General features: G+C 37.7%; 41 protein-coding genes, 3 pseudogenes and 1 other annotated feature. Of the genes and pseudogenes, 33 read left to right on the plus strand and 11 right to left on the minus strand.

Going from position 1 to position 46,627, the window contains the following annotated elements; all coding sequences use genetic code 11:
- Positions 1-162 precede the first annotated feature (162 nt).
- From GD441_RS11660 to GD441_RS11670, 3 genes are read left to right on the plus strand one after another with little or no spacing between them, the layout of a single operon-like run.
- Positions 163-1,383 (plus strand): ABC transporter substrate-binding protein, encoded by a 1,221-nt coding sequence (locus GD441_RS11660; RefSeq protein ID WP_153126616.1) that lies wholly within the window; start codon positions 163-165, stop codon positions 1,381-1,383.
- A 57-nt stretch (positions 1,384-1,440) separates the two neighbouring features.
- Positions 1,441-2,229 carry an ABC transporter ATP-binding protein gene (locus GD441_RS11665; RefSeq protein ID WP_153126617.1) on the plus strand — a complete coding sequence of 263 codons (789 nt, stop codon included), beginning with the start codon at positions 1,441-1,443 and terminating at the stop codon, positions 2,227-2,229.
- On the plus strand, positions 2,226-3,407 hold the full coding sequence (locus GD441_RS11670) for a phenylacetate--CoA ligase family protein (protein ID WP_191992171.1): 1,182 nt from the start codon (positions 2,226-2,228) through the stop codon (positions 3,405-3,407). Before GD441_RS11665 ends, GD441_RS11670 begins: the two co-directional genes overlap by 4 nt.
- A gap of 179 nt (positions 3,408-3,586) precedes the next feature.
- Here GD441_RS11670 and GD441_RS11675 read toward each other — a convergent pair whose 3' ends face one another.
- Positions 3,587-4,381 (minus strand): DUF169 domain-containing protein, encoded by a 795-nt coding sequence (locus GD441_RS11675; protein WP_153126618.1) that lies wholly within the window; start codon positions 4,379-4,381, stop codon positions 3,587-3,589.
- A gap of 174 nt (positions 4,382-4,555) precedes the next feature.
- Positions 4,556-6,308, minus strand: a pseudogene (locus GD441_RS11680) (terpene cyclase/mutase family protein).
- On the opposite strand from GD441_RS11680, the pseudogene GD441_RS11685 reads away from it, so the two are divergent.
- From GD441_RS11685 to nadE, 3 genes and pseudogenes are all read left to right on the plus strand, one after another.
- Positions 6,216-6,900 (plus strand): annotated as a pseudogene (locus GD441_RS11685) (DUF2515 family protein); the annotation flags it as partial. The pseudogenes GD441_RS11680 and GD441_RS11685 overlap by 93 nt on opposite strands.
- Positions 6,866-7,291, plus strand: coding sequence for a CBO0543 family protein (locus tag GD441_RS17665; protein WP_420849692.1), 426 nt, complete (start codon positions 6,866-6,868; stop codon positions 7,289-7,291). The pseudogene GD441_RS11685 and the gene GD441_RS17665, both read left to right, overlap by 35 nt.
- Positions 7,292-7,471: 180 nt before the next feature.
- Positions 7,472-8,293 (plus strand): ammonia-dependent NAD(+) synthetase, encoded by an 822-nt coding sequence (gene nadE / locus GD441_RS11690; protein ID WP_153126620.1) that lies wholly within the window; start codon positions 7,472-7,474, stop codon positions 8,291-8,293.
- 282 nt (positions 8,294-8,575) lie between these two features.
- Here the strand turns inward: nadE and GD441_RS11695 are convergent, their stop codons facing one another.
- Positions 8,576-8,863 (minus strand): hypothetical protein, encoded by a 288-nt coding sequence (locus tag GD441_RS11695; protein ID WP_153126621.1) that lies wholly within the window; start codon positions 8,861-8,863, stop codon positions 8,576-8,578.
- Between the two features lie 402 nt (positions 8,864-9,265).
- On the opposite strand from GD441_RS11695, the gene GD441_RS11700 reads away from it, so the two are divergent.
- From GD441_RS11700 to GD441_RS11745, 10 genes are all read left to right on the plus strand, one after another.
- Positions 9,266-9,559, plus strand: a complete 294-nt coding sequence (locus tag GD441_RS11700) for a hypothetical protein (RefSeq protein WP_153126622.1) — start codon at positions 9,266-9,268, stop codon at positions 9,557-9,559.
- Between the two features lie 316 nt (positions 9,560-9,875).
- Positions 9,876-11,054, plus strand: coding sequence for a tryptophan synthase subunit beta (gene trpB, locus GD441_RS11705; protein WP_153126623.1), 1,179 nt, complete (start codon positions 9,876-9,878; stop codon positions 11,052-11,054).
- A gap of 163 nt (positions 11,055-11,217) precedes the next feature.
- The gene (glsA, locus tag GD441_RS11710; protein ID WP_153126624.1) at positions 11,218-12,147 is read left to right on the plus strand and encodes a glutaminase A; all 930 of its coding nucleotides are present in this window, start codon (positions 11,218-11,220) and stop codon (positions 12,145-12,147) included.
- 312 nt (positions 12,148-12,459) lie between these two features.
- Positions 12,460-13,623 carry an iron-containing alcohol dehydrogenase gene (locus GD441_RS11715; protein WP_153126625.1) on the plus strand — a complete coding sequence of 388 codons (1,164 nt, stop codon included), beginning with the start codon at positions 12,460-12,462 and terminating at the stop codon, positions 13,621-13,623.
- Positions 13,624-13,865: 242 nt separating this feature from the next.
- Entirely contained in the window at positions 13,866-14,915 is a 1,050-nt protein-coding gene (desA, locus tag GD441_RS11720) for a Delta(5) desaturase DesA (RefSeq protein WP_153126626.1), read from the plus strand.
- Positions 14,916-14,997: 82 nt separating this feature from the next.
- Positions 14,998-16,137 (plus strand): sensor histidine kinase, encoded by a 1,140-nt coding sequence (locus tag GD441_RS11725; protein WP_153126627.1) that lies wholly within the window; start codon positions 14,998-15,000, stop codon positions 16,135-16,137.
- Positions 16,134-16,733 carry a response regulator transcription factor gene (locus tag GD441_RS11730; RefSeq protein WP_153126628.1) on the plus strand — a complete coding sequence of 200 codons (600 nt, stop codon included), beginning with the start codon at positions 16,134-16,136 and terminating at the stop codon, positions 16,731-16,733. The genes GD441_RS11725 and GD441_RS11730 overlap by 4 nt, the downstream gene beginning before the upstream one ends.
- 54 nt (positions 16,734-16,787) lie before the next feature.
- A complete protein-coding gene (locus tag GD441_RS11735) occupies positions 16,788-17,705 on the plus strand; it encodes a CBASS cGAMP-activated phospholipase (protein WP_153126629.1) in 918 nt (305 codons plus the stop codon).
- A 153-nt stretch (positions 17,706-17,858) separates the two neighbouring features.
- Positions 17,859-18,073, plus strand: a binding site (T-box leader).
- Between the two features lie 105 nt (positions 18,074-18,178).
- The gene (gene proB / locus GD441_RS11740; RefSeq protein ID WP_153126630.1) at positions 18,179-19,279 is read left to right on the plus strand and encodes a glutamate 5-kinase; all 1,101 of its coding nucleotides are present in this window, start codon (positions 18,179-18,181) and stop codon (positions 19,277-19,279) included.
- A 123-nt stretch (positions 19,280-19,402) separates the two neighbouring features.
- The gene (locus GD441_RS11745; protein WP_153126631.1) at positions 19,403-20,650 is read left to right on the plus strand and encodes a glutamate-5-semialdehyde dehydrogenase; all 1,248 of its coding nucleotides are present in this window, start codon (positions 19,403-19,405) and stop codon (positions 20,648-20,650) included.
- 230 nt (positions 20,651-20,880) lie between these two features.
- On the opposite strand, the gene GD441_RS11750 is transcribed toward GD441_RS11745, so the two are convergent.
- Positions 20,881-21,102, minus strand: a complete 222-nt coding sequence (locus GD441_RS11750) for a hypothetical protein (protein WP_153126632.1) — start codon at positions 21,100-21,102, stop codon at positions 20,881-20,883.
- A 268-nt stretch (positions 21,103-21,370) separates the two neighbouring features.
- Here GD441_RS11750 and GD441_RS17465 point away from each other — a divergent pair, with 268 nt between their 5' ends.
- Positions 21,371-21,493 (plus strand): hypothetical protein, encoded by a 123-nt coding sequence (locus GD441_RS17465; protein WP_263862443.1) that lies wholly within the window; start codon positions 21,371-21,373, stop codon positions 21,491-21,493.
- Positions 21,494-21,887: 394 nt separating this feature from the next.
- Here GD441_RS17465 and GD441_RS11755 read toward each other — a convergent pair whose 3' ends face one another.
- Positions 21,888-23,006 carry an NAD(P)/FAD-dependent oxidoreductase gene (locus GD441_RS11755; protein ID WP_153126633.1) on the minus strand — a complete coding sequence of 373 codons (1,119 nt, stop codon included), beginning with the start codon at positions 23,004-23,006 and terminating at the stop codon, positions 21,888-21,890.
- A gap of 325 nt (positions 23,007-23,331) precedes the next feature.
- On the opposite strand from GD441_RS11755, the gene GD441_RS17025 reads away from it, so the two are divergent.
- Positions 23,332-23,499 carry a hypothetical protein gene (locus GD441_RS17025; protein ID WP_191992172.1) on the plus strand — a complete coding sequence of 56 codons (168 nt, stop codon included), beginning with the start codon at positions 23,332-23,334 and terminating at the stop codon, positions 23,497-23,499.
- A gap of 91 nt (positions 23,500-23,590) precedes the next feature.
- Positions 23,591-23,743, plus strand: coding sequence for a YfhD family protein (locus GD441_RS11760; protein WP_153126634.1), 153 nt, complete (start codon positions 23,591-23,593; stop codon positions 23,741-23,743).
- Positions 23,744-23,833: 90 nt separating this feature from the next.
- Here GD441_RS11760 and GD441_RS11765 read toward each other — a convergent pair whose 3' ends face one another.
- Positions 23,834-24,043 carry a hypothetical protein gene (locus tag GD441_RS11765; protein WP_153126635.1) on the minus strand — a complete coding sequence of 70 codons (210 nt, stop codon included), beginning with the start codon at positions 24,041-24,043 and terminating at the stop codon, positions 23,834-23,836.
- Positions 24,044-24,199: 156 nt separating this feature from the next.
- Between GD441_RS11765 and GD441_RS11770 the strand changes: the two are divergent.
- From GD441_RS11770 to GD441_RS11780, 3 genes and pseudogenes are all read left to right on the plus strand, one after another.
- Positions 24,200-24,981, plus strand: a pseudogene (locus tag GD441_RS11770) (ABC transporter ATP-binding protein); the annotation flags it as partial.
- 37 nt (positions 24,982-25,018) lie between these two features.
- Positions 25,019-26,488: a protein adenylyltransferase SelO gene (locus GD441_RS11775; protein ID WP_153126652.1), complete on the plus strand. Its 1,470-nt coding sequence runs from the start codon at positions 25,019-25,021 to the stop codon at positions 26,486-26,488.
- 230 nt (positions 26,489-26,718) lie between these two features.
- Positions 26,719-27,237, plus strand: a complete 519-nt coding sequence (locus GD441_RS11780; protein WP_153126636.1) for a YbaK/EbsC family protein — start codon at positions 26,719-26,721, stop codon at positions 27,235-27,237.
- Between the two features lie 205 nt (positions 27,238-27,442).
- On the opposite strand, the gene GD441_RS11785 is transcribed toward GD441_RS11780, so the two are convergent.
- Positions 27,443-28,612, minus strand: a complete 1,170-nt coding sequence (locus GD441_RS11785; RefSeq protein ID WP_153126637.1) for a pyridoxal-phosphate-dependent aminotransferase family protein — start codon at positions 28,610-28,612, stop codon at positions 27,443-27,445.
- Between the two features lie 371 nt (positions 28,613-28,983).
- On the opposite strand from GD441_RS11785, the gene GD441_RS11790 reads away from it, so the two are divergent.
- Complete coding sequence (locus GD441_RS11790; RefSeq protein ID WP_153126638.1) at positions 28,984-29,589, plus strand: methyltransferase; 606 nt, start codon at positions 28,984-28,986, stop codon at positions 29,587-29,589.
- A gap of 323 nt (positions 29,590-29,912) precedes the next feature.
- Here GD441_RS11790 and GD441_RS11795 read toward each other — a convergent pair whose 3' ends face one another.
- Positions 29,913-30,050, minus strand: a complete 138-nt coding sequence (locus GD441_RS11795; RefSeq protein ID WP_153126639.1) for a hypothetical protein — start codon at positions 30,048-30,050, stop codon at positions 29,913-29,915.
- A gap of 334 nt (positions 30,051-30,384) precedes the next feature.
- Between GD441_RS11795 and GD441_RS11800 the strand changes: the two genes are divergently transcribed.
- Positions 30,385-30,690 carry a DUF4931 domain-containing protein gene (locus GD441_RS11800; protein WP_153126640.1) on the plus strand — a complete coding sequence of 102 codons (306 nt, stop codon included), beginning with the start codon at positions 30,385-30,387 and terminating at the stop codon, positions 30,688-30,690.
- A gap of 62 nt (positions 30,691-30,752) precedes the next feature.
- Positions 30,753-31,277 carry a GNAT family N-acetyltransferase gene (locus GD441_RS11805; RefSeq protein WP_191992173.1) on the plus strand — a complete coding sequence of 175 codons (525 nt, stop codon included), beginning with the start codon at positions 30,753-30,755 and terminating at the stop codon, positions 31,275-31,277.
- A 423-nt stretch (positions 31,278-31,700) separates the two neighbouring features.
- On the opposite strand, the gene GD441_RS11810 is transcribed toward GD441_RS11805, so the two are convergent.
- Positions 31,701-32,621, minus strand: coding sequence for a LysR family transcriptional regulator (locus GD441_RS11810; protein WP_153126641.1), 921 nt, complete (start codon positions 32,619-32,621; stop codon positions 31,701-31,703).
- 254 nt (positions 32,622-32,875) lie between these two features.
- Here GD441_RS11810 and GD441_RS11815 point away from each other — a divergent pair, with 254 nt between their 5' ends.
- Both GD441_RS11815 and cysI read left to right on the plus strand, forming a co-directional pair.
- Entirely contained in the window at positions 32,876-34,681 is a 1,806-nt protein-coding gene (locus tag GD441_RS11815) for an assimilatory sulfite reductase (NADPH) flavoprotein subunit (protein WP_153126642.1), read from the plus strand.
- Positions 34,682-34,708: 27 nt separating this feature from the next.
- Positions 34,709-36,427, plus strand: a complete 1,719-nt coding sequence (cysI, locus tag GD441_RS11820; RefSeq protein WP_153126643.1) for an assimilatory sulfite reductase (NADPH) hemoprotein subunit — start codon at positions 34,709-34,711, stop codon at positions 36,425-36,427.
- Positions 36,428-36,928: 501 nt separating this feature from the next.
- On the opposite strand, the gene GD441_RS11825 is transcribed toward cysI, so the two are convergent.
- Positions 36,929-38,338, minus strand: coding sequence for an amino acid permease (locus GD441_RS11825; RefSeq protein WP_225434213.1), 1,410 nt, complete (start codon positions 38,336-38,338; stop codon positions 36,929-36,931).
- A 193-nt stretch (positions 38,339-38,531) separates the two neighbouring features.
- Here GD441_RS11825 and GD441_RS11830 point away from each other — a divergent pair, with 193 nt between their 5' ends.
- The 6 genes from GD441_RS11830 (at position 38,532) to GD441_RS11855 (ending at position 43,839) form a co-directional block, all read left to right on the plus strand.
- Positions 38,532-39,230, plus strand: coding sequence for a response regulator transcription factor (locus GD441_RS11830; protein ID WP_153126645.1), 699 nt, complete (start codon positions 38,532-38,534; stop codon positions 39,228-39,230).
- 2 nt (positions 39,231-39,232) lie between these two features.
- The gene (locus GD441_RS11835) at positions 39,233-40,033 is read left to right on the plus strand and encodes a sensor histidine kinase (RefSeq protein WP_153126646.1); all 801 of its coding nucleotides are present in this window, start codon (positions 39,233-39,235) and stop codon (positions 40,031-40,033) included.
- Between the two features lie 17 nt (positions 40,034-40,050).
- Positions 40,051-40,251: an ATP-binding protein gene (locus GD441_RS11840; protein WP_263862445.1), complete on the plus strand. Its 201-nt coding sequence runs from the start codon at positions 40,051-40,053 to the stop codon at positions 40,249-40,251.
- 371 nt (positions 40,252-40,622) lie between these two features.
- A complete protein-coding gene (locus GD441_RS11845; RefSeq protein ID WP_153126647.1) occupies positions 40,623-41,387 on the plus strand; it encodes an ABC transporter ATP-binding protein in 765 nt (254 codons plus the stop codon).
- Entirely contained in the window at positions 41,377-43,338 is a 1,962-nt protein-coding gene (locus GD441_RS11850; RefSeq protein ID WP_153126648.1) for an FtsX-like permease family protein, read from the plus strand. Before GD441_RS11845 ends, GD441_RS11850 begins: the two co-directional genes overlap by 11 nt.
- A gap of 129 nt (positions 43,339-43,467) precedes the next feature.
- Positions 43,468-43,839: a hypothetical protein gene (locus GD441_RS11855; RefSeq protein WP_153126649.1), complete on the plus strand. Its 372-nt coding sequence runs from the start codon at positions 43,468-43,470 to the stop codon at positions 43,837-43,839.
- Positions 43,840-44,914: 1,075 nt separating this feature from the next.
- Here the strand turns inward: GD441_RS11855 and GD441_RS11860 are convergent.
- Positions 44,915-46,327, minus strand: coding sequence for an amino acid permease (locus GD441_RS11860; RefSeq protein ID WP_153126650.1), 1,413 nt, complete (start codon positions 46,325-46,327; stop codon positions 44,915-44,917).
- Positions 46,328-46,627: the final 300 nt, after the last annotated feature.

The raw sequence follows: 46,627 nt of genomic DNA on the forward strand, positions 1-46,627 counted from the left end.
CTTCCTTTATTTAGGGATTTAGTGTCGGTGTGGTAACCTCACTATTACCTAAATTTCAGGGGGTGGCAATTTTTTTGCTCAAAAAGCCCTCTAATATAGGATTTACTAACCTATTTACTATAAAAGTTTTGACAATACGTAAATAGTAAGAGGGGGAAAAGAATGAAAAAAGCATGGGTTGTTTTGTTGATGTTTGTGTTAGTTTTCGGAGTGCTTGCTGCATGTTCTGGAGGAGACAAGACTTCTGGGGAAAAAGCTTCCGGGGAAAAGGCTACTGGGGGTAAAACTGCTGAGGAAAACAAAGGAACCATTAAAATTGGAGGGCTTTTTGATATAACCGGAGGAACGGGCGATGTTGGAACGCCATATGCAGAGGGGGAGAAAGCATACTTTGATTATATTTCAAAGGAAAGTATCAATGGCTATAAATTAGAATTAGTCGGAGAAGATTATGCCTATAAGATCCCAGAAGCACAAAAGCTCTACCAAAAATATAAATCCAAAGACAAAGTTGCGGCTATTTTAGGTTGGGGAACGGGTGATACAGAAGCACTTCGTCAGCAAGTAGCAACTGACAAACTTCCGTATTTCTCAGCTTCTTATTCTGAAAACCTAAAAAATATGGATGAAAGTCCATATAACTTTTTAACAGCAGCATCTTATTCGGACCAAGCACGTTCAGTACTTAAATGGATTAAAGATAACCATAGTGGCGGCACTCCAACTGTTGCGCTGATTTATAATGATACAGCCTTTGGTAAATCTCCAATTGAAGATGCCAAGAAGTTTGCTGCTGAAATTGGTATTGACGTTGTGGATGAACAAATTGTTGATTTAAAAGCACTAGATGCAACGTCTCAATTATTAAATATGAAAAAGAAAAAACCAGATTATGCGATTATCCAAGAGACATGGGGAGCAACTGCAACGATTCTAAAAGATGCGAAAAAGTTAGGGATTGATACCCAATTCATTGGATTAAACTGGGCAACTGGTGAAGGTCTGCTTCCGATTGCAGGGGATGCAGCAGAGGGTTTCATCGGAGTTGTATCACATGCTTTCCCATATGAAGATTTACCAGGTATGGAGGAAATTAAGAAGTATTTAGAAAGTAAAGGAGAAAAGTTAGAGGATAAGAACCAAAAGTTCGTACAAGGATGGGTAGCAGCAAAAATTCTAGTCGAGGGGATTAAGCTAGCTGAAGACCCAACGACTGGTGAAGGAATCCGCACCGGATTAGAAAAGATCACGAATCTAGATTTAGGTGGGCTTGCAGCTCCGGTTACGTTCACACCTGACAATCATGCAGGTACGAATCAAATTCGTCTTGCAGAGGTCAAAAATGGCAAATTTGAAGTCATAACCGATTATATTGGTTACTAGAATGGGGAGGGGCGTTTGTCCAAAACGCCCCTTTTTTCAAATAGGAGGAGTAAGTATATGCTGACTTTAAACAACGTTGAGGTCATGTATGATCGTGTCATTCTTGTATTAAAAGGGATGTCGATGGTGATTCCAAAAGGAAAAATTGTGGCTCTTTTAGGAAGTAATGGAGCAGGAAAAACGACAACGCTTAAAGCCATTTCCGGCCTATTAAAGAGTGAGAACGGGGAAGTAACAAATGGCTTTATCGAATTGTACGGGGAACGAATTGATGTGAATGATGCGGAAACGATTGTAAAAAAAGGCATCTTTCAGTGCATGGAAGGCCGGCGTGTATTTAAACATTTATCTGTCGAAGAAAATTTGCTTGCCGGAGCTCATACTCGTAAGGATCGAAAAAATATTAAAGACGATATTCAAAAGGTGTATCATTATTTCCCGAAACTAGAAATGCTGAAGCATCGTCAGGCAGGATATTTATCTGGCGGAGAACAGCAAATGCTCGCTATTGGGAGAGGAATCATGGCAAAACCGAAAGTATTGCTACTAGATGAGCCCTCCCTCGGTCTCGCCCCACTCCTCGTAAAAGAAATTTTCAGTATCATAAAAAGAATTAATGAAGAAGAAGGAACCACAATTTTAGTAGTGGAACAAAATGCAAATGTTGCCTTATCTATTGCAGACTACGGCTATATCATGGAGAACGGTCGAATTGTATTAGATGGGCCAGTTGAACGACTTCTAGCGAATCAAGATGTACGTGAATTTTATCTTGGAATGAGTGATAAAGGAAGGAAAAGCTATAAAAATATTAAATCTTATAAAAGAAGGAAGAGATGGTTATGATCGAATCGCTTAAAGGTGTTATTCAATTCGCATATGAAAAAGCGGAAGGCTTTAAGCAGAATATGGTACGTGCCGGACTGTCACCTGACGATATTACTTCCATTGAGGACTTGGAGAAAATTCCTGTTCTAAAAAAGGACCTGCTTCCTGAATTACAGAAAGTAGATCCACCCTTTGGAAAAATGACTACCATCAATTCGAAGGAAATGGCACGAATTTTTATGTCTCCTGGTCCAATCTATGATCCTCAAACACATGAAAAGGATTTTTGGAGATTTTCGGAGGCTCTTCAAATGGCTGGCTTTCATGAAGGGGACATAGTCCAAAATACGTTCTCCTATCATTTATCTCCTGCAGGATTCATGTTTGATTCAGCACTGCGTAAATTAGGTGCTACAGTCGTTCCAGCCGGTACAGGGAATAGGGAGCTGCAAATACAAGTGATGAGAGATTTGCAAATCACCGGCTATGTTGGAACACCAAGCTTTTTTGGGCTTTTATTGGATTATGCGGAGGAAAAAGGTTGGACGGTTGGAAAAGAGTTAAAGATCAAAAAGGTATTTTTTACAGCAGAGATGCTTACAGCAGAAATGAGAAAAAGATGTGAAGACAAGGGAATCTCCGTTTATGAAGGATATGGAACAGCAGATTGTGGTTGTCTAGCCTTTGAGGATAAGCAGGGACCAGGTTTAAAGGTAACTGCCACTGCTCTTGTTCAAATTTGTGATCCAATTACTGGGCGTGAAGTAAAATCTGGTGAAGGTGAAGTTGTCGTGACCTTATTTGATAAGAGCTATCCGCTTATACGGTTTGGTACTGGAGACTTGTCGCGATGGGTAGAAGGGTATGAAGGGAAGCGGATCGCCGGTGTCCTTGGCAGAGTCAGTGATGGTGTTAAAGTAAAAGGAATGTTTGTAAGAGAAAAACAACTTGCTACATTTTTAGAGCAGGAGGGATATAAAACATTCCAAGGGATTGTTTCGAATGAAAAAGGTCAAGACGTATTCGAATTATTTATAGAATCCGAAGAAGAATTGGATGCTAACCTTCTACCAAAACTTCAGAGTGTTATACGAATTACGCCGATTCTTACAAGAGTAAATCCAGGAAGGATAAGTAATAATAAGGAAGAAAAACGAATTGTGGATCAACGTCTTTTTAATAGGAATAAGGTGTAAGAACAGTAGTTTTCCATAAAAAGAGGGGAGTTTTGCGATGATGGAGAGTAATGCTCCTCTTTTTAATTGGACAAAAAAAATGATGAGATGCGCGTTTTTAAGGGATTGAATCGTCATGTCAATAGGGCCTCTTTGAAGAAATGTGTGCGATCATAGGAGGCCCATGGAAATTCGAAAACTTATTCTTCCTCGAACATTTTATTTAGCTTTTGGTAGGTAGCTGGATATTTCGCTTCATATTGTAAGAAAGTTGGAATTGGATAACGAACGCCGCCCTTGTGCGTTCCTTGTAAACCTTCTATAAAATCATCAACTAACGAGTTAGGGATTGTAAAGGCCATTTCGTGATCGTGTGTTTGTCCAAATACTCTGTCTCCATAACAAGGCAAGATCACTTGAGGTTTATCCGTTCTCATTGTCTTAATGACGATATCTGCACAATCTGCACGAGCTGTAAAAGTAGAAGATATTTCACCGCCTGTGTTATAAAGAGCTGCAGCGACCATCCTCATTACTTGTGCAGAATTTCCATATACCACAATGACCTCTGGATCGAAATTGGCTCTAGAAAGAGGCGCCATCAAGACAGTTCCTGCTTCTTCCTTGGAGAACTTTGGTATAGAAGCTTCTGTTTTAGACCCCAAATCACAAGTTTTTGTATACATTCCATCTGTTAGATTTCCTTTTTTATAATAGTCAAGTTCCTCTTCAAAACCGAAGGCAATTTTCGCAATTGGACAAGAAAGGTCCTCACGATCCATCGCCAATGACCAGCCATATCTCCTTGCCATCGTAATTCCTTGGCAAATACTAAACTTTGTTCCAAGATCATTCATTGGTCGTTTTATACGGTCAGGAAGTACTTCTCCCTTCTTCATCACTCGAATTGCTAACGGAAACGTATCAGGCCTTACATAAGTATGAATTGCACTTTCTAGCTCACTAATTTTTTTTTGATCAATCGTCCGTTGCATCTAATGATCCCCCCTTGAATATATATTCATTTAATATTCTGCAAATTTCATGTTCATTCCTGCTTTTGTAGGGTGACAGATGTATGGTGTGTTGTATGGTGTGCCAGACCCGGTTTTGGACAAATGTCTTTTTGTGGTGTCTGACACCAATAGATGAGGTACCCAACCCTATCTTTAGTTAGGATCGTTACCATCCATAATTTTCTTTTGATAGCGGGCTAGTGTTAGCAAAGGAAAGATGTATCGGTAACTATGGTAATGCATGTAGAATCCGCCAGCCATTCCCTGACCTTTTGGATATGAATTCGTCCAATCATCTGTATTGGCAGCAGTTAAAATAAATTGAATTCCTGCTTCTATTTCAGGTGTAAGAGCGTCTGTAGCTGCAATCAGAGCATCTACAGCCCAGGCTGTATGAGTTAATGTGCTAAAACCTAACGCAATGTAGGTCTTCTCTATATCATTTACATGACTCTCCCCAACCACCGTCAGAATTTTGGATATTCCGAAGCCATTTTATCGCTTTTTGGATAGCTGGGTGACTCGATGAGACTCCTACAGAAGCAAGGCCTGTTACGGCTGCCCAGGTACCATAGATATAGCAAATCCCCCAGCGTCCATACCATGATCCATCCTTTTCTTGATGATCCAACAACCATTTCACGCCAGCTTTGATAGCACAATGATGGTTAGATAAGGTCGTGTGGTTTCCAAAAAACTCTAATGTCCTGCCAGTTAAATCCGCACTGGAAGAATCTTCGAGTAATAATTCTGATCCTTGAAGGGGAATAAAGGATGAAATGCTTTTATTTACATTTTTTTCGAAGGATGGCCAGCCTCCGTCATCGTTTTGCATGGAAAATACCCACTGAATACCTCTGTCCCATGCTTGATGGAAGAGAGGCTTTTTATTAACCATTTTTCCAATGGCCCTTAATGAAGCAGTTGTATCATCTAGATCAGGATGAATGGTATTTTCATAAGAGAAGCCCCATCCACCAGGAAAACTGCCCGGATTATGGATGGCCCAATCCCCATATTTATAGTGCTGGCGTGACAGCAAAAAACCATTCGCTTTAACAATTGTCGGGTCTGTATCTTGAACCCCTGCTTCTTGCAAAGCATAACTGATTAAGGATGTATTCCAAACTGTTGCAGTCGTATATTGCATATGAGTCAAGCCGTTTATTTGGCATTTCATAGACTTTAATCCATTAACTGCATTCATAATGATAGGATGGTTTCTCTTATAACCAAGGGAAAGCAACGAGAAAATCATGAGGAAAGTTGAACTGAAATAATTGGAAAAGGTGCCATCTGGTTCGATTCGATCCAACATATACTTTTTCGCTCGATCGAATGCAAGCGAATGAATTTGCTCTGGTAAAGTCATGAATTTCTTGATCTCGTTTTTAATGGATGCTAGGATAGACATCCATTCATTTGAACGGCTCCAAGTTAAGTATTCCTCATTCCATCCATCAGATCGTGACACAAATAAATCAGATAGATCCGGACTCATCTTTGTCTTTTTACGATATTTCTTTTCAGCAAGTATTAAAATGGGAGTGAGATTAGCCCTTCCAAAGATAGAAAAATCGAAGAAATTGATTGGAAATGAAACCGGCAAAAGTACAATCTCAATGGGAATGGGGAAAAGCATGGGCCATGGAATCTGTCCAGTTAATGCAAGCATTATTTTTGTAAACATATAGCTTTTTTCTATTCCACCATTTGATAAAACATATCGTTTAGCAGCCTGTATGTTTTCATCATTTTTTGTATAATAACCGGAGTAAAGAAGGGAGTAATAGGCTTCAACAGTGGTACTTTTAATGTTTCGATATTTATGGAAACCATTTGGAATGATTTTTGGAGGAATGGTAATCGTTATATTTTGACAATCGCCCTTGTTATCAATGAACAAAGTTATTTAGAAAATAGGGTTATTCAAAATCCGATTTTTAAAAAGACCGTTTTCGACACGATTGAGTTTAAACTGCAGGATCTACTTGCTTTTACTCATATTATCTTCCCGTATGAACAACATAACGAAACGAAACTCGTTGGTCAGACGCTCCAACAATTTGGTTCCTTACACGAGCGGATTTTGTTAGGAAAGCGGCTGTATTCTTTGCTTTTTTCGAGGGAACATGTGTTAAAAAATGTTGTAAACTGGGCTAAAACTCATCCCCATACTGGATCGCGAAAGGATTATTGGCCTCATTTATTTAATAGTGTGAAAGAAGAGCTACCGACCGTTTTTTATAAACGCAGGTTAAGAGGTTGCCAGCTCAGGCAGGGGGCAGGCCGGCTTTATAGTCCGAGGCTTGAATTCGCTTGGAAAAGTGTTGATCATTTGCCTGCAGAAACTGGAGATTGGTTTAAAGACTGGAGAATGATTCATTATTTTTTCAAAAATGAAGAAAATGTGGATGGAGAGATTCGTCATGAAAACTGTGAAACACTTGAAAAAAATTGAACTTGCAGCCATCGCCAAAAAAACAATATTCCATTAAGATCAAAGCCTTTTCAACTTTTTATCCAACATTATTACTGGCATCTCTAATTGGTACGTATTTAGATCTTTATTTCGTCGGAAAGAATATGTACTTTTTTCCGATCAGGCCGTTTGAAGACATTTTCACAATCAATATTGCTTTTACACTGGGAGGTCTGCCTTTATTCACTTTACTATTAATTACTTTTATAAAAAAAATGACATTTTATAGACGTTGGTTATTTATTTTACTCGTTAGCTTCTTGATCGCAAATTTAGAGTATCAGGCTGAAAGATTCGGATTTTTTAGCCATTCGGAGCAGTGGAAACATATTTATTCATTCTTTGGATATTTTCTCTTTATGACAATACTATGGAATTTTTACCGATGCTCCAATATGAGAAAATAAAAACATGGCAAACTTGAGAACCATTATAAAATTGATATGGGAAAGATGATTTACCTTTAAGAAGGATTATGACTATAATACTGAAAGATGACTAATGTCTATTTTCAGATCGTTAGCCCATCAGCAAACAACAGCGAAAATCCCTTTTTGAAAAGAATATTTACAGAGGTGAATTGGAATATGGAATTGCAGAAGCGAATCATCAAAGAATTAAACGTCAAGCCTGAAATTAATCCAAAAGAAGAAATTAGGGAACGAATTAATTTTTTAAAAGCGTATTTAAAAAAATCGAAAGGAAATGGCTTTGTGTTAGGTATTAGTGGAGGCCAGGATTCTACTCTTGCAGGAAGGCTTGCTCAGTTGGCAGTAGAAGAACTGAGAAACGAGGGGTATGTTGCTCAATTCATTGCAATTCGGCTTCCATATGGAATACAGAAAGATGAAGCGGATGCCCAAAGAGCTTTAGATTTTATTAAAGCTGATCGTGTATACACTTTTAACATTAAAGAGGCAGTTGATGCAGTGAAAGACCAGTATGATCGCCTTGATACTCCTGAACCATTAAGGGATTTTCAAAAGGGAAATGTAAAAGCGAGAATGAGGATGATTGCTCAATACGCTTTTGCTGGACAGGAAGGTTTCCTTGTTATTGGAACAGATCATGCAGCCGAAGCAGTAACCGGCTTCTTTACAAAGTTTGGAGATGGGGGAGCAGATCTTCTTCCATTAGCAGGATTAAGTAAACGTCAAGGTCGAGCCCTTCTAAAAGAGCTTGGTGCCGATGAGAGTTTATATTTAAAAACGCCTACCGCTGACCTGCTTGATCAAAAGCCTGGACAAGCTGATGAAACGGAATTAGGTATTTCTTATGAAGAAATTGATGATTATCTAGAAGGAAAACAGGTTGCAAAAGAGGTAGCAGAAAAAATCGAACAACGTTTTTTAGCAACGGAGCATAAGCGCCAGCTTCCTGCGACGATGTTTGATTCTTGGTGGAAATAGTTTTTGAAAGAAGCGAAAAGGTGACTGACACCAATTATGGACAAATGTCTTTCTGTGATGCAGACACCTTTTTTCAATTGAAAATGAAATGGATGAGAATCCCAAGCTTGACAAGTAAATGAAAGCTGTAATCATATTGATTTGTATTTCAGATTGATCTGCCATCATGAGCAAAATATCGGTCGTTATTCCAATATATCGGTCATCAGGTGTAATTTATCGGTTATTATAGGTAAGAAATTTAAGAGGAGAGCCAAGTAGCTCTCCTTTTTACTACATATCCTATTCTGTCATAGATATAGGAGAACCAGTGGAAGTATGTTGATTTACCCAATCAAGTGATGTTTTTAAAATAGTCGACCAGTTCGATATCTCATTTTTATGCTGTTCAATCCAATTAAAACAAAATTGTGGATCAATGTTATACTCATAACACTGTGAAAGGAAAGACTGGATTGTAGCCTCTTTGCAATTTTGCCATGATCCACACGTTATCCTCCATATGTCTTCCATTTTCTCCTGTATCGAAGTATCATTTATAGAATTTGTAAATGGATTTTGGTTTGGCATTTTAGATCCTCCTAGCCATACATAGCATCATTTCAAAAGTGACATCTATAGTATGACCAAAGGAATAAAAACCATGTAGGACAGGATTTTAAACCATCTATTTTTATAACGAATTATTTATTAATAATAATGGTATTCTCCACTACGGTATATTTTTATTCAAGGTAATCGAATTTCGTACCTTTTAATAAAGGAAAAAGAAGACTTTACTGAGCAAAAATTGTTAGAGAAAAATTCACACAGAACCACATATTCATTGTCGTTTTTGACAGAATAAATAAAGAATTATCATAAATCATATCAAAACATTGCCAGCATAATCGAACATCTGAAAACAAATATTAATTGTTGGAGGGTAAAATTTTTACTTTCTAAATTCTCTATAAAAGGAAGTGCTTACAATTGAATAATTTAATCACAGCGCTTTTCAATACAGGGATTCGTCAAAACATTTTAAAAATGTTTGGCAGAAGAAGAAAGAATAGAGGGATGATGTGGGCGTCTTTGATCGGTCTGGGACTAAGTGCAGCCACTTTTGCTTTCCGACGGAATCGAAACAATAATATGCTGAATCCTTTTCAAAAGTTAATCGATAATATGAATTTTCGAAAAGCCGGAAAGATGCCTAACATGACTGCTTTAACAGAGTTTTCAAAAGAAATAATGCCAAACAAAAATCCAATGAAAAATAAATAAATTTTCATTTCCTTTAGTGCCCACTTTTATGTGGGCGTTTTTATATAGGATCAATGAAAAAATTGTGTCGTAGTTCCATTAAGTCCTTAAATGCCATCCAAGAAGGCAGGTTTTTTTATTATGGTGAATACACGATTCAAATGTAGTAAATTCAATGGAATAATTACCAATTATCTAATGAAAATGATTAGAAGAGAAATAAAAACCATTCCTTAAACCGAAAATAACGCCGAACATTCTAAACACTTACAATTTTCAATTAATTATGGTACAATTTTAATTGTATTAGTTTCAAAAATGAAGGAGTTGAGCTGAGATGAGTCAAGTAAGTCAAGTTGAGAGAGGGTATTTCGGAGAATTTGGAGGAAGCTTTGTTCCTTCAGACCTTCAAAATGTGTTAGACATTCTTGAGGAGCAATTTTTAAAGTATAAGGATGATCCTGAGTTTAATGAAGAATTTCATTATTATTTACAGGAGTATGTAGGTAGGGAAACTCCTCTATACTTCGCTGAACGCTTAACGAAGGAATTAGGTGGAGCAAAAATCTACTTGAAGCGTGAAGATTTAAATCATACTGGTTCTCACAAAATTAACAATGTCATTGGACAAATTTTGTTAGCGAAACGAATGGGGGCTAAACGTGTCATTGCAGAAACTGGCGCGGGTCAACACGGCGTTGCAACAGCTACTGCATGTGCAATGTTTGGGATGGATTGTACCATCTATATGGGTGCCGAAGATACAAAGCGACAAGCCCTTAATGTATTCCGTATGGAGTTGTTAGGTGCGAAAGTCGTGCCTGTTACCAAAGGACAAGCTCGTTTGAAGGATGCAGTAGATGAAGCTTTTGCTGATTTAGTCCAAAACTATGACCATACTTTTTATTTACTAGGTTCCGCTGTAGGCCCGCATCCATTTCCTACAATGGTCAAGCATTTCCAATCTGTGATCAGTAAAGAAAGTAGGCGTCAAATTCTTAAAAAAGAAGGATGCCTTCCATATGCAGTGATTGCTTGCATAGGCGGCGGGAGCAATGCGATTGGTTCTTTTGCGGAATATTTACCGGATCAAGAGGTTCGTCTGATTGGTGTTGAGCCTTGTCAAGCAGCTTCTTTAACCCAAGGGACAGCCGGATTGTTGCATGGATTCAAATGTTTGGTCCTGCAAGATGAAAACGGAAATCCTATGCCTACTTATTCCATTGCTGCCGGACTTGATTATCCAGGATGTGGACCAGAACATAGTTATTTGAAAAATTCTGGACGAGCAGAGTATGTAGCGGTAACAAATGAGGAAGTTCTTGAAGCTTTCCAATTGTTATCTAAAATAGAAGGAATTATTCCAGCTCTTGAAAGCGCCCATGCTGTGGCTTATGGAATAAAATTAGCTGCCACATTAAATCAAAATCAAACCATTATCATGAATATTTCTGGACGCGGCGATAAGGATGTAGAACAGGTATTTCATATGCTAAAAAAAGAAAAGAATAGGTGACAATAAATCGAGGAGGGCTTTGACCTTCCTTTTATTTTTTATGAGTTTAAATAATCGGATAGTAAAAGAGTATTCCTCGTTGTTTTGGTCAAACTATCCTTAGTAAAAACACAACTTAAGGAACATTTTTCCCTTTTATTGAAAATAAAGCTGGTGATAAAAAATGCCTTGTAAATCGAGTGAAGAATTAAATGAGCTAGTATTAGAAGCAAAAAAATATACAAAGTACGGAAAGGTCGCAGACTATATCCCTGAATTAAAAAAAGCACACCCTCACGATCTATCCGTGGCCATTTACCATCCAAACGGAACATGCCGATCTGCAGGGGATATCCAACAAAAGATTACATTACAAAGTATTTCTAAAGTTCTAACTCTGGCATTAGCCCTCATAGATTGTGGGGAAGAAAGCGTTTTTCGTAAGGTCGGATACGAACCAACAGGTGATCCATTCAATTCGATCATAAAGCTGGAAATTATGAATCCGACAAAACCGCTTAATCCAATGATTAATGCCGGAGCATTGGCTGTAACTCATATGATAAAGGGAAAAAATATCGAGGATAGGCTAAACCGTATTCTTTCATTCGTTCAAGAATTGACGAATAATCCAAATGTAACGTATTCGCAGGAAGTGGCAAAGTCAGAGTTTGAAACGGCTCATCTCAACCGTTCTCTCTGTTATTACATGAAGCAATATGGTGTGATCAATGAAGATGTAGAAGAGTTGATGGACCTATATACCAAACAGTGTGCCATTGAAATGGACTGTTTAGATTTGGCAAGAATAGGCATTGTATTTGCAATGGATGGTGTAGAACCAATCACAAATAAAAGAATAATCCCTGTTGATGTAGCAAGAATCTGCAAGACATTTATGGTAACATGCGGTATGTATAATGCTTCCGGTGAATTTGCTGTAAGAGTTGGAATCCCAGCAAAAAGCGGGGTTTCAGGAGGTATTATGGGAGCTGTACCGAATCGGTTTGGGATCGGAATATTCGGACCCGCCCTTGACGATAAGGGAAACAGCATCGCAGGACTTAAACTTTTAGAAATGATGTCGATCAAGTATGCATTAAGCATGTTTTAAAGGAACGTTAGATTACGAAAAATTAAATATTTTTCTTATCCAAAAAGTGTTACTTTATGAAGTAATGCTTTTTTGTGCAATGTTGATCAATCGTTTTTTGATGTTAGCCTGACTTAAGAGTCAACCTCTATTCTCGTAGGTGTTTGTTTGATCAACTACATCATACAAGAATTTGAGGAGGTACTCCTTTTTTTAATGCCTTTAACTCTTTGGTTACTAAAGGAATAAAGCATCCTCTATCGAATATTGAAATATAGATCAAGAAAATTTCAAATGATTCTACCAATATGCATAACAGGAGGAAAAATATAAGTGAATTCATATGGATATTTCTGCAATACTCGAATTGAAATGGGGATAGGAACAGCTAAACAATTACCGGATTTATTGCAATCTCTTCAGATAGGCTCATCGATCTTATTAGTAAGTGACCCTGGTGTTGTTCGCGCAGGACTGATTGCTCCAATCCAAACTTCATTAGAGGCGGCCGGTTTTCGTGTGTCTCTTTTCGACTCGCTATCACAAAATCCACGGGATACCGAATGTTTAGCTGGAGCTAAGATATTTAATGAAAATAAAGTAGATGCTGTAGTAGCGATCGGAGGCGGTAGCGCGATGGATACTGGTAAAGCCATCGCACTTTTGGGACCAAATGGCGGAACACCAACTGATTATGTGGAAGGAAGAAGAGCATACACCAACATTGCTCCAATCATTTGTGTACCGACCACAGCTGGAACAGGATCGGAGGTTACTCGTTCGTCTGTCATTACCGAAGAGGCTACTCATCGAAAAATTACGCTTAAACATGCTTCTTTACGTCCAATATTAGCTGTTCTAGACCCCGAATTGACACTAACCGTTCCTCCATTCGTCACAGCAGCAACCGGAGTCGATGCTTTAGTCCATGCCATTGAAGGTTACACGTGCAGAGTCACTAACCCCATTTCACAAGCGCTTGGTGCAAGAGCAATGGAAACGATTGTTTCCGCATTGCCTATTGCCTACCGGGACGGCCAAAACCAAAAGGCTCGATATGACATGCTAGAAGGAAGCCTATTAGCTGGGCTATGTTTTGGTTCAGCTGATGTTGCTGCTGTTCATTGTTTAGCGGAAGCACTTGGCGGCCTTTACGATACCCCGCATGGTGTGGCAAATGCTGTATTTTTACCACATGTGTTAAGATTTAACGCCGTAGTAAATAGATCGATGCATGCAGATTTGGCACGTTATATGAAATTTGCGAAGGACTCAGATACGGATCAAGCAGCGGTAGAAAAACTAATCGTTGGAATTGAAGCATTCACAAAGGCTCTTGAAATTCCAAATTTGAAAGACTTACCGGGAGTACGTGAAGAAGACTTTCCAAAAATTGTAGAATTAGCTGTTCAAAACGGGTCAACACCTAGCAATGTGAGGCCCATTACAGCAACCGACTACTTGCAAATTCTTGAACGAGCTTATCTTGGTGTTTAGTTCACTTTGAGAGTCTAAACCTTTCAAAATGGGATAGTTACTAATAATCTATAATTGAAAAAGCGAAAACTAAATTTTATAGCTTTTTATTTTATATTTATGCCTTAAGCATGTTGATGACGGTAAGTTCTCTCTACCATACATGACATTTATCATGGTTACGCACATGACATGTATGACTACAAAGGTCTATTTTTTTCCTTTATGATTTGAAGTATCAAATGATGAAAGGAAACAAAAAAATGACCAATCAAAAATTGAAAAATTTAAAAAAAGATATCGCTCCTTATGAAAAATCGAATACGAAAGACAGTGTTTGGCAGATCATTAACACCATTGTACCGTTTGTTCTGTTATGGTACCTTGCATATCAAAGCCTATCCATTTCTTATCTTTTAACATTTGGATTGGCTGCGATTGCTGCTGGATTTTTGGTACGGATTTTCATCATTTTTCATGACTGTTGCCATCATTCCTTCTTTAAGAATCGACGGGCTAATTATATTCTTGGAACGATAACGGGAATTATAACGTTATTCCCTTATAGCAAGTGGGGACATGAACACTCCGTTCATCACGCAACCAGCAGTAACTTAGATAAGCGTGGGATAGGGGACATATGGATGCTTACAGTGGATGAATATTTGACTGCACCACGCTGGCTTCGTTTAACGTATCGTATGTATCGAAATCCTTTAGTTATGTTCGGTTTAGGTCCAATATATGTTTTTTTAATGACCAATAGGTTTAATAGAAAAGGTGCAAGGTTGAAGGAACGCATGAATACCTATATTAGTAACATTTGTATTGTTTCGTTGATTGGATTGCTGGGCTTTACACTCGGATGGGAGTCATTCCTTTTGGTACATGTACCTATTTTTTATATTTCAGGTTGTGCAGGGATTTGGCTTTTTTATGTGCAGCACACATTTGAAGAAACCTATTTCGAAAAAGATGATGAATGGGAGTACGTGAAAGCAGCTGTGGAAGGAAGTTCCTATTATAAGCTTCCAAAAATCTTACAATGGCTGACAGGAAATATTGGTTTTCATCACGTTCACCATTTTAGTCCAAGAGTGCCAAACTATTACCTTGAGGCAGCACACAATAGTAGTGTTCCTTTGCAACATGTGCCAACATTTACGATTTCAACAAGCTTACGTTCACTACAGTTTCATCTATGGGACGAACAAAGTAAAAAGTGTGTAGGATTTAAGGAAATTAAAGCGTATTCTACAAACCAGAAAAAAAAGAGCAAAAGTGTCTCATCACGTGTTAAATCAGAAATGTAGAAGTTTTAAAGACTATTCATATTCCTCTATGATAAGATAGCATGTAAGGTATATGTTGAATATAGTTTAAGAGGTTACAAGCATGCATAAAAGGTTTATGATATTCCAGAAAAGCGCTGGGATATCTCCATATATATGGAGTGTTTTTAGTATTTTACCGTTTTATTTTATTTTCGAATCTTCCTCAACAAACGAAATGATTGTTGGGATTTTACTGACAATCTTTTTCTTTATCTCATATCGATTTGCTTTTATTTCGAAAGGATGGACCGTTTATTTGTGGACCATCATCTTAATCGGCATATCGATAACAATGACGATCCTTTTTCACTATGTGTATTTTGCCTTTTATATTGCTTACTTTAACGGCAATATAAAAGACCGTATCGCTTTCATTACGTTATACATTGTTCACCTGGTCTGTACAACCATTTCGATTAATTATAACGTAGTGGTTCTGCAGGAACAATTATTCATCAAGCAATTACCATTTATTATCATTATTTGGTTTAGTGCAATACTTCTTCCTTTCAATATTTATAATCGGAAAAAGCAGGAGCAGCTCGAAGAACAGCTTGAGGATGCGAACAAAAGAATATCTGAGCTCGTAAAACAGGAGGAGCGTCAACGAATTGCCCGTGACCTTCATGATACACTTGGTCAAAAGCTTTCACTCATCGGTCTGAAAAGTGATTTGGCAAGAAAATTAATTTCCAAAGACCCTGAACAAGCTCGCAATGAATTGAAAGACGTTCAACAAACCGCTAGAACTGCATTGAACGAAGTTAGGAAAATGGTATCACAAATGCGCGGCATTCGATTGAAAGAGGAAATCATTCGCGTGAAACAATTACTTAAGGCTGCACAAATTGAATTCGTAAGCGATCAACATATAGGTTTAACTAATGTGTCGCCGTTTCTGGAAAATATTCTAAGTATGTGTTTGAAAGAAGCGGTAACCAATGTTGTTAAGCACAGCCAAGCTTCAACTTGTCATATCGCCATCGTCCAAACGGAAAACGAAATCTGTATTACTGTAAAGGACGACGGCATCGGCATTATGGAGAATCATGACTTTACGAATGGAAACGGACTTCAAGGAATAAAAGAACGGCTAGAGTTTGTTAACGGCACCCTAGAAATCTTTGCACAGGATGGAACAAATGTAATGATAAAAGTTCCTAATGTCGTAAAGCTGATGGATAAGGAGGAACGAATATGATTCGAATTGTCATTGCTGAAGATCAGCGAATGATGTTAGGAGCTTTAGGATTGCTGCTCAATTTGGAAGAAGATATGGAGGTCGTCGGAAAGGCGTGTAATGGTGAAGAAGCCATTTCTCTGGTGCATCAATATCAACCCGATGTTTGCATCATGGATATTGAAATGCCATTAAAAAGTGGACTCGAGGCGGCAGAAGAACTAAAAGGGCTTGGCTGCAAAGTCATTATTTTAACAACTTTCGCTCGTACCGGTTATTTCCAACGAGCTTTAAAAGCTGGTGTTTGCGGTTATTTATTGAAGGACAGCCCAAGCGAAGAGTTGGCAAGCTCAATCAGAAGCATAATGGCAGGCAGAAGAATCTTTGCACCGGAATTAATGGACGATGTTTACGCTGAAGAAAATCCCCTAACCGAACGAGAGAAAGAAGTATTAGAACTCGTAGCTGACGGAAAAAACACAAAAGAAATCGCCGATCAGCTTCGTATCAAAACCGGAACGGTCCGAAACTATATTTCACAAATACTAGATAAACTTGAAGTAGAAAACAGGATCGAGGCAATAACCCGAATTAAAGAAAAAGGTTGGTTTAAATAAGCACCTATAAAGGAAAGACTTAAGATAAAAACAATATACTTTTAGGTGAAAACAATGAAAATGTTATGCATAGATGGCGGTGGGATTCGCGGTGTATTTGCTGTTGCCATTTTACAAGCAATCGAGGAGGAATATAAACGCCCAATAGCGGAGTATTTTGATGTGATTGCAGGAACAAGTACGGGGGCCATTATTGCTGCTTCCGTAACATTGAAAAAGAAAATGAGCGAAGTTCTGAAAAGTTATAGGGTGTATGGAGAAAAAATTTTTGTCCGTCAAGCAAAGGTTGGACTATTTAAAAGTGTATATAGTGACGAGTATTTACGCCGTTATTTTCAAAAAGCATTCGGAGAGCTTACACTTGCTGATATTCAAAAGCCGCTTCTCATTCCAGCGGTGGACATTACCCATGGCAAACCGTATGTACACCGGTCAAATTACGGTCATCATGAGAGTGACGACTTATCCATAAAACTTTGGGATGCTGTTCTTTCTTCCTGTTCTGCACCCGTTTATTTTCCACCTAACAATATAAATAACAACTACCTATCCATTGACGGTGGTTTATGGGCAAATAACCCCTCATTAGTTTGTATTACTGAGGCTCTACACCATTTCAAAAAGGGAATGAGCAACATACATATTTTATCCCTCGGTACAGGTCAACAGAAAATTGATTTTACAATCAATAAGGAAAAGTTCTGGGGTGTGAAGCAGTGGCTTCCCTTTCATTTCCCATCGATGAAGGTAACACCGAAACTTCTCGATTTAGCTGTTCATTTGTCATCCGAGTCGGTTTCATACCATTGTCAACTTCTGCTAGGTGACAACTATTTTCGATTAAATGAGGAACTTGGAGAAGAAATCCCCTTTGATGAAGTGAAGTTTATGGATGAGCTTATTGAATTAGGGAAGCAGGTGTACCGAAATAGGAGAGAAGAAATTAGAAATTTTTTAGAGAACAAAATATAACTCTCTGTATTCTCAAAGTACTCCTATCTAAATATTTTAAAGTTATAAAAGACTTTAGCGATATCCTAAAATCGTGCATAAACAATATTTTAACCCGAAATATCAGAACATTCTTGACATTGCTCTAATTAATTACCATAATAAAGTAAAATAATTTGATCGTTGATGGAGGACTAGTATGCGGGTCTTTATGTGACAGAGAGCGGGGTTTTTGAGCTGGAAGACTCCGCCACAGGAAAGCCGCAGAACCTGCCTCCAGAGTCCTATGCTAAAACATAGGCGCTAACTAGCGTTATCAGGAAAAGTGGGATGTATTTTACATCCAATGAAGGTGGTACCACGGAAGCATAGCCCTTTTCGTCCTTTTTAATAGGATGAAAAGGGTTTTTTTATTATTTTTCACAAGATAACAGAATTATTTTTCCGTCACAATGCAAAAAAGTACGAAAGTATGTAGATGGAGGAAGTCAAACATGGAGAATAAACGAATTGTTGTCAAAATCGGAAGCAGCTCATTAACCAACAAAAAAGGGGAAATTGACCAGGAGAAATTATCGGATCATATCGAAGCCATTGCAGCACTTCGCAGGGAGGGGTACCAAGTTTTATTAGTTTCGTCCGGCGCGGTTGCGGCTGGTTTTAGACAACTAGGCTATTCATCCAGACCTGTCACATTAAAAGGAAAGCAAGCGTCAGCAGCAGTTGGTCAAAGTCTTTTAATTCAATCCTATAGAGAGCAGCTCAGTCAGTTTGGGATCGTACCGGCTCAAATATTGCTTACGAGAAAGGATTTTTCAAAAAAAGAACGCTATAAAAACGGGTATGCAACCATCATGGAGCTTTTAGATCGTGGAATCCTACCGATTATCAACGAAAATGACACCGTCTCAATAGAAGAATTAACCTTTGGTGATAATGATATGCTCTCCGCCTTAGTCAGCGGACTTGTTCGGGCAGACCAGCTTATTATTTTAACAGACATTAATGGACTCTATGATTCCAACCCACGTGAAAATCCATCTGCGAAAAGACTCCATCATGTACTAGAAATAACTGATGAAATGATAGATGGAGCTGAAGGAACGGGGTCGAAGGTAGGAACAGGTGGTATGAAGTCAAAACTCATTGCTGCAAAAACAGCTCTCTCTCTTGGTGTCCGAGTATTTATCGGTCACGGTAAAGGAAGCCGGAAATTAATCGAGATTCTTGAAGGGAATGGGGACGGTACGTATATCGGAGGAGATAAACTCACCTCCATTAATAACAGCAAACAATGGATCGCCCTTCATTCAGCGGTTTCCGGAAAAATTTTTGTCGATCAAGGTGCGGAAAAAGCCCTTGTATCAAATGGAAGAAGTCTGCTCCCAGCTGGAATTTACGACATCACAGGGACGTTTGAAAAAGGAGATGTGGTGGAAGTATTCGGTACGAATGGTTTGTTAGGTAAAGGAGAGGTGCTTTATTCTTCTGAAGACCTGAAAAAGGTAATGGGGAAACGCAGTGATGAGTTACGTGACGAATTCATTTTTGCTTCTATTGAGGTCATTCATCGGGATAAATGGGTGAAAGCATAATTATTGAAGATGAATTTTTTGAAACTCACGCAAAAATCGCACCACGTGTTGAAGAAACTGACGGTAATCCCATATTTAAGATAGACCGTCAGATATTACAAATTAAAAACGGAGGATAAAAGAATGACTGAGGTTATTAAAAAGGGGAAAGCAGCTAAATTAGCGAGTTTTTTATTGATGGGGATTTCTACTGAGGAAAAAAATAAGGCGTTAGAAAAAATCGCAAGACAGCTATTAGAGGATCAGCATTTCATTTTAGAGGAAAATAGGAAGGATATGGAGCAAGGAAAACAAAAGGGCTTTTCCGACGCGATATTGGACCGCTTGTTGTTAAATGAAAAGCGAATCAAGGACATGGCAGACGCCATTATGCTACTAATTGACCTTAAAGATCCGATTGGAGAAACGATTGAAACGATTAAAAAAGAAAATGGATTGTACATTGAGAAAAAACGCGTGCCTATTGGAGTTATCGGTATGATTTACGAAGCAAGACCAAACGTAACAATCGATGCTGCCACATTGTCATTGAAAACAGGGAATGCGGTCATTTTAAGAGGAAGCTCCTCTGCCAGCTATTCCAATAAGGCACTTGTTCAAGTGATTCATCGTGCCCTTGAACAAACAGAAATACCAATTGAAGCTGTTCAGCTTATCGAAGATACAAGTAGAGAAACGGCGAAGAAGCTTTTTACTCTAAATGAATATTTAGATGTGTTAATTCCTAGAGGCGGTAAAAATCTCATTGAAACGGTAATCAAAGAATCCACGGTACCTGTTTTAGAAACAGGAGCTGGCAATTGTCATATTTTTATTGATGAAACGGCCGCCCAAGAAATGGCCGAACGGATTGTGTTAAACGGAAAAACGCAGCGACCGTCTGTTTGCAATGCAATTGAGACCATATTAATTCACGAAAAATGGTTTCCTGTTTACGGGAAACAGTTGTTACAGGTGCTGGATGAAAAGTCAGTCGAAATATATGGAGATGAAACGGTATGTCATGCTTTTCCAAAAGCAAAGGCAGCGACAGAAGATGACTGGTCTACAGAATACTTATCACTAACCGTCAGTATTAAAGTAGTAAAAAATGTTGATGAAGCGATCCAACATATCAATCAGTATGGAACAAAGCATTCGGAAGCAATCATCACCGATGATGAAAAAATTGCCTCTTTGTTTCTTACAAAAGTCGATGCAGCTGCAGTCTACCATAATGCTTCTACCCGATTTACAGATGGGTTTGAATTTGGATATGGTGCAGAAATCGGTATTAGCACGCAAAAGCTGCACGCAAGAGGACCAATGGGGTTACCAGCCCTAACATCAAGCAAGTATTTCATTTATGGGAATGGGCAGGTGAGAGGATAGAATTTTTTTACGAATGCATGCATTTCTTTATAATACAACTACACTAAAATTGATAATCTATAAATCCTATATTAGTAGAAGACTGTATATAATAAACAACATGAAAGCATGATAACTAAACCCACCACTCCTCTTCACAATGCGGCAAGGTGGGTTTTTATTGTGGGTTTGATGTTTTTAGGAAAGACCCCAATTGAATTACACAGGTATGAAACCAGTGCCATCCATCATCATGAAGTTTTCTCCACATGCTCATTAATGGGTATTAGCGAGCCTTTTTTAATCCAGTATTGAAAATGATCGAAAGGAAACACTCCTCTGCATTTCGAATTATGCAATTGAATAACCACACTTTTTGGGGTAACATCTAGAATCTTTAATTTATCTGACTTGCTGAGGTTAGGTATAAAGGAGCTTTTTATTTCAAATTCCATGTTATTGTATAAATTCATACTAATAATCCTCCTGAGTGTTAAAGTACTTTAACCAATTCATCCTTACATTTCCCCATTATTTAAATGTTTATCCATATTTTGGTTGAACTTTATCAAATGAATTATATACTCAAGTTGAGGTAATCATTTTATTTTGCGGTGCTTCATCAACAATAGAAATAGTTATTTTCAAAAAACCAAAAATGCCCTCGCGAAATTTTGTTGGTTAAAGGAAACATTTTTATTTTATGGAATATTCTATAAATAAAGAAGGAGAGTGGTGACAATGAGCCTAAGAATACAGAAAAAAGTTTTACAATACTCTGTATTGTTTAAAATGCTTGGTGTCTTAAATGAGGAGGAGTATATAAAAATTGCAAAAGCTCACAACGTGAAAGAAAGACATTAGAAAGTGTGGAATTATATTGGGTGTACGGGGATCATTGAAATTAAAGAATGGGAGTTGGCTTGAATTAAGAAGAATGGATCACTCTCTGATCAGGGCATATGTAACGAATGAGCATATAAAAATATCGGTAAACAAATTGGTATTTTCAAAGAAAACGAATTCTTCTAAAATTCCTTTCAATTAATATGGGGGAGTCAAATGTCTCTGAATCATCCATTGAATGAAAGCCCAAAAAAAATAAAGGAGAAAAGCTAGATTAAGCATCTAAAAATACGGGAGCTTAATCTTTTTCTTGTCCGTGAAGCTTTTACTATGTCCAAATCAGAGCAGGAGCTCCAACTAAGGGGACTTGTATAAAAAAGAAAGAAGACTAAAATAAGTCTTCTTTCGGAATTCATCCCCCTATCGCACCTTGTACATCATAATTTCTCAAATCAATATCTATTTCATGTCCAAGGGCTAGTTTTGCAAGCTGAGATCCCATATAAGGGCCCATCGTCAAACCAGAAGCTCCTAATCCATTTGCAATGAAAATTCCTTTCCAGCCAGGTAAAGCACCGATCACTGGAAGGAATCCTGGAGTGTACGGACGAAAGCCTACTCGTGCTTCAAGAAAAGTGCCATTTGCTAAGCCAGGAGCAGTATGTAGTGCTTTATTTAATACTTCGTGTAAACCTCCAGCCGTGGTCCGGATATCGAACTCATCCGTATCTTCATGAGTTGTACCTATCACAATTCTTTGGTTTTCGAAAGGCACCAAATATTGATCACCTGGTGGCATAACAACGGGCCATTTGCTCGTGTTCGTATCCGGCAATTCCAAATGAACGATTTGTGCTTTTTGGAAGGTTCCTTTAAAGTGAACACCTAACGGCTCTAGCAATTGATTGGCCCATGCACCTGCACAAACAATGACTGTATCAGCTTCTATCGATTCATCCCCAATATTTACACCAGTTATACGATTCTCATTATATTGTAGTTTGGCGTCTCCATATAAAAAGGTAGCTCCGTTTTTTTGTGCAGCGCGTAAAAGGGAATCTCGGAGCGCCCGTCCATCGACCCGAGCTGCACCACTAATATGTACAGCAGCGCATTCATCTGCAAGTGGCGGAAACTGAGCTTTTGTTTCTTCAGGTGTAAGCAGAGTAATCTCACCCATTTCTGGTGCGTCCTCCTTACGAATTAATGCTCGTTTTTCTATCGCATTCAGCTTTTCTATATCCGTATGTATACTGATTGCACCCACTTGTGCATAACCCGTTTCTTTTTCTCCATCCCGTTCAAGCTCGGCTATCAAGCTTGGATAAAAGCGTGCACCTTCTTTTACAAGATGATACCAAGCCTTATTTCGCCGCTGCGAGATCCATGGACAAACAATGCCTGCTGCTGCATCAGTGGCTTGTCCTTTATCCTTTCTGTCCACAATAACCACTTCCGCACCTATTTTAACCAGCTGATACGCAGTAGAAGCTCCTAAAATGCCTGCGCCGATTATGATACATTTTTTCATATACTACATCCTTCTCTTGAAAATTTTTAAATTAAATCCAATCTGTTCTATGTATGTAGCTTTCCGCTTGTTATTTAAACTCTGCCCTCTTAGACAGAAAATTTTTCACCATTACTTTAGTAATATGTTTTTCAGCACATAAAGAGTCTAGTATATATTTCAAACTCCATCAATATTCATTGAAGATATTATGTAATTAAGATAAAATCCATAGAAATAATTTCCAATCTTCTGTATGATGAAGTAGAGGAAAAAAACTAGGTGTAAGAGAATGGTTTTAAATGAATGAAACAAACTTGGAATGAAGAGAGGGGTATACAAAAAAATGAATACTTGGCTTTATAGTATTTATGCCGTAATATTAGCGATCGTTTCATTTTTCACAAAAGAAATCGTAACATTTGTTATGCTGGGCTTTATATTGTTAAGCCTCCATAATATCCATTCCACATTAAAGAAAATTCATAAAGAAATCAATGACAAAAACCATTAAAAAGACCATTATTTTTTGGGATCGCCTTCATTAAAATGAAGTTTCTTAGCCATACTAACAAGGAACAAAATATTTGTTAGGAGGCTTTATGATGGGAAGAGCAAACAATCAAGCAGCTAGTAAGAATAAACATACTTTACCTCAAACTCCAAAAAACTTAAAAATCGAACCTGAAAATGTGAATGATGAGTTTTCTCTTGAGTTAGCTGAACATCGTGTCATTAAAGCTAAGCAGGATGAATAACTTGTATAAGCGACGTCGTTAAAAAGGATACAACACATAACTTGAAGAGCCGGTATGCTTTATCCGGCTCTTTTTGAATTCTATTTTAGGTTATTTACCCTCAAAGTAGTCTCTAAATTCCTTTTTATCCGTATTCTCTTCATTTTGATAATAGGGATTCTCAACCGTTGAGTCTTTTGGGTCTAAATTGGTCTTAATCACTAATGTTGGTCCAGATGTACTTCGTTCTGCAATGAGCCGGTCATTTAACTCTTTAAAATCCGGAAGATCTTTGTTTCCTGGTTGTCTTGGTTCTGTCATCTCAGCACCTCCTAAAAAGTAGGGTGCTTTTCTCCACGAAAATTATGTAAACATTAGGGACAAAACCCACTATGAGTGTTAACAGAGCAATATTAAAAAGGATTATTTTCAAATATCGTGATAAGATGGATGTACTAAACATTTGGAGTGTGAAAGATGAGTTCGCATGATGAAATCATTCAAGTAAAAAACCTCGTGAAAAAGTATGGGGATTTTACGGCTGTAAAAGGCATTGAATTTGAGGTGCATAAAGGAGAGGTATTCGGTTTACTCGGTCCTAATGGTGCGGGAAAAACAACACCCTAGAAATGCTTGTAGGACTTAGAAAACCAGACCAAGGTACGGCAAGAATAGGGGGCTTCGATATTAAAAGCCAGCTGAATAAGGTAAAGGAAGTCATAGGTGTCCAGCTACAATCGACGACACTTTTTGAACTGCTTACGGTAGAAGAGATCCTTCATTTATATGCAAGCTTCTATCCAAGGCATGTATCGATACCAGATATAATTGAAGATATGCTGCTTACTGATAAAACCAAAAGCCGAATTAAAGGGTTATCTGGTGGACAGAAGCAAAGATTAGCCATTGCTTTAGCACTTGTACATGATCCATGGGTAATCTTTTTGGATGAGCCAACAACAGGTCTTGATCCGCAAGCTAGAAGAACACTCTGGGATATTATCCTTCTTTTAAAGGAGAAAGGGAAAACGATCGTATTAACGACTCATTATATGGATGAAGCTCATGTGTTGTGTGACCGAATTGCGATCATGGATCAAGGACAGCTTATAGCTTTAGATACGCCATCTCAGCTCGTGAAAACCCTCCAGTCAAACAGTGCAGTAGAATTTCGTTTTGAGAATGATTCCGTAGACGTGGATTTAACTAGCATTGAAGGAGTCAAACAAATTGGGAATCAAAATGATGTGTATGTTCTCTAAGTTACAGAAAGACGGAAGAAGAAAAGGAGATAGGATGGCAAAAGAAATAATAGAAGCAGGTTGGAACTTTGACAATAGTTATGCCCGTTTACCGAAAACACTTTTTACTAGCCACAACCCTACCCCTGTACGCTCACCAAAGCTAGTCAAAATCAATGATTCATTAGCTACATCCCTAGGGTTGAATGTTGAGGCACTGAAAATCGAAGAGGGAATAGCGGTGCTTGCTGGCAATCGGATTCCTGAAGGTGCTTCGCCACTTGCACAAGCTTATGCGGGGCATCAATTCGGACATTTTAACATGTTAGGGGACGGACGGGCAATCCTACTTGGCGAACAGATTACCCCATTAGGTGAACGGTTTGATATTCAGCTCAAGGGGCCAGGGAGAACGCCATACTCCCGCGGGGGTGATGGTCGAGCGGCCCTTGGACCGATGCTACGCGAATATATTATCAGTGAAGCCATGCATGCGCTTGATATCCCTACCACCCGTAGTCTAGCAGTGGTGACAACCGGTGAGCCAGTATACCGCGAAAAGGTACTCCCTGGTGCAATATTAACTCGTGTGGCTGCGAGTCATCTGCGCGTCGGTACCTTTCAATACGTTGCACAATGGGGCACAATTGAGGAACTCCAAATCCTTGCTGACTATACTATTAAGCGTCATTATCCAAACGTTGAAGCTGATGAGAATCGATATCTTTCGCTACTTCAGGAAGTGATCAAGCGTCAGGCCTCACTTATTGCCAAATGGCAGCTAGTTGGCTTTATTCACGGAGTGATGAATACCGATAATATGACTATTAGCGGAGAAACGATCGATTATGGTCCTTGTGCTTTCATGGATACCTATGACCCGGCAACGGTCTTCAGTTCCATTGACATTCAAGGCCGCTATGCCTATGGCAATCAGCCTTCTATTGCCGTGTGGAATTTGGCACGATTTGCTGAAGCGCTATTGCCGCTCCTGCATGAAGATCAGGATCAGGCTGTCAAACTGGCGGAGGATGCTCTTTTAGACTTTACTAAGTTATATAAGAGCAATTGGCTCGAAGGAATGAGAGCAAAACTGGGGATTTTTAACGAAGAGATGGAGGATGAATCCCTTATTGAAGACCTCCTCAATATGATGCTGAAGTATCGTGCGGACTATACGAATACCTTCCGAGCATTAACTTATGAAAAGTTAGAGGATACGGTTCTGTTTGGCACTACAGAATTTACTCAATGGCATGAGCAGTGGCAGGCGAGACTAAGCAGGCAAAAGGAATCTAAAGCCTCATCCAGTCAGTTGATGCGGAATAGCAATCCTTCTGTAATCCCTCGGAATCACAGGGTAGAGGAAGCATTGGAAGCCGCTGTGGAAAAAGGAGACTACAGCGTGATGGAGAAGCTGCTTGATGTTCTTTCAAAGCCATACGCGCACACCCCTGAACAAGCTGAATACTGCACACTTCCTCCGCCATCAGACCGTCCATACCGAACTTTTTGTGGTACCTGATGTTGTAGTGCCTAACAACCTTGATAAACGTTTTCATAAAAAAAGCAGGGACCAATAAAGGTTCCTGCTTTCAAATCTTAAAATTATGAAAAAAGATGTTTCTAGATGAATCCTCACATGTTTTACCATCACCATCATTTGTAATAGTAAAAAGATTCCATTCTTGTTGCTTTACTGAATTAAAGAGTGATATCATCATACTTAATATTGGTAAAGAAAGGATGAAAACGATGTCACTTGAAAGTGTAATAGCTCATTTTAAACAATGGAATCGTGAAGGCGATGTAATGGAGTTTCAAACATTGAGTGCAACGGTTGAGCAAGCAGCGGAAACAATTGGGGTCATCCCTGCTCGTATTGCTAAGACATTATCCTTCAGGGGAGATGGAGACAAAGCCATCCTCATTGTCACTGCAGGTGATGCTAAAATAGATAACAAGAAATTCCGAGATACATTTTCTTTTAAAGCACGTATGCTCACACCTGAGGAAGTCCTAGAGCAAACCGGTCATGTCATTGGCGGCGTATGTCCGTTCGGATTGGCCAATGAATTGGACGTATTTCTTGATGTATCCATGAAACGATTTGATACTCTTTTCCCAGCATGTGGAAGTACAAACTCTGCCATTGAATTGACATGCGATGAATTATTTCAGTATTCATATGCTAATGGATGGGTCGATGTTTGTAAAGGCTGGCAGGAAGAGCCGTTTAGAGAGACAGTAGGTGCAAACTTGGATAAACAATAATCTACATATTCAGTTCATTCAGCAAACCAACCGTTACTTTTACGGTTGGTTTTTTTGTAAATCTCGGCATAAAAAAAGTAGCTGTAAAGTTTGCAAATCTCATCTCAAGTTTTTACCCAACTAAGTCAACACGTAATAGATAGCTAACAAAAAAATAAGGAAACGACAGTTAAGACAATTAAAGTAAGAGACAAATCTTAACTTTCTACACTACTCGAGAATATACTACCTCTTTAAAACACTCTACTGCCTTCGCTGTATCGACCAAATATCCTAGCTCATTCATGGTTTCTCCGATCCGTACAATCGCTTTTTCCAGCATCTGTTCCGTTGTATTTCCCATATGACCGATCCGGAACGCCTTTCCGGCCAGATGAGAAAGTGCTCCCGCGACAATTACACCTTTCTTGGCAAGGGAAGCTCGGAAAGCAGCGTCGTTTATTCCTTCCGGATAAAGAATACAGCTAAGTGTCGGAGCAGCGGCATCCTCCTCCGCTAAAGCCTTCAGCCCATATACTACGAGAGCGGCTCGAACTGCTTTACCGAATGCTTTATGACGTTTATATCGATTCTCCATTCCTTCATTCAGCACCAATTTCATCCCTTCATCATACGCGTAGATGAGGTTTACCGGCGGAGTGGCGAAATATTTGCCAGGATCATTCATAATCGGAATCCAATTATGTATATCACAATAGTAGGCAGGCACGCGCTCGATTTGTTCCCGTGCAGCTAACGCCGTTTTATTAAATGCGACGATTGCCAAACCTGGCGGCACACCAATGGCTTTTTGAGAGCCTGTTAAAACGACATCAATCTTATAATTCGGATGGCCATATGTCTTGCTCATATCTTCTTCCATAGCGGCAGTAGCACAAACACCGTCGAGAATGACAAGTGCCCCGTGCTTTTTAATGATTGGGACAAGCGCATCCAAATCGGCCGCGACTCCTGTCGAAGTATCGGCGTGGGTAATCGTTACTGCCTTGAATTTCCCATTAGCTAGCTTCTTCTCTACGTCATCGGGATTGACCCGCTTTCCCCATTCAGATTGGAGTACGTCTACTTCAATGCCAAAAGCTTCTCCTAATTGAATGAAGCGATCACCGAAGTAGCCATGACTTATGACTAAAATCTTTTCACCAGATGCTACGGTATTAACCAGTGCCATTTCCATTGCCACTGTTCCGGATCCGGCAATAACAAACACTTCACCGTCTGTTTTCAACATTTGTCTCGTCTTCTCAATCGCACCCTTGTAAATAGCAGCAAACCTCGGGTCTGTATGACTCCTTGTTTCCAGAGCAAGCGAATCATAAATGGAATCGACGACCGGTGTCGGTCCAGGTATCAGTAGCATCTCTTTGTTGCGCATTTTCTAACCTCCTAAATTTCTTTTACTAGAATAAAGAAACAAACTCACTTCACACTTGTAAAAATTTCTATAAATACTGATTAAAACCCTTTTTCTTTCTATGACAAAATGGTAAACTTTGTGACATTTACAAAAAAGATGCATCAATCATTGTGTCTCGCCATCTTTCGAGAGTATTCAATGTAACCCAAAACACTCCATTTAACTTATAGGTAGATGGGGTTTCAGTGCCCATTTAGTAGAGTGACCTATATGAAAATGGTGTTTATTTTTCAACTGTCTTTATACAAGAACTTTGCTACTTTAAAACGTATAGAAAAATCGTTAGCATAATAGTTAAAACCATAAATCACTTACATAGGAGTCAATCAATGAAAGAACAGTTTTTTGATGAATTACTGAACATAAAAACCGTAGGAGACCAAAAGGGATTTAATAAGTCTTTGCATTATCATCGTTATGAGCCAACGCCATATCTTGCATTAGAAATATTATTTAATCAATATGAATTGAAAAGCAGTGATCGGATCGTAGACTTTGGGTGCGGGAAAGGGCGTTTAAACTTCTATATCAATTATTTATTTAATGCATCTGTCGTAGGGATCGAGATGAATGAGACTTTCTATCGAGAAGCAATTGAAAATCGAAAAAATTTTTTGAAGAAATATAAACACTGTAAAGATAAAATTCATTTCCATTGTGGCTTAGCAGAAGAGTATCAAATCAATCCACTAGATAATCGATTTTATTTTTTTAATCCGTTTTCCATACAAATTTTCATGAAAATCATTAACAATATTTTATTTTCAGTGGAGAAATCAGAACGGGAAATTGAACTGATTTTATATTATCCGACGGAAGATTATATCTATTTTTTAGAAAATCACAGTTTTTTTGAATTGAAAGAGGAAGTCATATTGCCGCACGTTGAACAAAATCCAAATGAGAGATTTTTAATATATCGATTGGCATTTTAAAAAAATCGGAAAAGCGTTTTATGTTTGTGTTCCTGTTGCAAGGGAGATTATTGTATTCAAATCATTGAACTTCAATTAAGAAAAACAAAGACTCAAAAACTTGTAAAAGAGACTACATTGTATTCGACAAAGAAAAGGGGTTGTTGAACGATCCATATTATGTTCGTAAAATTTTAGACAATGAAGGACACAGAGATGGCTTTATTAAATATGTGTCCGAAAAAACCAAATAATATAAAAAAAGATGTGCTCAAAAATTATGCACATCTTTTTATTTTGGAGAACAACTCTATTTTTGCTTCTAAATAATAGCCAGTTCTTTTTTAATATTCTATTTCATCGTAATCTTTAGGCTGAGGTAGCGGCTGCCCGTTCTCTCTCGTAGAAATTTCATTAATCGTTTGTATTTCCTCTTGTTTTTTTTCATTTCCCTTATCATTTTGCTTTCCTTGATTTTTCATGGAGAGTCTCCCTACCAACTTTTCTAAAAATTATTATGCGCTGTTTTTAAAGGTTCCAACCGTACATGCGAAAAAGTGTCTAGCAACTGATTACTACCATTCCTTGAATATGAATAATATGAACGACGGTTCCAAAAATCAATCTGTTCGTTCAATCTACAAAAGGTGGTATAATTGAAATATATGGAAGTGAAAAAAAAAAATCATTTTAATTCTTCGTAAAGATCAAGAAATAGAATATTACGCAGATCTGTTTTTTGCTGATTCAATCTGAAGTCAGCTTTTTGAACTACATGTAAAAACGTCATTTTCTTACATTTATTGGAGGATATTCATGGAAACTGATACTCAATTATACTTTGTCTCTCAGACCAGCAAAAAGAAGCCTGAAACCATCAGAAATAAACATAATGCATGTCCTTTTTGTAACGTAGATGAATTAGAGAATATTATTGCTCAAGAAGGTTCAATTATTCTACTAGAAAATAAATACAAAACATTAAAGAACACATTTCAAACGGTTCTAATTGAAACAGCGGATTGTAAAGGGGAATTATCCATCTATAATAAGGATCATTTGTACCGGGTTATTCAATTTGCTATCCGAAACTGGCTGAAGTTCGAAAAAAGTGGTAAATGATCGAAGTTATACAAACTATTAGAATACCTACATATATAACAAAACAATTGGAGGACGATTTAATGAAAATACGAAAAGCAGTGTTATCTGATGCACAAAATATAGCAATCGTTCATGTCGATAGCTGGAGAACGACATATAAGGGTATTGTTTCAGATGAATTCTTAACAAACTTATCATATGAAGAACGGAAGCGTCTATGGGAAAATGTTATACCCAATGGGAATGTATTTGTTGCTGAAAATGAAGAAGGACAAATTGTAGGATTTTCATCGGGTGGAAAAGAAAGAACAGGAAAGTATAAGAAGTACGATGGTGAATTATATGCCATTTATATCTTAAAAGAGTACCAAGGAAAAGGACTGGGCAAAGAGCTTATTCAACCAATAATCAATGATCTAAAAAATTCAAATATAAATTCAATGCTTGTTTGGGTTATTGAAGACAATAACGCACGGTATTTTTACGAATCTCTTGGAGGTATAAGAATCGATTCAGAAATGGTAGAAATTGCTGAAAAAAAGGTAAAAGAAATTGCTTATGGGTGGGAGGATATAGATACTATTGAAAATCAATTAAGGTCTTAAAAGGTTAGATTAATCGTCAACGTATCAATAAGATATGGAAGATGCAGTAATACACCATTTAGATAAAAGAAACAAGACGTACTGATTTAAAAAAATAAACCATGTTTTTTAATTCGTCTGAGATAAGTTAATATCCTATGGAGTCACTGACTAATTTGTGTCATGTTTTTTATTACTTAATAGGGAGTAATAATGGTGGATCATCTTTTTTGATTTTTCCGTTAAAACATATCCATCTTTTATTTTCTTATGATCTCCTTGGGCGATTCCATTTAATTGCATACTTTATCCAGCGCTATAATCATTAAGGCTTTTAGAAAAGGTTTCATGTAATTTCTTTAAAGAAATAATATATCAACGAAAAGTTCGTAAGGGTCAAATTTTTATTATAGCACCCGTAAAGAAATTAAGCAGAATGTCATATTAAAACATTCTGCTTTTATTTGTTGATTTGATTTCGTTAGGCCATTTTTTGTTTAACGCACTGATAAATGTCTTAACGTTCTTTTTATTTTGCATAACGGGGGAGAAAACATAGGAAAGCGTTCTATTAAAGGACTGATTTTTCAATTTTATAATGGAAAGAATTCCTTGCTGTACGTCTCTTTCTATGACACTACGGGATAGAAGCGAAAGACCCATACCATTAATAAGTGTTTCTTTAATTCCTTGACTACTACTTATGGTAAGAAGCGATTTCACTTTCAATCCATTTGAACGAAAGAAATGGTTAAGATATTCACGTGTACCTGATCCAACTTCTCTGGTCACCCATGCTTGATTCTGAAGGTCGGCCATTGTTACTTCATCTTTTTTAGCCAGTTCATGATTGTTCGAAGAAACAATATATAATTCATCTTCCATAAAAGAATGTACGGAAAGCTCCTTTTCATTGGTTTGACCTTCAATTAAACCAATGTCTACTTGATACAATCGCACAGATTGAACAATTTCTTCCGTATTTCCAATTACCACATGAATTTCTAGTTCTGGATAGTCATTTTGAATTTCAAAAAGTAATGATGGCAATATATACTCGCCAATTGAAAAACTTGCCCCAATTTTTAATTCTCCTTTTATAGAGTGATGATGTTCCAAGATATCTTGTTTAGTCTGTTCGTAAATCGTGATCATTTGCTTTGCACGTTCGTATAAAATTTCGCCTGTTGGAGTGATTTGTAAGAATTTTGGAGATCGTACAAACAATTTGGTTTGGAATTCTTTTTCTAAATTTTTAATATGTAAACTTACACTTGGCTGTGACATTAGAAGAATCTCGGCTGTTTTTGTAAAATTTTTAACCTCCGCAAGGGTTACAAAAGTTTTTAATTCGTCATAGTACAAAAAATCAACCCCTAATTATTAGTAATCTTAATAGCTATGATAAATTATATGTATTTTACTAATGTTCTGACTTTTAGTAAAGTTTAATTATTAACTTTTAAAGTCAATCTATAGATTGTTAACGAAATAAAACCGACTTGACTTATAGGAATAGTAAAAAACAACTAAAGTTTGAATGGTTAAGAATTGTTGAACCTAGTAATAGTTAAAAGATGACGTACGAAAGTTTATTTTCTTTTGCGAGGTGGATTTTGTTGCAACTTCAGGTTTTGAACAGTCCGTTTAATCAGGAGCAGGCAGAACTCCTTAACCGCCTTTTGCCAACATTAACTGAGTCACAAAAAATTTGGCTGAGCGGTTATCTGGCCGCGTCTCAGTCTGTTTCCGTTCCGGGTACATCAGAGCTTCCTATAGGGAATACCAAGCAGACAATCTCAAAAGAAGTGACCATTCTTTACGGGTCTCAGACGGGCAATGCCCAGGGGCTTGCAAAGAAGGCCGGCAAGAAGCTTGAGGAGAACGGTTTTCAAGTAACCGTTTCGTCCATGGCCGATTTTAAACCGAACCATATTAAAAAAGTCCAAAACCTGCTTATTATGGTAAGTACACATGGTGAAGGTGACCCGCCGGATAATGCACTCTCATTCCATGAGTACCTTCATAGTAAAAGGGCTCCAAAGCTTGACGATCTTCATTTTTCTGTTTTATCGCTTGGAGATAGCTCGTATGAGTTTTTCTGTAAGACAGGAAAAGAATTCGATTCTCGACTGGAAGATCTTGGAGGAACAAGGCTTTATCCGCGTTTTGACTGCGATGTAGATTTTGATGAGCCTGCAGCAGAATGGCTTGAAGGAGTCCTTGTTAGCTTAAATGAAGCGAGGGGAGGAAGTGCTGTTGCTGCTATAGCAGCAACACAAGAAGCGGTTCAATCGGTATATTCCAGAACCAATCCATTTAGAGCGGAAGTGCTTGAAAATATTAATTTGAATGGCCGTGGTTCGAATAAAGAAACGCGTCACATCGAGTTATCCCTTGAAGGGTCTGGCTTATCATTTGAACCGGGTGACAGCCTCGGAATTTATCCGGAAAACGATCCGGCTCTAGTCGACCTGCTTCTAGAGGAATTAAAATGGGATCCTAAAGAAATGGTAACGATTAATAAACAGGGAGACGTTCGTCCACTTAAAGAAGCGCTTATCTCCTATTATGAAATTACGGTTTTAACAAAACCGCTACTTGAGAAGGTCGTTCAACTTACGGCGAATGAGGATTTACGGGAGTTTTTATCACCTGGCAATGAAGAAAAAGTAAAAGCGTATCTGGAAGGACGCGATTTGCTTGATTTAATCCGTGATTTTGGTCCATGGGGAGATTCGGCACAAGAATTTGTCTCCATTCTTCGAAAAATTCCGGCTCGTCTTTATTCGATTGCGAGCAGCTTATCCGCAAATCCAGATGAAGTGCATTTGACAATCGGTGCAGTCCGTTATGATGCACACGGTCGTGAACGAAAAGGCGTCTGTTCTATTTTTTGCGCGGAGCGTTTGCAGCCAGGGGATACACTGCCGGTTTTCATTCAGCATAACGAAAACTTTAAACTGCCAAAGGATCCAGAAACGCCGATCATTATGGTTGGACCAGGGACAGGTGTTGCACCGTTCCGTTCCTTTATGCAGGAGCGTGAAGAATTGGGAGCGGTCGGTAAATCATGGTTGTTTTTCGGTGACCAGCATTTCGTGACTGATTTCCTTTACCAAACTGAATGGCAAAAGTGGCTGAAAAACGGCGTACTGACGAAAATGGACGTCGCGTTTTCGCGTGACACGGATAAAAAAGTGTATGTGCAGCACCGTATGCTTGAACACAGCAAAGAACTGTTTGAGTGGCTTGAAGAAGGAGCGGTTGTCTACATTTGCGGAGATGAGAAAAACATGGCACATGATGTCCATAATACGCTTATTGATATTATTGCAAAAGAAGGCAGCATGAGCCGGGAACAAGCGGAAGCTTATTTGGTCGACATGCAACAGAAAAAACGCTACCAGCGTGATGTATACTGAATTTCGGATTGAAAGGAGTTTTTCAACATGGTAAACCCAAATTTAAAAGCACCGGACGGTCCGCCAAGCGATGTTGAACGCATTAAAGAAGAGAGCAATTATTTGCGCGGAACGCTAGCGGAATCGATGGTAGAGCCACTAAGTGCGGGGATTTCAGAAGATGACAATCGCCTGATGAAATTCCACGGTAGCTATTTGCAGGATGATCGGGATCTCCGCAATGAGCGCCAAAAGCAAAAACTTGAACCTGCATACCAGTTTATGCTGCGCGTTCGTTTGCCAGGTGGTGTAGCAACACCCGATCAATGGTTGGTCATGGACGAACTTGCCCAAAAAAACGGCAACGGTACGTTAAAACTAACAACACGCATGACCTTTCAAATGCATGGGATTTTAAAATGGAATATGAAACATACGATTCAGGAAATTCATTCATCTCTTATGGATACGATTGCGGCGTGCGGTGATGTCAACCGGAACGTCATGTGTAACCCGAATCCATTTCAATCAGAGATCCATACGGAAGTATATGAATGGTCGAAAATATTGAGCGATCGTTTATTGCCACGTACTAGAGCGTATTATGAACTTTGGCTAGATGAAGAAAAAGTAGCTGGCACGCCGGAAATGGAAGAAGTTGAACCAATGTACGGACCTCTCTATTTGCCGAGAAAGTTTAAGATTGGTATCGCTGTTCCGCCATCGAATGACATTGATGTCTTTTCACAGGACCTAGGATTTATTGCAATCGTTGAAAATGGTAAGCTTGTCGGTTTTAACGTTGCGATCGGCGGCGGTATGGGCATGACACATGGCGACAAAACTACCTATCCACAGCTCGCAAAAGTAATCGGCTTCTGTACGCCGGACAAAATTTATGATGTAGCGGAAAAAGTTATTACGATTCAGCGCGACTATGGAAATCGTTCCGAACGAAAAAATGCACGGTTTAAGTACACAGTGGACCGACTCGGGTTGGAAACGGTCAAGGCTGAACTAGAAAACCGACTAGGCTGGAGCCTAGATGAAGCAAAGCCGTATCATTTTGACCATAACGGCGACCGCTACGGATGGGTGAAAGGTGTTCAAGGAAAATGGCATTTTACGATGTTTGTAGAAGGTGGTCGTATTAAAGATTTTGACGACTACAAGCTGATGACTGGATTGCGCGAAATCGCCAAAATCCATACCGGAGATTTCCGACTAACAGCCAATCAAAATCTGATCATTGCGAATGTATCAAGCCAAAAAAAGAAAAAGATTAGCGAACTGCTCGAACAATACGGTTTGTCAGATGGTAAGCATCATTCAGCACTTCGCCGCAGTTCAATCGCATGCGTTGCTCTTCCAACCTGCGGACTCGCGATGGCGGAAGCAGAACGCTATTTGCCAGTTTTAATCGATAAGATAGAAGAAATGATTGATGAAAACGGATTGCGCGACAAAGAAATAACGATTCGCATGACCGGCTGTCCGAACGGCTGTGCACGCCATGCGCTCGGAGAAATTGGCTTTATCGGGAAAGCACCAGGCAAATACAATATGTACCTCGGTGCAGCCTTTGACGGAAGCCGCTTAAGCAAAATGTACCGTGAAAACATCGGTGAAGAAGAAATTTTAAAAGAACTACGCGTACTTCTTTCCCGTTACGCAAAAGAAAGGCAGGAAGGTGAGCACTTCGGTGACTTTGTCATCCGAGCTGGTATTGTCAAAGCAACAACAGACGGCACGAATTTTCATGATTGATCAAAATGCACGAGACAGGAGCGATTCCTGTCTTTTTTTGTCCAGTTAAAAATGAAGGTCTATAAAAAATGTTGCGGTACATTAATTTTAAAATTTGGCTGAAGGATTTTAACTAACAATGGAATCCCATGATAAAAGAATGTGTTATATAATTGATGAATATTTGAAAGGAAAGACGAACATTTGAGCATATTAAAATTGAATGAATTAAAAAAAGAACTCAAAGAATTTGATCAAAAGGAGCTGATTCAGTTAATTTCAGAACTTTAAAAACTAAATAAAGATGTTCAACATTACTTATCAAATAAGTTTTTAGGTGAAGAAGCTATTATAGATTTATATGAAAAAACAAAAAAGAAAATAAAAAATGAATTTTTTCCCGAACGTGGTTTTGGAAAAATGCGATTAGCTGAAGCAAAAAGTGCAATTATAAAAATAGAGATAAACAAACAGCCAAGTGCTTTTTTAAGAAAGCCTTGGCTGTTTTATTAACCTGCTTATCTAGTTTGCTTTTTTCATAATATTCCTTTGCTCTTGGTATGAATCTTTTTGTTGGCGCTTCGTTCTATAGATCAAATAAAAACTTAAACCTATCATCATCCAAATGCAGAAATATAACCACGCTTCTAGCGGAAGGCGAGTCATTAAGAAGAAAGAACACGCAATCGTCAAGATGGGAAGATATGGAACTAGCGGTGCCCTGAATCCTCTTTGCAGATTTGGATGTGTTTTGCGAAGTATCATAACGGATAAGGCAACCATCATAAATGTTAACAAAGCACCAATATTGACTAAGTTGGACAATGCTCTCAAATCAATAAATCCAGCAATTGCTGCACCTGTAAATCCTGCAATCCAAGTCGAAAAAACGGGTGCTTGAGATTGTGAATGAACGACTGAGAACGGTTTTGGTAGAAGACGATCGCGACTCATAGAGAACAGAACGCGTACTGTTGCGTAAAGATACACAAATATAACGGTTGTAATGCCCGCAATGGCTCCTACTGATAATACTCCTGCAGCAAAATTTTGTCCGACAGCGTGAAGCGCAAATGCCATCGCATCGGAAACATTTAATAAATGATATGGAACCATTCCTGTTAAGACTAAGCAAACGATAACGTATAAAAGAGTGCACACAACTAAAGAAACCATAATGCCAATTGGCAAATCACGCTGCGGTTTTTTCACTTCTTCTGCCGCAGTTGCAACAGCATCAAACCCTAAAAATGCAAAGAACACAGTAGCAGTTCCTGCTAGAACTCCTTTCCACCCAAAAGGCATGAATGGATCCCAATTTTCCGGTTGAACATAGAATATTCCAACAATAATAAATAATAAAATGATGAATAATTTGATGGCTACCATCGTATTATTCACTTTCTTACTTTCTTGCACACCTTTTGACAGTACCCATGTCATAAGTAAAATAATACAGACAGCCGGCAAGTTCACCATTCCGCCTTGTTGAGGTACTGCACTTAGCATTTTTGGAATATGCAAATGAAATCCTTCTAACAACGAGTGAAAATACGCAGACCATCCATTTGCTACGGCTGCGGCAGACAAAAGATAAATTAAAAGTTGCGTCCATCCTATTAGATAAGCAACTACTTCCCCAATGGTCACATAAGTGTACGTATAGACACCTCCGGAAACAGGAAGAGTCGATGCTATTTCTGCATAACAAAACGCTACAAATCCACAAACCAATGCTGCCAGCATGAATGAAAAGATAATCGAAGGACCTGCATCATTTGCTGCTGCGACACCTGTCAACACAAGAATGCCGATCCCAACAATCGCGCCGATCCCAAGCAATATTAAATCATAGGCACCTAGTGTTTTCTGCAATGTTTTCTTTTGGCTCAACAAGTAAGTTATTGACTTTTTTTGAAGTAAATTCATGATGTCTCCTCTCTTTTATTTAATTAATCCAAAATGCCAGACAATTTGTTATTATATCATGTTTCTACTTTTTTCGACATATTTTTTATTACCTTATTATGGTAATATTATAATAGATTCATTTTATAGGGCTTCTAAATAGAAAGATTTTAATTTAGTAAAGAAGTGGGGCAATAGTAAAAAAGGAGAATCTACTATGTATAAACTTTTGCTTATTGAAGACGATATACAGTTAAGTAAACTTATTCAGGAAAACTTGGAGCGCTACGGATATGTTGTACATCACCCTAAGAATTTTTCAAATCTATTAGAGGAATTTACAAGTATAAAACCTGATCTAGTTTTGCTAGATATTAACTTACCTTATTATGACGGTTTTTTTTTATGCAGAAGTTTTCGCAAGGAATCTAATGTCCCGATCATTATTATTTCAGCTCGCAGCCAAGAACTAGACCAGATAATGGCTATTGAGCTTGGAGCGGACGATTATATTACAAAGCCATTTACGTTTGAAATATTCCAATCTAAAGTCAAAGCAACGATAAGGAGAGTATACGGGGAATACGCAACAAAGGAAACGATAAAAATTTGTGTTGGTCCGCTATGTATTGATGCCAAAACTCTTACATTAACTTGCCATGAGAAAAAAGTCGAACTTAGCAAAAACGAATATAAGCTTTTGAAAAAATTAATAGAAAATAAAAACACTTTTATATCGAGAGAAGAGCTAATCGAGGAAGTGTGGGACTCGGTAACATTCGTAGATGATAATACACTAACCGTAAATATTAGTAGAATCAAGCAAATACTTTTTCAACTAGGGTTTGATCATGCCATAAAAAGTAAAAGAGGGGTAGGATACATGTTTCACTTTCCTACATCTATGGGGGATTAACCATGCTTAAACATATTTTAAAAAAATTTATAAAAGACAGATCCCTTCTCATCGGATTTTATTTAGTAAACATGGCTTGCATGATAACTTTTTTCCATCTAAGTGAACCAGCGAACACAGAGTTTTTCTATCCTTTATCCATAGGGTTATTTTTATTAACTATATACCTGGTAATTGACTTTTTCCACTACCATCAAACAAATCGAGCGATCGAGCTTATATTAAGGAATCAATTTGCAGAATTACATCCACATACAGAGGAACAAAAAGCGTTTCAGCAATTGTTAAATAAAATAATATGGGAGCACACTAGTAAATACAATGAAATGAAAGAGCGAAATAAAGAAAGATTATACTTTTTATCCCATTGGATGCACTATTTAAAAACACCTGTTTCCGTGATCGAGCTAATCATTCATAAAGAAGAAAAAACAAATGAAACTGCTGAGGTTTTTGATAAAATTCTTCAAGAAAACAAACGTCTACATACATCAATAGAACAAGGTTTAACAATGATAAGATTAAAGAACTTCGAAAATGACTTGGAAGTAAAATCTGTTGATTTACTCGTTTCTTTAAGAAAAGTAATTAACGGGCGAAAAAGGGAATTTATCTACCAATCTGTATTTCCTTCTATTGAATTTTCAGGTAAGCACGCTTATGTTGTCACTGACTCCAAGTGGAACGAAATCTTATTAGACCAGATCATCTCCAACGCCATTAAATACTCTAGCACAAAAAGTGGAAGCAAAAAACTATCTTTCGTATTGAAGTTAATGGAAACTATACAACCTTATCAATAACAGACGAAGGTGTTGGCATTCCTTCCTATGATCTTGATCGAGTATTTCAGCCATTTTTCACAGGAGAAAACGGAAGAAAATTTCCAAACTCCACAGGCATTGGACTCTACCTATGCAAAAAAATTGCTGACCAACTTGATCAAACCATTACTATACAATCCAAAGTCTCCGAAGGCACAACTGTAACCATTCGATGGGTGACGGGGAATGAACAATGAACAAAGAAACAAATTGAATAGAGGGGCAATGGCTTCGAAATAAGAATCAAAGATGTCTCGAAAACAGGATTGAAATAGATAAAGTATGTTTTACGCACATTCAGGCTAATTGAAAACACTTGTCAGTTGAGGAACGAACCCGTACAAGGAGCGGAGTTACCCTAAATGGTCATGAGTATCAGAGGAGGGTTTGTGACGAAGAGTGCGAGCGTTTGTCAACAGCTAAAATTACCTTACAAAAATGTAAGCTATTTTTAGCGTATTCGATGGATGAAATTCTTTTTGTCACTTAGGATGATGTTAAAGCAGTTTAAGAAGATGAAAGAATACTGCTCGAATATTCTCTTCCATTCACCAAAGGAGGAAATACAATGATCATTTTAGAGGCTAGTAATATAGTTAAAATATACGGAGAGTATGGTGGTGAAGGTTCTACAACTGCGTTGGGCGGAGTAAGCCTATCCATTAATAAAGGAGAGTTTATTGCGATTATGGGCCCGTCTGGGAGTGGTAAAACGACGTTGCTTAACGTATTGAGTGGAATTGATAAACCTACTTCAGGTGAAGTTACCATTGTGGGCCGAAAAATAAGCGAGATGACGGGTGAACAATTAGCTCTATTTCGTCGTAAACAATTAGGTTTCGTATTTCAGGAATTTAACCTTTTAGACAGCTTAACTGTAAAAGAAAATATCATTCTACCAATGGTACTAGAAAAGAAAAAGGCAACCGAAATGGAAGCTAAGGTTCAACATCTTGCAAAGCTCTTCGAAATTGAAGCAATCTTGGACAAATATCCCTACAATATTTCAGGTGGACAGCAACAACGAACGGCCGTTAGTCGAGCTCTAGTGAATGATCCTAGTATCATTTTTGCCGATGAACCAACAGGAAATTTGGATTCTAAATCGTCAGCGGTCATTATGGAATGTTTTGAAAAAATCGTTCACGAGTTATCTACAACTGTTCTCCTTGTTACACACGACATTTTCGCAGCTAGCTACTGTAGGAAAGTGATCTTTATAAAAGACGGCCACATCTATTCCTACATCGTAAAAAAAGGTAGCAGGAAAGAGTTCTTAAATCAAATCATGGATAACCTTGCTGTCTTAGGGGGGAGAACCCATGTCTTTTAATCAAATCGTGTGGAAAATGGCAAAGGTTCATTATAAAAAATACATTTTTTACTTCTTATGCAACAGTTTTGCAGTCATGTTTTTCTTTATGTTTTCGACTGTATACTTCAACGAGCGAGTAGTCCAAGTGAAGAAGGTAGAATCGATTCAATATGTGTTAACAGTTCCGGGTGTTGCTCTTGTTGTTTTTACTGTATTTTTTATTAGTTATGCACACAATGTATTTATAAAAAGAAGAAGAAGTGAACTCGGGCTGTTCATGACATTAGGAATGTCCAATCGTGATATAAGCAAATTGTTACTGCTAGAAAATGGCGTCATTGCCCTCTTTTCGATCATTTCTGGTATTCTAACAGGAACCATATTTGCTAGACTATTCTATTTGCTATTAATGAATAGTGTTGGATTACATGGGGTTCCTTTTCATTTTAATAGCAAAATGTTCGTGTACTCGATCATTACCTTTTTAATCGTATTTTTCATCGCAGTCGGAAAATCACTCTTCCACACACTAAAACATAACGTTATTCATAGCTTAAAAAGCGACAAGGTTTCAGAGACAATAAAGATGAAAAGCCCGCTAATAGGTGGTATAGGACTGGCTATTATGATTGGATCCGTTCTGGGTCTTTATTATACATATTCAAATTCTATTGCGGGTGGTGAGTACCTGTTTCTTTGGGCAATGTCAACATTCATAGGATTATACATTAGCCTTTATCAATTCACTAGTTTTTTTATAGAGCTTGCTAAAAAATACAAACCATTTTATTATCGCCGATTATTATTTCTGACAAATCTAGATTACAAATTTAAACAACTGACATCTATACTTATGCTCGTCACAGTCATGATAATGGTAACTATTTTGTACAGCACCATAATATTGTCCACCTACATATTAACTGAAAAGCAAGCAATTGATGGCAATCCTTTTGATATAGCATTTATCCAAGCAGAAAACAAAAATAACTTGGCTTTAGAAGAACTTTATTCGATTGTTGACCAAAAAGAAAATCCCATCCAAAAACATCTGGTGATACCGATCTATTCCTACTATCAAAAACAAACATACAGTGACTGGTCATTTGTCTATAATTTTATGTCAGTGGACCATTTTAATCAGTTAACTTCCAATCAGCTGAAATTACAAGATCATGAATTTCTATATTATATAAATGATGACCCAGAAAACGCAGCAAGCGGTAGTAATTATGACCAAGGTCTTACTCTTCCAACTAGAAATGGGGAGGTAACCTATACACTGAAGAAAACGATTGTCAAAAAAAATTTCAACAACCTATATAATCTTTATGACTGTATTATTGTAAGCAATTCCGAATTCAAGATACTAAAAGATCACTTAGATGGTTTTGAATCAAATATTCATTTAATCAATGTAGCCAACTGGAAGAATACAACGAATACAGTTGAGAAACTAGACAGGACGCTTAAAAGCTACAATGAAAATACTCCACCAATTGTTGATGTTCGGACAGAGAATGCCACCGAAGAAGACTTATTTCGGATTGCCTCTAAAGTGGAGGATTATAATGACAACAAAAATTCTAATGGTATATTATTCTTCGTAACCACTTTTTTAAGTATCATTTTCTTCTTTGGATCGTTTATTCTACTATATTTAAATCTCTTTTCCGAGATTGATAAGGAAAAAAATAAGTATAAAAAACTTAATAATATAGGAATTACTGCAAAGGAAGTAAAGCGAATCATTTCAAGGGAGATAACAGCTCTATTCTTTGTCCCAACCATTGTAGGAACAACGTTAGCTTTTCTTTACATCGTTGCGATGGCAACGGATATTGGTGGAGTCTCGAAAAATCCTGAGATATTATTGCATTTCTTCATCGTTGCAGGAATCTACCACTTCATACAAGTAGGATTTTTCCTATATGCAAGGAAGAGAATGTTTTTGCATCTGACAGAATGAGTGGGGCAGGGAGAAAAACGGCGAAGATCACAAAGTTTTAATCACACCAGGGGGAATTATTTTACAAGAAAATACATTTACTTCGATTTGATAGATTGATATTAAAGAATTTTCAATGGTCAAGAATCATTGGATACCTCACTTTGGCCAACAGTATTAATTGAAAATTTAACCCCTGAACACTTTGAAGTCTACAAACAAACTAGGATTATTTATAAAGCAGTAAGCAGATATATATTACGTAATATTATCAAGGACCACAAGAAATGCGTTGAGATTTTCAATAAAGCCCAACAAAATGGTGATGTTTGTCCCCATGCATTAGCAATTACTTGTTGGAAAATGGAGTGTGAGGGAATAGATTCATTTTGGAAAATAAAAAATCAAACAAAAATTCGAGAAACATATGATTTTGAATGCATAAGAGAACGGTTTAGTTTATTTATTCGTGGACCTTTTATGACACACCTAGAAGAAGTATTAAAGGTATCCGCCTTATAAATCTCCAATTCGAATAGCAATGGATAAAATGGACAATAAGAACTTAACGAAATAGAAGGAAATGACAAAAAACTATGAAATATTTAGAAATAAAGATTGAGGTAATAGTTGAAGGTTGTCTGTTTTAATTGATGCTACTTATGATAAACTTAGTTTATAAATTTTGCTAAATAAATGTACTGTAGCGTTAGGTTTGTGAAAGTGTGAAAGAATGAATGCTGGACAGTAGACATATTGGTGCAATTCCAATGGAAAAAGTAGTAGGAACTACAAAAGTTATTTATTGGCCCATTGAAGAGATAAAAATAGTAGACAATTAAAGAATTATGGATGAGCGGATCTCAAATTGTCCAACAAACAGGAACCGTAATTTTTCTATAGATATATTTTTAAAATAAGATTTCATATACAAGATTTTTGGTAATTTAAGTTAGTAGACACTTGAAATTCACCAAAATTAAATGTTGGATCTACAACCGGATAAAAATCAAAAGGTAACAAAGAATCCAAACAAGAAAAGTTTGTACAAAGATTCTTGTCATTTTTGTACAAACTTTTTTGTCGTTTTTGTCCGGAGATTTATATCGGCGAACATTATGGGAACTTGGGGGAATAGGGGTTAATCTCACGCGGTTTTATATTCTAGTTTACATAATATATATTATAGGAAGTTAATTCAACACACGGAATCCATGTCTCAAATCAAAAGATTACTTAACTTAGTGAGATGAAACAGAAATTTTTATATAGATCATCCTGGTTCAGTTCAAATAAATCATTTTCAAAAATCTTTCTTAATATTATTTATCTAACTCCAGAAAAATTTTTACGCTCTCAATAACTTTGAAAAATCTTTTCACAAATTTTGATTGTGTTTTGTTTGATTTTATAATCAATTAAATCAGACAATTTAGATCTTGTTGCATGTTATCATTTATCTGTTTACCAGTTTACATAATGCTTCTTATTTTCTAACAATCTACATGATCCTTATAAAGTTAAATATCTGTTGAATATCAAAAAAGCCTGCTGGTATTTTATACCAACAGACTTTTTTGTCTTTTATCGAAACTGCTTAACTTGCTGTCGTTTTTGTTTGTGCTTTTGGTAGTTTTCCGTAGAATACGATACCACTTGCTAATAGAATCATTCCGAATGTGAAGGTTTTGATGTCTGCAGTTCCAGCAATGATTACCCATGTGGAATAGATAACTGCTATTCCTCCAATAACTCCATCGAGCATTCTTGCTTTTTTATTGCCTTCATACGTTTCACCTGTAAGTACGAGCTTCAACTGGAATGTTGAGGCAATAAAGTATGGGATTAAATAAGATAAAGTAGCAATATAGATGACAAAATTAAATGCTGCTGAAATTGAATTAGAAATGGTTGAAAAGATGAAAAGCTGACCAAGAAGGTTTGTTACCACAAGAGAAAATACTGGTAATCCCTTCTTGTTCTCTTTCATGAAAGCTGTCAAAAACAGACCTTGTTTTGCTGCAGCTACGGGAACTTCGGCTGCAAGCATGATCCAGCCAATTGTAGATCCTACTAAACTAATGAGTCCTAAACCTGCTAACAGTTTTCCGCCGATAGGACCGAGAACTGTTTCAATAGCATCAATTAATGGTTTTTCTGATTGAATCAGGGCTTCTTGGCTTAACATACCCATTACAAGAGTGCTGATTCCAACATATATAGCAAGTGCTATAAAGAGCCCCAGTACAGTCGCTCTTTTTACATCCGTTTGTTTTTTCGCTCTTGATGAGAACACAACTGCAGATTCTACACCAATAAACGCCCAGAGTGTTGTAACTGCAGCGTTGTTAATTTGACCTAATAGCCCTACTGTATGGCCTGCTGAATCGATTTTAGCAGCTACAAATGGCACAATATTTGCTTTTTGAAAGGCAAATAAACCAATAACAATGAATAGAACAAATCCAACTACTTTTGCTGCTGTTGCAACGAAATTAATCTTACCTGCACTTTCAATCCCTCTTAAAATGACAAAGTGCGTTCCCCATAAAAGTAACGTACACACTATAAACGTCAAGGCATTTCCAACCTTTAACGTGAAATTACTCACCGATACTAGCTCAGCTTCACTCGAAAGAATTGGGAAAAATGTAGATAAATAACTTGCAAACGTTGTGATAATAGCAATGTTCCCTGCTAAGTTTCCGATCCAATATCCCCAGGATGACATGAATCCTGCCAAAATAGAAGCTGGTGATTCTGGTCTAAACAATTCTTTCGCATAAATCTGTGGACCACCATTTAAATTAGGTTTTCTTATTCCTAAATTCCCGAACACTAACGCAGTTGCAAGAACACCAAATCCTGTTAAGCACCATGCTAGAATTACACCAGCTGGACTAGCAACCTCAGAAAGAGATTGTGGCAGCATAAAGATCCCGGATCCAACCATATTACCGACTACAAGTGCAGTCAAAATCCAAAATCCTAATTTGTTTGACTTACTCAATACGAAAACTCCCTTCTGACTTTCAACAAGGACATAAGAAAAATAAAATCTCCCTTTGTCTTGTTTACATTTTTTCTTATTTTTATACATTGATGTCCTATCCAAGGGTTAGAAACCCTAAGCTTTTCGATGATGGGAGTTTACATAACAAAATGTTTTTAAAAATCGAGTAGGAGGGGGTGACTAACCCCCGACCTCTCACACCACCGTACGTACCGTTCGGTATACGGCGGTTCAATTAAGTATGACGTAGAGTCTGATACCTTTCAGTTAGACTTCTTAACCCTCGGTGACTCCAAT

Origin of the sequence: Peribacillus tepidiphilus, from assembly GCF_009466385.1 — a bacterium.
Taxonomy (GTDB): domain Bacteria; phylum Bacillota; class Bacilli; order Bacillales; family DSM-1321; genus Bacillus_BN; species Bacillus_BN tepidiphilus.

What these genes read in the sequence shown, in the direction of transcription:
- GD441_RS11660 (WP_153126616.1), top strand. Translation starts at nt 163, where the DNA reads ATGAAAAAAGCATGGGTTGTTTTGTTGATGTTTGTGTTAGTTTTCGGA.
- GD441_RS11665 (WP_153126617.1), top strand. Translation starts at nt 1,441, where the DNA reads ATGCTGACTTTAAACAACGTTGAGGTCATGTATGATCGTGTCATTCTT.
- GD441_RS11670 (WP_191992171.1), top strand. Translation starts at nt 2,226, where the DNA reads ATGATCGAATCGCTTAAAGGTGTTATTCAATTCGCATATGAAAAAGCG.
- GD441_RS11675 (WP_153126618.1), bottom strand. Translation starts at nt 4,381, where the DNA reads ATGCAACGGACGATTGATCAAAAAAAAATTAGTGAGCTAGAAAGTGCA.
- nadE (WP_153126620.1), top strand. Translation starts at nt 7,472, where the DNA reads ATGGAATTGCAGAAGCGAATCATCAAAGAATTAAACGTCAAGCCTGAA.
- GD441_RS11695 (WP_153126621.1), bottom strand. Translation starts at nt 8,863, where the DNA reads ATGCCAAACCAAAATCCATTTACAAATTCTATAAATGATACTTCGATA.
- trpB (WP_153126623.1), top strand. Translation starts at nt 9,876, where the DNA reads ATGAGTCAAGTAAGTCAAGTTGAGAGAGGGTATTTCGGAGAATTTGGA.
- glsA (WP_153126624.1), top strand. Translation starts at nt 11,218, where the DNA reads ATGCCTTGTAAATCGAGTGAAGAATTAAATGAGCTAGTATTAGAAGCA.
- desA (WP_153126626.1), top strand. Translation starts at nt 13,866, where the DNA reads ATGACCAATCAAAAATTGAAAAATTTAAAAAAAGATATCGCTCCTTAT.
- GD441_RS11725 (WP_153126627.1), top strand. Translation starts at nt 14,998, where the DNA reads ATGCATAAAAGGTTTATGATATTCCAGAAAAGCGCTGGGATATCTCCA.
- GD441_RS11730 (WP_153126628.1), top strand. Translation starts at nt 16,134, where the DNA reads ATGATTCGAATTGTCATTGCTGAAGATCAGCGAATGATGTTAGGAGCT.
- GD441_RS11735 (WP_153126629.1), top strand. Translation starts at nt 16,788, where the DNA reads ATGAAAATGTTATGCATAGATGGCGGTGGGATTCGCGGTGTATTTGCT.
- proB (WP_153126630.1), top strand. Translation starts at nt 18,179, where the DNA reads ATGGAGAATAAACGAATTGTTGTCAAAATCGGAAGCAGCTCATTAACC.
- GD441_RS11745 (WP_153126631.1), top strand. Translation starts at nt 19,403, where the DNA reads ATGACTGAGGTTATTAAAAAGGGGAAAGCAGCTAAATTAGCGAGTTTT.
- GD441_RS11750 (WP_153126632.1), bottom strand. Translation starts at nt 21,102, where the DNA reads ATGAATTTATACAATAACATGGAATTTGAAATAAAAAGCTCCTTTATA.
- GD441_RS17465 (WP_263862443.1), top strand. Translation starts at nt 21,371, where the DNA reads ATGAGCCTAAGAATACAGAAAAAAGTTTTACAATACTCTGTATTGTTT.
- GD441_RS11755 (WP_153126633.1), bottom strand. Translation starts at nt 23,006, where the DNA reads ATGAAAAAATGTATCATAATCGGCGCAGGCATTTTAGGAGCTTCTACT.
- GD441_RS17025 (WP_191992172.1), top strand. Translation starts at nt 23,332, where the DNA reads ATGAATACTTGGCTTTATAGTATTTATGCCGTAATATTAGCGATCGTT.
- GD441_RS11760 (WP_153126634.1), top strand. Translation starts at nt 23,591, where the DNA reads ATGGGAAGAGCAAACAATCAAGCAGCTAGTAAGAATAAACATACTTTA.
- GD441_RS11765 (WP_153126635.1), bottom strand. Translation starts at nt 24,043, where the DNA reads ATGACAGAACCAAGACAACCAGGAAACAAAGATCTTCCGGATTTTAAA.
- GD441_RS11775 (WP_153126652.1), top strand. Translation starts at nt 25,019, where the DNA reads ATGGCAAAAGAAATAATAGAAGCAGGTTGGAACTTTGACAATAGTTAT.
- GD441_RS11780 (WP_153126636.1), top strand. Translation starts at nt 26,719, where the DNA reads ATGTCACTTGAAAGTGTAATAGCTCATTTTAAACAATGGAATCGTGAA.
- GD441_RS11785 (WP_153126637.1), bottom strand. Translation starts at nt 28,612, where the DNA reads ATGCGCAACAAAGAGATGCTACTGATACCTGGACCGACACCGGTCGTC.
- GD441_RS11790 (WP_153126638.1), top strand. Translation starts at nt 28,984, where the DNA reads ATGAAAGAACAGTTTTTTGATGAATTACTGAACATAAAAACCGTAGGA.
- GD441_RS11795 (WP_153126639.1), bottom strand. Translation starts at nt 30,050, where the DNA reads ATGAAAAATCAAGGAAAGCAAAATGATAAGGGAAATGAAAAAAAACAA.
- GD441_RS11800 (WP_153126640.1), top strand. Translation starts at nt 30,385, where the DNA reads ATGGAAACTGATACTCAATTATACTTTGTCTCTCAGACCAGCAAAAAG.
- GD441_RS11805 (WP_191992173.1), top strand. Translation starts at nt 30,753, where the DNA reads ATGAAAATACGAAAAGCAGTGTTATCTGATGCACAAAATATAGCAATC.
- cysI (WP_153126643.1), top strand. Translation starts at nt 34,709, where the DNA reads ATGGTAAACCCAAATTTAAAAGCACCGGACGGTCCGCCAAGCGATGTT.
- GD441_RS11830 (WP_153126645.1), top strand. Translation starts at nt 38,532, where the DNA reads ATGTATAAACTTTTGCTTATTGAAGACGATATACAGTTAAGTAAACTT.
- GD441_RS11835 (WP_153126646.1), top strand. Translation starts at nt 39,233, where the DNA reads ATGCTTAAACATATTTTAAAAAAATTTATAAAAGACAGATCCCTTCTC.
- GD441_RS11845 (WP_153126647.1), top strand. Translation starts at nt 40,623, where the DNA reads ATGATCATTTTAGAGGCTAGTAATATAGTTAAAATATACGGAGAGTAT.
- GD441_RS11850 (WP_153126648.1), top strand. Translation starts at nt 41,377, where the DNA reads ATGTCTTTTAATCAAATCGTGTGGAAAATGGCAAAGGTTCATTATAAA.